Here is a 57,671-nt window from a genome sequence, read left to right as displayed (position 1 = left end):
TTTTACCGGCCTTTATTGGAGCCTATGTGGCAGATTATGCCTGTGCTGAGTTTTGGCAAGTGCATCATACTCATTATGCCATAACGGAGGTTCCGGCTATTTCGATGGTGAATCTCTTGTGGTTGATTCCTGCAGGGATTTTATTTGGTCTAGCCGGTAGATTGTTTGCAAAAGCCTGCCATTTTTGGGGAGATCTCTTTCAAAAATACATCAGTTACCCCCCTTTGAGACCGGTCATTGGAGGTGTGTTAGTGGCATTAATTGTTTGGGCAAGTGGCACCACCAAGTACATTGGGCTGGGAGTGCCTACGATTGTGGATGCCTTTGAACAGACCTTGCCTTGGTACGATTCCTTAGCCAAAATCTTTATGACTTCCTTGACGCTTGGTGCAGGATTTAAGGGAGGTGAGGTGACTCCTTTGTTTTTTACAGGTGCTACACTTGGCAATGCCTTGTCCATGGCCATTCCCTTGCCTATGTCTTTATTAGCAGGAGTTGGTTTTGTGGCGGTCTTTGCTGGAGCTACCAATACTCCACTTGCGTGTACGCTAATGGGCTTGGAGCTTTTTGGTACGGAAGCAGGTATTTTTATAGGACTTGGCTGTGTCTTGGCGTATTTATTTTCAGGACATGCAGGGATTTATAATTCTCAGATTATAGGTAGTCCTAAAAGTTTGAAGCAGGCAGAGCGGAAGGGGAAGAGGATTGGAGAGGAGTAGTTTTTTCGTGTTATTGGTAGAATGAGAGAGTGATATATGCGTTTTCTTTGGGTAACTATAGTAAAATATAAATTGAAATAAGGCTACAGTTGAACTTTAATAAGGCTTTTAAATGTGAATTTTCCTTAAAAATACAAAATTAAAAATCCTTCCTTCAGTCAAGTTTCCTATTTTTAACCATTCAATTTTCAAAACACATGAATTTCAAAAAACTAGGATTGCTGATCGGCTGCTTGCTGATTGTCCAAACAGTCGTTTTTGCACAAACAAATTTACAACAAGAAGTACCGCTTGATCCACGCGTTCGAACAGGCACACTTGCCAATGGCTTGGTGTATTATATTCAACAAAATCCTAAACCCGCTAATAAGGTAGAACTTCGCTTGGCAGTCAATGCAGGATCTATATTAGAAGATGAAGATCAATTGGGGTTGGCGCATTTCACGGAGCATATGGCTTTCAATGGGACTAAGAATTTTGAGAAAAATGAATTGGTTTCCTATCTACAATCCATTGGTGTATCCTTTGGAGGTGATTTGAATGCATACACAGGATTTGATGAGACGGTCTATATTTTGCCTATTCCTTCCGATGATCCAGAGAAGTTACGCTCGGGTTTTCAAGTGTTGGCTGATTGGGCAGGAGGTGTGTTGATGAATGAAGAGGATATCGATGGTGAGCGAGGCATTATTGTGGAAGAGTGGCGGACGGGCCAAGGCTACAGTCAGCGGATGCGGGATCAGTATTTGCCAATTTTGCTACACAATTCCCAATATGCAGATCGCCTACCCATCGGAAAGATGGAAATCGTGGAGAACTTCGAATACGAAACTATCCGACGTTTTTACAGAGATTGGTATAGACCCAATAATATGGCTATCGTAGCTGTTGGCGATGAGGATCCAGATAAATTAGAAGCGTTGATTAAGGAATTTTTCTCAGAATTGACGAATCCTGCCAATGCACCTGAGAGGATTGCTTTTGAAGTACCAGCACATCAAGAAACCTTTGTAGCAATTGTCACGGATGATGAAGCACCAGGCATTCAGCTTCAATTGTTTTACAAACACAAAGCCTTGCCTACGCAAACTATCCAAGATTATAAAAACTTTTTGATGCGTACGATTTATTCTGGAATGCTTTCCCAGCGCTTGGATGAAATCAGGCAAAAGCCTGATGCACCTTTCATTTTCGCCGGAACAGGCTATGGTAATTTTGTGCGTGACTTGGATTATTTCTCCGCCACAGCGGTAGTGGCCCCTGGAAAAGCGGCAGCTGGTATTCAGTCTTTGATTGAAGAAAATGAGCGAGTTGCCAAACATGGTTTCACCCAAGGAGAATTGGATAGGGTTAAAAGCAGTTTACTCAACAGTGCGGAACGTGCCTTCAAAGAAATGGACAAAGCCGAATCCCGAGCCATTGTAGGGAGATATGTCAATCATTATTTGGAAGGAAGATTTGCTGAAGGAGAAGCTTGGAAGTACGAGTTTTATAAAGAAATCCTTCCTCAAATCACCCTAAAAGAAATCAACGCCCTTGCCAAAGAGCTGGTACGTGACGATAACAGGGTGGTTGTGGTTATGGCACCTAGCAACCAATTAGAAACGCTTCCATCCCAGGAAGATGTATTGGCCTTGTTTGATAAAGTTGATCAATTAGACTTGCTTCCTTATGAAGAAAAATTATTGGCGGATCAGCTGCTCACTAATTTACCGTCACCTGGGAAAATCACTGAGGTAGTAGCGCATGGATCGGTGGAGGTTCAAGAATTTGTGTTATCCAATGGAGCTCGAGTCTTTGTGAAGTCCACAGATTTCAAAAATGATGAAATTCTTTTCACGATTCGAGGCAACGGCGGGGTTTCAGTGTTCGGAGATGAGGATCATTACAGTGCTAGCTATGCAGGAGTGATGGTCAATACTATGGGTGTTGGTGATTTTTCACCATCTGATTTGAGAAAAATGTTGGCTGGTAAGACGGTTTCAGTCACTCCAAATATTGGGACCTATTCACAAACAATCGGAGGGGCAACCAGTCCAAAGGATTTGGAGACAACCATGCAGTTGATTCATTTATATTTTACAAGTCCTCGAAAAGATGCAGAACTTTTCCAAGTCTATGTGGATAACCAAAAGACACAACTAGCATCAGCACAGGCAAATCCTGATTTTCAGTTTAGTGTAGCATTGAACAAGCTAATTGCAAATAATAACCCAAGAGCCCTCAGCATTTATGATCCTGCCGATTTAGATAAAATCAGTGTGGAAAGGGGCTTAGAAATCTACAGGAATCGGTTCAGCAATGCGGCGAACTTTGAGTTTTACTTTACAGGTAACATTGACATAGAAACCTTCTTGCCTATGATAGAGCAGTATTTTGCTAGTTTGCCAGGGGATATTTCGAGTGTGGATAGCTTTAAAGATTTGGGTATCCGGCCCCCGAAAGGACGATCAGAAACCATTCGTGTAGGAACAGACGAAAAGAGTCAAGTGATATTATTTTTCTCCAATGAACACGCCTATGATAGGGCTTTGGCCAGCGATGTTTCTTTTTTAGGAGAAATTCTCACCATTAAATTGATTGAAAATCTACGGGAAGAAATCGGGGGTGTTTATGGAGTAGGTGCTAGTGGAAGCATGACGAATCAGCCAGTCGGTCAATTGAGTTTCTCCATTTCATTCCCATGCAGTCCGGATATGGTAGAGAAATTAACCGCTGCGGCATGGGCTGAAGTCAAGAAAATACAAGAAGAGGGACCGACGAAGGAAGACTTGGATAAGGTCAAGGAAAAAAGGAGAATTGCCTATCAGGAAAATTTGAAGCGAAACAATTATTGGAATGGGCAAATTGCAGCTGCCAGACAATATGATTTCCCATTCGAAAGTCTTTTGGAAGCGGGAAAAAGCATTGAAGCAGTTACTCAGGAGCGTGTACAGCAAATTGCTCAACAATTGCTTACCAAAGAAAATCTATTGGAGGTCATCAAATTGCCTTTAGAAAAGTAGTGTTTTCATGCTTTTAAAGCATGTAGTAGTTACAGTGGTTGATAGTAACGCAATATCTTTTTCGTTACTTCAACCACTTTTTCTATCATCTTCCCAATTTTCTACCTTATTTCGCTGTATGGATATTCAATGGATTTGGCAAGGTATTCTAGATGGCTTGGCTGAGATGACTTTATTGGAGGTGGTTGCCGTCTTTTTTGGTATTGCCTCGGTTTTTTATTCTATCAAAAAGAACATTCTTGTTTTTCCTACGGGAATGATTTCCACCATTATCTATGTTTACATCTGCTTGAAATATAAGCTTTATGCAGATATGGGCATCAATGCTTATTATTTTGCCATGTCCATCTATGGTTGGTATCTGTGGAGTAGACCAATTGAAGGAAAGGAAGAGTTGCCGGTAACTTGGTTATCCACCAAAGGCATTATTCAATCCGTAGGATTATTTTTGGTTTCTTATGGCGTGCTTTACACCGTACTTTTCAATTTCACCGATTCAGATGTACCCTATTGGGACTCTTTTACTACATCATCAGCATTTGTGGGAATGTGGTTGATGGCAAAGAAGAAAGTTGAAAACTGGATTGCTTGGATCATTACGGATATTGTTTCGGTCCCATTGTATTTTTACAAAGGCTTGATGCTGACATCTTTCCAGTTTTTGTTTTTCACAGTACTAGCCACGATTGGCTTAATCGAATGGATGAAAACTGCTAAAAAAGTACAGCATGCTTAAGAAAGTGGTTATTATAGGTCCAGAATCCACTGGTAAAAGTACACTAGCCCAACAGCTTGCAGACCATTTTGATTGTTTATGGGTGGAAGAGTATGCTCGGGAGTATCTTAAAAACTTGGATAGACCGTACGAGTTTGATGATTTGCTAAGCATAGCTCAAGGACAGCTATCTTTGGAAGATAGATTAGCCGCTCAATCTGATGAACTCCTAATTTGTGATACTGATTTACATGTGATTCAGGTATGGTCGGAACACAAATATGGAAAGGTGCATGAATGGGTAAAGCAACAAATAGAAGACCGGAATTATGACTTATATTTATTGACGAATATAGACATTCCTTGGGAGGATGATCCTCTGAGAGAGCATCCTGATCCAGAGATGCGTTGCCATTTTTTTGAATTATACAAGCAACTTTTAGAAAAGTCGCCAACATCTTTTAACATTATATCAGGCTCTTCTAAAGAGCGTTTGGAAAGTGCAATCAAGACTGTGAATGGTCTGTTTGCTCAAGGATTGATCACCAGATAAGCACATATTCTCTCTCATGCTTGTAGGCTTCGACTTGGAATTATCCAAATTTGTCCTATCTTTATAGCAGAATGTATCATAATCCTTTAGTTTATTTTGCATTCTGATTAACTAATTATCCCCCATTTATTACACATGCGTCCCCCAAGGTTTAGTACGGCATCTACCTTTCATGCCGATTTAAAAGAAAGGATCAAAAACTACTTTATTGAAAAAAACATTAACCCAACAGGCAATTTCTCACTCTATTTCAAAGCAGTGGTGATGGTTGTGGCATTCGTTTTTATTTACATCCATCTAGTGTTTTTTACTCCATTTTGGCCTTTTGCCATATTAGAAGCGATTATTCTAGGAGCCTTGACAGCCGGCATTGGATTCAATGTCATGCATGATGGAGCTCATGGAAGTTTCAGTAGAAAAGGCTGGGTCAATGAATTGGCAGGTATTTCTATCAATTTCCTTGGAGCTAACGTCTTCATGTGGAAAACCAAGCACAATGTCGCCCATCACTCATTTACCAATGTAGATGATCATGATGATGACCTGAATGCAGGCGTTTTTCTGCGATTAGGTCCAACTCAAAAACGCTATAAAATCCACAAGTATCAGCATCGCTACTTTATCTTCATTTACTCTATCTTGTATTTTTATTGGGTGTTTTTCACCGATTACAAGAAATATGTCACCAGGAAAGTTGGTGAAACGCCTATCAAAAAAATGGATGTGAAAGAACATATCTCATTTTGGGGTTTTAAAGTAGTCCATTTATTCCTGTTTATTGCTTTGCCAATCTACATGATGGGATTTTTGCCTTGGTTAGTGGGTTTCCTGCTTTTCGGGTTATCGACTGGAGTTATTATGAGTGTTGTCTTTCAATTGGCACACGTATTAGAAGAGACCTCTTTCCCTGTTCCTGATAAGGCTACTAACAAATTGGAAGATGACTGGGCTATTCATCAGTTGAAAACAACTGCTAATTTTGCTACCAGAAACAAAATCTTATCATGGTTTATTGGAGGGCTAAACTTTCAGATTGAGCATCATTTGTTTCCAAATATTTCTCATATTCATTATCCTGCCATTTCTCAGATTATCAAGCAGACTTGTCAGGAATATGGCATTCCTTACATAGAGCATCCAAAAATGAGAGTAGCGTTGGCTTCACATGTCAATCATTTAAGACATTTGGGTAGGAATTGATATCTTAATTGAAGCCACTAACAGTTAGCCTGTTCCTCTTCATAGGGACAGGCTTTTTTTATTCACTATCATAGGGAGCTGAAATAATATTTGGTTTTTACCCGTAGGCAATCTAGCTTTGCTCGCAGATCATGAGGGGTGCCTTAAAATTACGGGCTGAGATCATACCCACAATACCTGATCCGGGTAGTGCCGGCGAAGGGAAATGAGTACAACTGAATACACGTATTACAAAATAATAGCTTAGTTCTATTGTTGTGCGCGCATGTCTGCGTGTGTTCAGATCGGGTAAACAAACGGAAAGAAAAATCGCCCCTAGATTTTTCTATGTTTAACCAAAATACAAGTTGCATAAGTATCATGAAAAAAATTTATTCGCTGTTGCTCTTGTTGAGCATCACAAGTTTTGCCCTTGCACAATCTGCAGTGAAAGGGGTCGTCCAAAATCTATCTGGGGAGCTACTCCCAGGTGCTAACGTGGTTTTGACAGGGACGGGTAGAGGATCTACCACCAATCTCCAAGGAAAATTTGATATCCGCAATATCCCTGCAGGGGATTATTCCCTAAGGGTGAGTTTTATGGGCTATGAACCTGTTACGCAAGAAATCACTGTTCCTATTAGCGATGAAATTACTATAACCTTGAGTCCAAGTGCCATTCAAACAGAGGAGTTTATAGTCTTTGCTACTAGGGCTGGCGAAAAAACACCTACCACATTTAGTAAAGTCAGTAAAGAAGATATCGCTCGCTTAAATCTTGGACAAGATATCCCAATTCTACTCAACTTTACTCCATCTGTTGTGTCTTTCTCAGATGCCGGTGCTGGTGTGGGTTACACGGGGCTGCGAATTCGTGGTTCTGATCAAACACGTATCAACGTAACCGTTAATGGGATTCCTTTAAACGATGCGGAGTCTCATGGGGTATTTTGGGTCAATATGCCCGACTTTGCTTCTTCTGTGGATAACATTCAGATACAGCGAGGGGTTGGGACCTCTACCAACGGTGCTGCTACTTTTGGTGCGAGTTTGAATATTCAGACAGATACAAGACAGGATGAAGCTTATGCTGAAGTGGATAACTCCTTTGGTTCATTCAATACCCGTAGGCATATGGTCAAAGTGGGAACTGGATTGATCAATAATCGCTGGGCGTTTGATGGAAGGCTTTCTCGTATTAGTTCTGATGGATACATCGACCGTGCCTCTTCAGATTTGCGTTCCTATTTTCTATCGGGTGGATATTACGGTGAAAAGCATGTGGTGAAAATGAATGTCTTTGCTGGTGCAGAAGTAACTTACCAGGCTTGGGAGGGCGTTCCGGAAAATCTTTTGCGTACCAACCGTACCTTCAACCCTTATACCTACGATAATCAGGTAGACGACTACAAACAATCGCATTATCAATTGATTTATACAGGTGAATTGGGAGTGGGTTTGAAAGCTAACGCAGCTTTGCATTATACCTATGGTCGTGGTTTTTTTGAGCAGTTTAGAGCAAATGACCGTTTAAGCAGGTATGGATTGCCAAATTTGGTGATTGGTGGCGAAACAATTTCTCGCATGGATATCATTCGTAGAAGATGGTTGGACAATGATTTCTTCGGAGGAGTATTTTCCTTAAACTATGTCACAGAGGATGCGAGATGGGATATGACCTTAGGTGGGGGTGCAAACCGTTATATAGGAGATCATTTTGGAGAGATTATCTGGATGCGGTTTGCAGGACCTGTGAATATCCGTGATCGCTATTATGACAATGTAGCTATCAAAGATGACATCAATATCTATGGAAAGGCTACGTATCAGGCTACTGATAAATTGTTTTTATTTGGAGACCTTCAGGGAAGATGGATTGATTACAGCTTTGATGGGATTAATAATGATTTGAGAGATGTGACCGGCGAGGTGAATTTTGCTTTCTTCAATCCAAAAGTAGGGTTTACGTACCAGGTTAGTCCTGGAAAACAATGGTATGCGTCCTATGCTGTGGCCAATAGAGAACCTGTCAGAAGAGATTTTACGGACTCTCCGATTATTGACAGAGCGCCAAGACACGAAAACTTGCAGAATATCGAAGCTGGTTACCGTGTTCAGACCGGGAAATTCACATACAATGCCAATTTCTACTACATGAAGTACCGCGACCAATTGGTGTTGACTGGTCAGTTGAATGATGTAGGAGCCTATGTCCGTGACAATGTGGATAACTCTTATCGCATGGGTATTGAGTTAGATGGTGCATATAAGTTGACGGACAAGTTGACAGTGGCGGCTAACTTGGCCTTGAGCAGAAATAAGATTGATGAATTTATTGAGTACATAGACGACTTTTCTACAGCAGAATTTAGACAGGAGATGATTGTGCATACGAACACAGACATTGCTTTTTCTCCGAATGTAGTGGCGGCGGCAATTGTGGATTATAGACCTTTCAAGGGTTTTGAAATGTCTTTGATGAATAAGTATGTGGGCAGACAGTTTTTGGATAACACCCAAAATGAAGCACGCTCTCTGAATGCTTTCTGGACTTCCGATTTGAGATTTAACTATGCCCTAAGACCACGGTTTGTAAAAAATATGGAAATCACGGTCTTGGTGAATAACATCTTCAATAGATTGTACGAGCCCAATGGGTATACCTTTAGCTATTTCTTACCAGCCGAGGCGATGGGTGGCAGAGAATTGGTCACAGAGAACTTCTTTTATCCACAGGCAGGAACCAATTTCTTAGCAGGGGTGAAGTTTCTGTTTTAATGTAGCGTATTATTTATAGTCCATATCCCGCAAGAGTGTTATTCGGATGCTTTTGCGGGATTTTTTATGCTCGCGGAAGGCGCAGAAGATAAGGAAAGTTTTTAGACACACATTTAGAATGTGATTTTTGCGGATTGACACAGATGTTTTTTGGCTGAAAAAAATAACCATTAGCTTTTTTACTCGATTTCATGCAAAGCTAAAAATATTTCTAAAACCAATTTGAGTGTCAGAATAGCTTGAAATCAGAAACTACTGATTTCAAGCTGATTTTGATTTTAATACAGAGCGTTTTCTAAACCGATTTATCGATCTTGTAAAGCATTACAGCGATCATAAGATGGATCAATGTCAATAAATACCTCCTCTTTGGCAGATAAGAACCATTTGCTCAAAAGTTCCTCTTCTTTCTTCCTTCGTGTGGCAGCTTTTAACTTTTCGTAGTCATCTGTTAAATTGGCTCGGTGTGCTGGATATCGCTGCTTGTAATAAAGGATACGCACTTGTGGACCTTCACGCTCATCTTCAAAACGTATGGGCTTAGTGATGGACCCAACTTTCATAGTGTCCAAGGTAAAATAAAGAATAGGATCCTCTAGGGTACGTAGCGTTAATCGGTTAGATTGTGTCATTGGGTCTGCAAAGAAGCCTCCATTATCGGAAGTTGCCCTATCATTGGAATGGTCTTTAGCAGCTTTTGGAAACTCTATTTTTCCAGCCATGATTTCTGTTCTCAAACTATCAAGAAAGCGTTCTGCTTTTAAAATATCATCTTCACTGGGTTGAGGTTTGATCAGAATGTGGCGGGAATTATACGTATTCCCCCTTCTTTCCAATAGCTGAATCATGTGAATACCAAACATGGTTTCTACTGGATCACTGATTTCTCCAGGTCTGAGTCCAAGCGCCGTAGCTTCAAACTCGGGAGCCAATTCCCCTCTTCTAAAGAATCCTAGCTCTCCACCTTGAATAGCAGACATAGGATCTTCCGAATATTCACGGGCCAAGGACTGGAAATCTGTTAACCCATCTTCGATCATACGTTTGAAATTCATCATGCGCTTACGCACATCTTCTTTTGCTTTATCGTTGACAACAGGTTTACGTACGATTTGACCAACCGTTACTTCGGCGGAGAAGAAAGGGAGGGAATCTCTAGGGATAGCATTGAAAAACCTTCGAACTTCCGCAGGAGACACTGTCAAATCAGCTGTGATTTTTTGTTGCATTTTACCAATGACCTTCTGTTCACGTAGAGCTGATTCGATTTCACTTTTCATTTGATCAGCGGTCTTTCCATACGCTTCGATCAGGATATTTTCATCTCCACCGAATTGCTGCATCATCATAGAGAATCGCTGATCTGCTTCAAACATAACCTCTGCATCCGACACCATGACAGAATCTAGTTCCGCTTTGGCAACCATCAACTTATTAATCAATAAAGATTCAAATACCTCACAACGGGTTGGTGCCTCAAAACCTTGCTGACTTTGAGAAGCAACAGCTTCAATAAATGCTTGTTGTACCTCTGACTCCAACAAAATATAATTGTTGACTTTGGCTACAATCTTGTCAATAATCTGTCCAGTTGGAGGAGTACTTGGGGTCTCTTTTTTCTCTTCTTGCTCTTGGGCATGTGCCAAGCCAATGATCCCTATGAAAAATAGCCAACCAACGGTTAATTTTAATTTATTCATAAATACTGAATTCTTTATTTTCTAATGCGCGCGTAAATATATCTCTATGCAATTGTTCTCTCAACATGTTCACCCGCTTGTTCAAGAGTATTTTAGTTATTTCTTCCCTAACAAACTCTAGCGGTGGTACTTGATTTTGCAATTTGTATTCCAAAATGTCAAAGTAGTAGGAATAATTTTCACCATCAACCTTGATAAAGCTGCCGCTCCTTAGGAGTTGGGCGGTATTGGCTTCATTTTTGAGTGGAGTATTAGCCGTTAATTCACTCAAGCGAATCCAATTATCAATTTCCAAGTAGTAATTGCTGGCAAACTTTAAGCTAAGCTCCATCAATCGATCTTGTTCTTTTTGGCGAATTGCCCGCTCAAATGCATTCTTTTGAGGGCTATTCTTTTCTATTTTAATGAAATTCCCCCGTACGATGGTTTCCTTCAAGGTGAAATTATCCTTATGGGACTCATAGTACTCGAGTATTTCCTGTTCTTTTATTTCTTCATCAATCTGAGTATTGATGTAATTTTTTTCAAATTCATGGATCATTAATGATTCTCTATATTCTTTGATCCGCTGATTAAATTCGGGAGTATTGAAGTTGATGGCCTTGGACGCTTCTGCTATCATCAATTGTTGCCGTACCCATGATTGCACAAATCGGGAGACTGTTGCAGCACTATCCTCTTCTGATAGTTGAGCATTGAGCAAAAACTCTATATCAGAATGTAATAAGCTGTTATTGGCAACTGTTGCTAGTATCCGGTCTTCTTCTTCATTTTGAGTAGATTTTACTTTGAAGAAGTCACAGGACGAAATCAAGAGTAAGCTAAGAATGAAGCTTGAACTAATTATACGCGATTTTTTCGTAGATCTTATTTTTTTCATTCTCATCAATGCTGAAGTTAAATTTTTCCTTCAAATTGGTAATCAGCATATTGTCTAAGTATTCTTGATAGTCTTGGATTACCTTTCCCCTAGTCTCGCTGAGCAGCTTAGGAGCAGCAGGAACTCTTGGGCTTACAATGACGAATTGGGTTTTTCCATTTTGTTTGAGTTCATGGAAAGGCTTATCTACATTGATTCCCTTCAAGACAGGGTGGTTAGCCCACTCGAATAAGCCTTCTTCCATGGTGAACATTAATGGGTCATTGAGTAAGAAGGTATTTTCTAAACGATCTGTTAAGTCTGTTTTATATACCTTGTCGCTCAGGAATCTCCTTACTGAAGGAATAGATTCAGTTTTTGCCATGGTTACCAGAATTGCGTTCACACGCTCATTCCAATAGTAGCGCTCTTGATTTTGTTGGAAGAACCGCTCCAATCCTACACTGTCTTCTAGAGCTTTTTGCCAAACTTGCTCATTCATCAAGGAGAATAGTAAAATACCATCTCTATATTCCTTGAGAAGCATTCGATACTCCTCGTTGTTTTCTTCCAAATCTTGCTCCTCGATTCTATCCAAGGTAGCTGATACATAAGCATTTAACTGGCTTTCAAAGGCAGTCTGTGGCCTACCTGTAATCACTTGATTTTCTTTGTTTTTTACATGTACCAAAAAGTCCTTTACCAAGTAGGATTGGTCCTTCACACGGAAGAGCTCTTGCTGACCCAGTTCTTCCCCTTCCAATGCCGCCAACGCTTCCTTCATATTTTTGTCCTTGGCAAATGCGATCACTCGATCAAAAACTTCCTCGTTTTCTACAAATCCATATCGAGACTTCTGCATGGCTACCACTTGAGATCCAATTAAGCTAGATCGGGAATCTCTCATGATTCTGGATTTGATCATGGGTTCCATTTCTTCAAAAGGAGCAAGTGGTTTCCTTTCTTCTAATCGAATGATATGATACCCATAAGGAGTCTTCACTGGTGGAGAAATTTCACCTTCTTCTTGTAAGGCAAATGCCACTGCTTCAAATTCTGGAATCACTGAGCCCAAGCTAATCCAAGGCAGTCTTCCACCCGTATTCCTAGTGCCAACGTCTTCTGAGAATTGTTGACAAACTTGTTCCCAAATACTTTCCGGCTTTTGTAATTCATTGTAGATTTCTCCTACTTTTCTTAAGGCCCTCTCTTCGGATACGGGATCACCTATCTGAGAACGTACTAGTATGTGGGAAACTCGAATTTCACCTGGGTTTGGTTTTCTATCTTCCAATTTGATAATATGATATCCAAAGTCTGTCAATACAGGCTCAGAGATTTCATTGATCTTTAAATTGTATGCAGCATCTTCAAACTGATAGACCATTTGCATGGCAGTAAAGTATCCTAAGCTCCCATCATTGGTTTGTGCAGATGGATCATCAGAGTATTCTTTGGCCAATTCATTGAAATTTGCACCTGCATCAGCCTCAGACTTCAATTTCTGGGCCATTTTAAATACAGCGATTGAGTCTTCCCTTGAGGCATTGCTGGGGAATTGAAGCAAAATATGACTAGCCTTGATTACTTCCTGCATACGGTTATATGCCTTGAGCAATTCACCTTCCTGTAAGGAGTTTTTGATCAAGTAAGGTTTGATAAGATCTTGCTTGAACATCTCAAACTCCCGGTCAAATTCCTCATTTTTATCCAAGCCCTGACGCTCTGCTTCTTTGACTTTTAACTTGTAATTGATAAATAGCTCCAAGTTTTGATCAAATTCCTCTTGAGTTAAGAGTTCTTCTTTGTTGTCAAACTGTTTGTTTTTGGAAAAGAGATATAAAAATTCATCAGATTGAATTTCCTCCCCTTCAATGACAAGCAAGGGGATACTTTCAACCGTTGTATTTTCCGGCTGGATTAAACCAGTTTTAGGGCTACAGCCAAAAAATAGAATGAGTATTCCGATTAATAAATTCCGTTTATTCATAATTGAATTCAATGCAGCGAATAGAATGCAATGTTACGAATTTATATCAATACTTAGGGGAGAAGAAGCGTATTTACGCTTGGAATTAACAATTATTTGGAATTCACAAGTTTAAAGAGTCGGCAGGTATTTTTTCTGCCATTGGTTTCAAATTCAATTTTATCCATAAATTTTCTAACCAACATGATTCCCAATCCACCTTTACGCTTGGTGGTGATGAGTTGATCAATTTCTGGTTCTTCGTAATCCAAAATGTTGAAACCCGCACCTTGATCATGGATTTCTATTTTAAGGATATCTTCTTCAAGAAGGGCGTTTACCTGAATAAATTCACTCGAATTGCAGGCATGAGAATGGATTATAAGGTTAGCCGTAACCTCTTCCACAGATAGCAATACTTGATGTCTCTCAAGTTCGTTCAAGCTTGTAGACATCAGAAAATCTTCTAAAAACTGCCTTAGAAGGGTCAACTGACCTGTATCACAATATAACTTCAAACTCTGACTCATCCTACCAGTGCCAATGCATCCTCTTTATTGGGACGGATGCTAATCAGTTTATCTAAGCCTAATATTTCAAACACCTGCAATACTTTTGGAGCTAGGCCAAAAATGAAAATTTGAATGCCTTTCTCTTGAAAATCGTCAAGGTAAGACATGAATACGCCAAGCCCGGCAGAAGAAATATAATCTAACTCCCTGCCATCCACCAATATAATGGAGCATTCTTGTGCAAAGATGGACTGAATAGCAGAATCCAAGTCCACCGAGTTACTTGCATCTATTTCTCCTTTAAGGATCAACAGGTGCATTTGCTGCTCTATTTGAATATCAATTTTTAACATGCTCTATTTAACGTGATTATTTGATTTAAGTTAAAGAAATTTTATAACCATTAATGAATAGTCATCGTCTAGCCCTTGATTTTTTCCGATAAACTCAAAAACGCCTTCAATTATCAACTTTTGAATTTCTTCCGGATGCTTATCATGGTGCTTTTCTACGAGTTTTTTTAACCGTTCATAGCCAAATTCTTCTCTTTCTTCATTGCTGGCTTCTACCAATCCATCTGTGTATAGAACCATCAGGTCATGTGGATTGAAATTGATGGTTTTTTCATGGACAAAGTCTTCATATATATCCGTACGGATGATACCTAATCCCATCCCATCGATGCTTAAATAGTCCCATCGCTTCAATTTAGCATCGTAATACAAGGTAGGGCAGTGACCCGCCCGACTGAATTTGATGGTTTTTTTCAGCGTATTGATGATGAGATATGTAGTAGTTATAAATAATTGCCGCTCCAAGCAAAAACTTAAAGCCTTGTTGGCTTTGATCATAAAATCTCTGGGACTTGGATGTAGCTGAACCAAACTTTGGAAAACCCCCTTCATTTGGGACATGTTAAATGCAGCAGAAGTGCCTTTTCCTGATACATCTCCAATGATCACAGCAAATTCATGCTCTCCCAACTGTTGGGTTTCGTAGTAATCTCCTCCAACCTCATCCGCAGCCTCAGAAAAGCCACAGATTTCGAAATATTCATCGTGATGCAATTTTTCTGGCAGCAAGCTCCGCTGTACCCGTTGGGCAATTTTTAATTCCTCTTTGTAGCGCTCGTTTTGGATGGCCTCATTTAAAAGCCGGTGATTTTCTACCGAAATACAGGCCTGTCCTACAAAGGTGCTGATGATATTGAGCATTTCCTTGTTAAAACCTTCTTTCACCTCTTTTAGCAAGAAAATCCTTCCAAAGGTTTGGTTATTAGTCACCAAAGGAAGCATCAAGGCAGATAAATATCCCCCTTGGGAGATTCTTCCCTGATATATTTCGTATTCGTTCTTGGGGTTATTCCATTTAAAAGCAGTAAACGGATCTATACTTTCAATATGAAGTTGAATTTTATCCCGGTCGGATTCTTTGATACTTCTTCGGTGGACAATCTGTGGTCCTAAGTTTTCATCTATTACTTCAATCCAACCAGCATCAGCATAAGACGCACTCATGCAGGAATCTATCAAAATGTCCAACACTTGGGTTTCACTTTGTCCAGGCTTGATGGATTGACTCAGGCGTTGAAAATTAATGGCTTCTGTTAATTTTTGTTCAAAAACAGAAGATGTGGGAAGGTTAAATAAGGTGACAAGTAAGCTGAATAGCGAATATATAAATATAAACCCAAACAGTGCGATCAAAAACAGATTGTCAGTCAGATTAACAAAAACAAGTTCAGTATCGCTGTATGATAAAAGTTGCGAAAACAGATAAATGGTACATATCAAAATGATAAAAAAGAAAAGAATAGACTTCCACTTTTCCTTGAATGTGAGATAAGGTATCCATTTCAAATTGACTGAAAGGGAAATCGAAAAAATGAACATGAACACCATGCCGAATAGGAAACTGTAGTCAAGGGAGTTGTTGTTTAAAAACACAAAAAACATACTCATGAGTAAAATAACCTCAAATGCCTGCCATTGCTGTACAATTCTTTTGGTTTTTTGATAAAGAATCAATCTTCTCCAAAGGATTAATGTAGAAATTAAAAAAATGGTGATTAGCGCAAAATTTACATGGTAGAAGAAGTTTCTAAGTAAAGGGTCCACTGCTAACTTTCCATCTCCTAAAAGAAAATAGATTCCCCGAATGATTAGTGATACAGTTAAAGCTAAGAGACCAGTGGAGGCGGCTCTCCAGATCAACTCCAAAAATTCTGTATTCTTGTTGGAATTGATGGTATAATCATAGAAGATGTAAACCGTGATGAAAAATAGAATTTCCAATGCGTAGGAATATTCCGGACTAATACCGGTACCTAATTGGTTGAGCTCTCCAAAAATTCTGGTGATGTCCACAAATAAAAGCGCCAACCATATCAATACAGCACTAATCAAGCTTAGTTTTCCCGTATGTATTTTAGGCAGTTTTATCATTTTTTGAATATATCGCTACAATAATACTGATTAAACTTTAATTGAATGGTTTCGTTGATTGCTTTGGTACAAAAATGATGAATAAATTTGTAGCATGAAAAAGTTAACCATATTCAAAATTGCAGTTCTATGCTTGTTCCTTGTCGGATGCAATGCCAGTGACCTGAATAAAATTTTACAAGGCATGGGAGGCGGTGGACCATTGACCCAGCAGGAAGTATCCGGAGGATTGAAAGAGGCATTAGTGCAGGGGATCACCAATGGTGCTACCATGGCTTCCCGTCAGGATGGTTTTTGGGGTAATGAGCTGATCCGGATTATGCTTCCGGAAGATGCTAGAAGGGTAGAAAATACACTCAGACAGATTGGGCTTGGTTCGGAAGTTGACAGAGCTTTGTTGTCTATCAATCGTGGAGCTGAAAATGCGGCAAGACAAGCAATTCCTATTTTTACAAGCGCTATTCGCCAATTGACCATTCAAGATGCATTTGCTTTGTTGAGCGGTCAGCAAGATGCGGCTACTCAGTTTTTGAGAAGAACTACCGAAGCTCAATTGGTTGAATTATTTCAGCCTGAAATCCAAAAATCCTTGAATGAAGTTGGGGCAACCCGTTTTTATACGGATATCGCCAATACCTATAATGCTATCCCTTTGGTCAATCGTAGAATTGATCCGGATTTGAATGCTTATGTAACCCAGCAGGCAATCAATGGGCTATTTACTTTAGTAGCTCAGGAGGAAGCAAAAATCCGACAGGATCCTATGCAGCGAACTACTGCCTTGATGCGAAGAGTGTTTGGGTCACAGGATTGATCCGGAATTAAAGAATAACCACTTCCTCAATAAGCTCTTTACCAAATCGCTCTTGAATTAGTTGGATCAACTTGCTTTGATTCATGCGAAGTTCTTGTTTGACCGGTCCAGAGCTTATGGTGGCAAAAAGTTTTTTGTCTTTAATAAAAACAGAAGTGGTCCGGCTTGCAACGGTTTTTCCCATGATTTCTGGCCAAGCCTGAATCAATGCACGTTCATCAAATCTGTCTTTGATCTTGTATGCGCGCAGTAAATCTTCAAAAGCAGTGCTGAGAGGCATTGCTTCTTTTTTTCTAGTCGAAAAGTCTCTGTATTTATCTGAACTCATATCTCAAAGGTAGTCTATAAAGAGGGCACTCGCGATGCTGTCGGCAAGAAATTTTCCTTTTTTGCTTAATCGGATATGTTGTGTGTCAACAATAATCATTCCTTCTGCTTGAAGCTGAGTGACTAAGGGTTTTTTTTCTTCTAATAAATTGATTCCAAATTCAGATTGGATTTTTTGCAAGTCCGTGCCCCAGCTGGTACGCAAAGAAGTTAGCACATACTCATTGAGGATGTCTACAGGCTCCAAGGTTTCTTCCTGCGCCGAAAAATCCCTTGCTTGAATAGAACGGATATAACTATTGTTATTTGAAACTGTTGACCAACGCTTGCTTCCATCAAAAGAATGAGCGCTTGGACCTATGCCAAGGTAACTATGGCCTTTCCAATAGTTGCTGTTATGGATGGCCTCTTTTCCCGGAATAGCAAAGTTGGAGATCTCATATTGTTCGTAACCTGCTTTTTCGGTAGTTTCTATCAAGTGTTGCATCTGCTCTTGTATAAAGCCTTCATCTGCCTCCTCAAATTTTCCGGTTTGGGTCCATTTGGCCAATGCCGTTTTTGGTTCGATGGTCAGACAGTAACTGCTGATATGGCCAGGATTTATTTCCAAAGCGGTAGCTAAGTCCTGCTGCCAAATACTGTGGTCCGTATGCGGGAAGCCATACATTAGATCAATCGATAGTTTTTCAAAGCCAGCATCCTGACTTTTTTTCACCGCAAGCATAGATTCTTGAGCGCTGTGTGCACGGTTATAGAATTTCAATACATGCTCCTGAAAACTTTGGATTCCTATGCTTAAGCGATCTACTCCCAAACTTTTGAATTCTTGTAATTTTTCAATGGTAATATCATCAGGATTAGCTTCCAAGGTACATTCTTCCAAAGAAACTGGGTAATACTTATGAATAGTATTTAGTATCTGCTCAATTGCTTTGGTTGGCAATAAAGATGGTGTTCCACCTCCAAAATAAATGGTACGTATGAGTGGATCTTTTTGTAAAGCATCTTTTCTGTGTACAATCTCTGCAATCAAGGCCTCTGTCATGGCCTCCATCGTGCGATGATTAGTGCTGAAATGAAAGTCACAATAATGACATGCTTGCTTACAAAAAGGAATATGAATATATATGCCAGACAAATTGCTTAATTTTAAATCCCCTTCAAAGGTACTTGAAATTCAAGATTGTGTTTAAAAAAAATAGTTTCTGTTTGAGTCTGCTTTTCTTGCTGTTGTCCATGCAATTGCTGGCGCAAAGGGATTTTTTGTTGGTATATGACGTGAAGGGGGAAATTCCCAAAAGCGGAAGTGCTATTTTCCAGGATTCATTGGAGCGGGAGTTATTTGTGCAGAACTTCTTCAATGATCTCTATAATCGAGGGCATTTATCTTTTGAGTCGAGCAAAAAATACAGAGGAGATTCACTAGACCTTCTCATCCATACAGGGGAAGTGTTTCAATGGGTTTCTTTAGATGTAAGTCCTGTTCAGCAGTTGTTTCCGTTGGTATTAGGAAAGAAAGCAGATCCTGTTATTCAAGATAAATTTTCTTTGCAGGCATTTCAAGAGCTCCGCTTAACAGTCCTTAGTGCGGCTGAAGATTCCGGTTTTCCATTTGCAAGTGTGCAGTTAGATAGTTTGCTCCGAAATGGGAATGAACTGAGCGCCCGCTTATGGATGGATTTGGGTCCCAAGATTACCTTTGACACCATCAAAGTCATTGGCAATTCCAAAATGAAGCCTGCATACTTGCATCAGTTGCTAGATATCAAGGTTGGAGAGAATTTTTCGCAAAAAAAGGTAAACCAAGCCATTGCTATCCTACGGACTATTCCTTATTCCCGATTGACAGGACCGCCTGAATTGAGTTTTCAAAATTCTGAGGCAACCTTATACCTCCCTTTGCAGGATCGGAATCTAAATTCATTGGATGGAATTATTGGTGTATTACCCAATGAATTGGAGGGGGGGAGATTGTTATTGACAGGACAATTTGATCTCAAACTATTCAACATTGGTGGAAGAGGAAGAGATTTTGCTTTGCAATGGCAACGCTTCAATCAATTTTCCCAATTATTGGAGTTGAGAGCTCAGGAGTCTCACTTGCTAGGTTCCAAGCTAAATTTGTCGATTGGGTTTTCCTTATTAAAGGAAGATACCACATTCCTCAACCGAACTTTTAACTTAGGTTTTTCCGTCAATCTCAATCCTGAAAGTCAACTTCGATTTTTTGGTAATCGTCAAGCAAGTGACCTGTTGGCGACTGCGGGTTTATCAGAATTGACAAGTTTGCCGGAAGTGGGGGATTTCAGGTTTACCAATTATGGACTAGGGCATCGTTTTTTTAAAGTGGATGATCGTTTTGACCCAAGAAGAGGTTGGAGTACTGACGTATCATTTACAATTGGCAATAAGCAAATCATCCAAAATACGGCTATACCTCAAGAAGTATATGAAGGAATAGAGCTTCGAACCTTGCAGTATGAGTTGCAAGGACAGTTGAATCATTTTCTACCCATTGGAAATAAGATCACCTTTTTTCAACGCCTTGCATTTGGGACAGTAGAAAACCCCAATTTATTTTTGAATGATTTATTCCGACTGGGAGGGTTGCAGTCTTTTCGTGGCTTCAACGAAAACTTCTTCTTTGTCAATGATTACATCTATCTGAATTTAGAGCCGAGATTTTATTTTGATCGCTATTCATATTTTATGATTTTTGCCGACGTTGGCAGGTTTAGTAATCAAGTGCAGAACAGTCCTACGGATTTCCCATATGCGGCAGGTTTAGGCTTTCGTTTGGAAACTCAATCAGGATTTTTCAATTTTGTATACGCTTTAGGCGGAAGCAATACGCAGGATTTTGCAATCAATCAATCAAAGATTCATTTTGGATACACAGGCAGATTTTAAATAATGGTTAAATTTTGGTTGATTATTAGTTTTGTTTTTTTGGCTGGACTAGGCTTGTCAGCGCAGACCTTGGAGAATTATTCAGGTAACTTCAAGCAACAGTCCAATCGATCCTGGAATTACACAAGTGATGTTATCAGCACAGAGGTGGATGTGAAAAGCTTTCCTGCCAGTATGCTTAAATTGCAGGTGCCTGCTCAAAGTACTGTTTTTCTGCACAATCAGATTTGGTTTTTTGCCCAACAGGATACAGCGATTATAATACCCTTGACTGATGTACATGAGCGCTTTGATTTGGCAGGGCAGCAGACAGTTTCTTTGGTAATTTATGGACAGGGAATTTCTAAGAACAACGTTTTGTTGGAAAAAGGTTACTTTGAGAAGCTCCCAAATTTGATGGAAGTTGTGAATTTGGAGGATACCAATAAAAGGACAGTGTCCTCGTTTAAGGATTTCTACTACTTGAGTATTTGCATCTTGTTTATTCTATTCGGAATTGTGAAATCCGTTTTTCCTGTTGAATTAAATTATATGCTATCACCAAAAGGAGTTATTTCTTTAGGTGATAATTTGGAAGGAAATCCCAAGTTTTTCTCCTTAGATGTGTTGTTTTTCCTGTTTTTGATAGGTCTTGCCATTGTACAGAGTGTCATGTTTTTCCTGTATTACTTTAATGATGGGTTGACTTATTTTTTCAACCCCAGCAATATGAATGATCTATTCTTTAAATGGATTATCGGTTCATTGGTTTTTGTTGGACTATCGATACTAAAATACCTATATTTGAATTTTATGACATTTGTTTTCAATATAAAGAAATTTGAAATCGTACACTTTTTTTATTTGCTTAGGATTATTTCATTGATGGCTTTTACTTTGATTTTATTTCAAATGCTCATCCTTACAAATGATTTGATTGTGATGAAGGATTGGGAGTTGATCGCCAAGAATGTTTTCTTTGCAATTTATCTATTTGCAACTGTATTGCTTTTTGTAGCCATGACAAATCAAGTAGATTTTAAATTTTATCATTTAATTGCTTACCTTTGCACCGCAGAATTATTACCATTCCTAATAGTCTCAAAGTACTTGATATGGTAATAGGCATTGATTCAACAATCTACGAAAGTATAGTAAACCATGACTAAGTCAACCAAAGACAGATTTAATCCGGTAAGAAGTATCTTGGTATCACAGCCAAAGCCAGTGGACGATAAATCCCCTTATTTTCAGTTGGCTGAAAAGTATAAGTTGAAGATTGATTTTAGACCTTTTATTCAAGTTGAGCCTGTTCCTGTCAAAGAATTCAGAAAGCAGAAGATCGAAATTTTGAAACATACGGCGATAATTTTCACCAGTAGAAATGCGATCGATCACTTTTTTACGATTTGCAAAGAGTTGAAAATTGAGATGCCTGCTGATATGAAATATTTTTGTATATCGGAACAGACAGCGCATTATCTGCAGAAGTATATTGTCATTAGAAAAAGAAAATTGTTTGTAGGTCAAAAGACCGCCTCGGATTTGTTTGACTACTTCAAAAAGCATAAATCGGAAAAATATTTGTTTCCATGTTCAGATATAAGGAAAGATGAAATTCCCGAATATTTAGCAAAAATGAATATTACATTTACCGAGGCGATAATTTATCATACGGTGGCTTCTGACCTATCTGATTTAGCTAATATCAAGTATGATGTACTTGCTTTTTTTAGTCCATCCGGTATCAAATCATTGAAACAAAACTTTCCTGACTTTGAGCAGGGCTTTACGAGGATAGCTGCTTTTGGACCGACAACAGCAAAAGAAGTACTTGACCAAGGACTGATTTTGGACATAGAAGCACCGATGCCTAATGCTCCAAGTATGACAGGGGCATTGGAGTTGTACATTAAAAAGGCAAATAATTTGTGATCTTTTTAATCTTTTGTGGTCTTTTTCAGTTTAAATGTTTAGAATAGTAGATTGTTAGATGTTTTAAACTTGCATGGGACTACGAAAACCAACAATTGATAAGCTCTTAGCATGCGTTTTTGTGCTAGCGGTTGTTGTTGTGCTGCCTTCAAAGGCACAACAAGACGCTCAATTTACCCAATATATGTACAACGGTCTCTTTTTTAATCCTGCTTTTGCAGGAAAAGAGTCTGGGTACAGGTTTTCAGCTTTGCACCGCTCCCAGTGGTTGAATTATACAGGTCTTAATGGACCGGCCCCGCTCACACAATTATTGACGGCTACAGGTAGATTAGATAATTTAAATCTAGGATATGGGCTAACGTTTATCAATGATAACATTGGTGCTACGAGCAATCAGGAAGTCAACCTTTCCTTGGGGTATCATAAGCGCTTGAGAAGAGGTGTTTTGTCCTTTGGTATTTCCGGTGGTTTGTTTTCCAGTACATTGAAATATGATCAGTTTGATTTTGTAGATCAGGAAATGATCATCCCCACTTCAGGTGATGAGACTCAAATGAATTTCAATGCGGGTTTCGGAGCAATTTATGATCGTGGAAATTACTTTATTGGAATTAGTAGTCGGCATTTGAATGAACCAGGATTTGATTTTGGAGATGGAGCGATCAATAATCAGCTTCGTAATCATTCTTACATCAATTTTGGATACAGGATAAGAACATTTGCGCTTTGGACTTTTGAGCCAAGTTTTCTAATTAAAACCGTATCCTTTAATAATTTTTCTTACGATCTTGGCGTTATAGCGACACATAATAATAAGATAAGTGGAGGAGTGACCTTTAGAGGTCAAGAATCGGTATCATTATTGCTAGGCTACAGTGTTCTTAGCGATAATTCCTTAAGGATTGGTTATGCTTTTGATTTGGTGGTGAGTAATGTTCAGGCAAAGGCACCGACGAGTCACGAGTTTATGTTGACCTATAATCTTCAACCCTTGGTCCGCGAATATCAGCGTGCAATCCAACGGACACCAAGGTTTAGGTTTTAAAAATATCTTAGAAAATTTGTACTGAAATTTGTTGATTTGACGTAATTTCTTTAAACTTTGAGCTTGTAAACTAGCTAATTTCGGTGGTTGGTTTACGTAACGAATTAAATGTTGATTATGTACAATAATATGAAATCAAAGGGAATTCCCATCTTAGCAGCCTTGGTGATAGCGGTTTCACTACAAGGTTGCGGACTTTTTGGCAAGAAAGGTTCTGCCAGTGAAAGGGATAACAGAAGAGGTGAGGTGACGGGTGTTCCGAAGCGCTCTGGTTGGCAGCAAAGTCTACCGATAGACATGGTCGCTATCAAAGCAGGGACCTTCTGGATGGGCCAAGCTGACGAGGACATAGCCTTCACGCAATCTGCCTTCAACAAACAGATTACTATCTCTGAATTTTACTTGGACAAGTATGAAGTCTCCAATAATAAATACAGGCAATTTGTCGACGCTGTGAGAGAAGGTGTATATGCTTTTGGAACTCCAACCACGTTGAAAGATGCTCCTAGTTTTAATCTGAATGAGGTACTTCCGGATACGACTGTTTGGAACACTAGCTTCACCTATCATTACGGAGATCCTTTGATGGAGTTTTACTTCGATCACCCTGCATTTGACAATTACCCGGTAGTAGGTGTCAGTTGGGAACAGGCGCAGATGTATACTAAGTGGAGGACATACCATCTTAATGCAAATGATAAGTCTGATTTTGACTTTCCTTACTTCAGATTGCCTTCTGAGGCAGAGTGGGAGTATGCAGCCAAAGGAGGAAAAGAAATCGCCAAGTATCCTTGGGGAGGTCCTTATCTTAAAAATAAAAGAGGTTGTTTGATGGCTAACTTTAAGCCCGGTAGAGGGAATTACATTGATGATGGATTTGCTTACACCGCACCCGTAGATGTGTTTGCCCCCAATGGCTTCGGATTGTATAATATGTCAGGTAACGTTGCTGAGTGGGTATTGGATGCATACAACCCAATTGCAAGTTCTTTAACTTGGGATTTGGATCCAGTTTATAATAATGCTAACGAGCCAAGAAAAGTAGTGCGTGGTGGTTCTTGGAAAGATGTAGCCCATTACTTGGAAACGAGCACCCGCACTTATGAATACCAAGATGTAAAAACCGCTCATATTGGTTTCAGAACAGCAATGACCTTCCTAGGTAGATCTGGATCTATGGATGTCAACAATAACAGAAGAAGAAGAAGATAAAAAATAAAATATCATAACAACTCACGATTAGAAAAAAATGGCTAACAAGAATTCTTTCAAGTATAAGTTTTACAGTGATATCATGCCAAAGGTGTATGGTATCGGTGCATCCCTCGTAATTTTAGGAGCTATGTTCAAGATTTTGGACTGGCAAGGTGCGAGTTTGATGATTGGGGTAGGTCTGACTACTGAGGCCATTATATTTTTCCTTTCGGCATTTGAGCCTAAGCAGGAAGAAGTTGATTGGAGTAAGGTGTATCCTGAATTGGCTTCTGATGAACCTTTTACAAGAAAAACAGCCGCTAAAGCCAATACAAATGAGGGGATGACCCAAAAATTTGATGATTTATTAGCAAATGCTAAAATTGGTCCTGAATTATTTGAAAGCTTGGGTAAGGGAATCAACAACCTTGCAGAATCTGCTTCGCAAATGAGCAAAATTTCCAATGCAGCAGTAGCTACCAATGAGTACGCTGAAAATGTGAAGACTGCTTCTAAAACTTTGGTGGACATTAATTCCTCCTATGGCAAGACTGCTGCGGCACTTTCTGAACTTTCTTCAGCTTCAACAGATGCTAAAGCTTATCATGCACAAGTGGTAGAAGTGACTAAAAATCTTTCTTCATTGAATAATGTATATGAAATGGAGCTATTGGATGCGCAGAGTCACTTGAAAACGTTGAATAAGTTTTATTCCAATGTAGCCTCTGCAATGGAAGGCCTATCTGAAGCCGGGAAAGAGACCGAAGCGTTCAAAAATGAATTGGCGAAATTAAATCAAAATGTAAGTTCATTGAATAAAATATATGGTGGTATGTTAACCGCCATGAAAGGTTAATCGATCAATCATCTAGTAGTAAACATTTAGAAAAAAATGGCAGGGGGTAAAGAAACACCTAGACAACGGATGATTGGGATGATGTACTTGGTACTGACAGCACTGTTAGCACTACAAGTAAGTAATCAGATTCTCCAAAAGTTCGTCTTATTAAATGATGGTCTGGAAAGAACATCCAAGAATTTCATTCAGAAAAATGAGTTTACAGTTTCCTCCATAGAAGCGACTGTAGAGCAACAAGGAAATAATGAAAGAGATATCCCGAAGGTTGCAGCTGCAAGAGAGGTGAGAAAAATTACGGCAGAGACCTTTGTTTACTTGGAAGAACTTAAGCAGTTATTGATTGAGCAGTCCAATGCAAAAAATGACAATGGGCAGTTTAAAAACTCTTCTTTGAAAAACGTAGATGTTCCTGGGAATATTTTCAATAATCAGGGTAAAGGGGAAGAGATGAAATCAAAACTCAATACCTATCCAGTGGACATTAATAGAATCCTAGGTAATTTGGGTATCGAGAGTTCCTTTGGAGATATTGCAAAAGATGCCAGAGACATAGAAATCTTCCAGAATGATCGTGAGGTCAGAGATAAAAGTTTTGTGTTTTTGAACTTTGTAAAATCTCCTGTAGGTGCTGTAATGGCTTTGATTTCTCAGTATCAAAATGAGGTATTGAATATTGAAGCAGAAGCTTTGTCTCAAATTTTCTCTTCTATCGGTACTTTTTACTTCAGGTCTGATGTATTCGAAGCTAAAGTTGCAGCCAACTCTAATGTAGTAGCAGCAGGTACAAAATTTGAAGGTAGCATGTTCATTGCTTCTGCCTCTTCTTCAGCTTCTCCTAAGATGACCATCGGAGGTAGAGAGATTCCTGTAGTGAATGGTTTTGGTGAAATCAGTTTCACTGTGCCGCCAGCTGGAAATTATGATGACAGAGGTTTAGCAAGACAAACGTTGAAAGGCGAAATCACTGTAAATATTGCTGGTAAGGATTCTACGCTGACAGTTGATTATGAATACTTCGTCGCTCAACCGGTAGTAAGAGTGACTTCTGATGTGGTCAATCAATTGTATGCTGATTGTGCCAACGACCTTTTCATTGACGTACCCGCATTGGGAAATTCCTATGCGCCGCAGTTTACTGTTAATAATGGTACAGCGATCAATGGAAGTAGACCTGGTCAGGTGACGATTATTCCGGGTAACTCTGGGAAAGTTGTAATAGGCGTGAGTTCAGGAGGTAATAAAATTGATGATGTTTCTTATGATATTAAGCCCGTTCCAGCGCCATCTATTCGGTTGTTTGACGGAAGAGGTGAGATTGATATGAGTGTAGGTTATCCTGCGCCTGGCCCATCTACATTGTTGGTTAGAGCTGTTCCTGAACCGACCTTTGCCAGAACAATGGCTAGAGATTCTAATTTTGAAGTAAGTGGTGGCGATGTGACGTTGATACGTAATGAAGTCCCACGTGAAAAAGTATCCATTACTGGTGAAAATGTAGCTATTAGAAATTTATTGGCATCTGCTAGAGCTGGTGATGCGTTAGTAATTCGAGTGACTGAAGTAACACGTACTAACTTCCGAGGCAATAAGATCAAATCAAGTCAAAATGAAATCAGGATTATTCGAATTCGATAATTTGAATTGTCAGGTTTCAATAAATTAAATTGCCATGAAAAGAACAAACAAAATTATCGCACTCTTCGCATTGACCTTGGTCTTTGTGTTGGAAGGCTTTGCACAGACGGCAACGAGTGTGCAGCCCTCAAGATATGGGGACAGAAGCTTCAAAATGGACACTGTCTTCTCCATTAAGCCAATGCGAGAAGATGATAAAATGTTCACTATTGATGTTTGGAGGAGAATTGACCTTCGTGAAAAATACAATATTCCATTATACGGGACTGGTGATGCTAAACTCGATGGAATAGTTGGGAATATTTACAAGGCTGTGGTAGAGGAAAATGCATTTGAAGTGTATGCAGATGAAAGCTTTTCTAGACCGATGTCTATTTCCGAGTTTCAGTCGGAGTTTTGGTTAAATGCATTAGGTGATTCAATCTTTATGAAGCAATTGTATTACCTAGATTTCAAGGAGGATTTTATCATTGACAAACATCACTCCCAAGCAAGATTTGATATTAAATATTTGGAGTTGGTTATGCCGTCCGTTACCAATGCTAATGCGGGTCAAAAGACCATTGGATTTATTAAGTTTAAGGATTTCTATAATCATTTTAAAGATCATCCTGAGGCTAAGTGGTTCAATTTTCAGAACACATCCAAGAGTTTAGGATACGATCATGTGTTTGATGTGCGTTTGTTCAGATCTGTGGTCAGGAAATACACCAATGAAGGAAATGAGTTGTTGATAGATTTGGTGGATCCAAATAATCCAAATGCAGAATTACAAGCGTTTTTAAATGCGCTAGAGTTTGAATATAAGCTGCTAGAGTTCGAAAACGGGCTCTGGGAGTGGTAAAAAAAAGCGGGTTAATTACCCGCTTTTTTTATTTGTATTGCTTCAAAAACCAGTGACGCCTTGCTCTTACCTACCACTGCTTCAATTTCCTCCAAACTCGCTACTTCTATTTTTTTGATAGACTTGAAATGTTTCAATAGCTTTTCTGCCATTGCGTTACCTATACCTGGAATGTCTGTTAAAGAAGTATTGAAGGCTTTTTTACTTCTGATATCTCTATGAAAGGTGATGGCAAACCTGTGAGCTTCATCTCTGACGCGCTGAAGGAGTCGCAGGGACTCTGATTTTTTATCGATATGTAAAGGATATTGATCTTCAGGGAAATAGATTTCCTCCAAACGCTTGGCTATGCCTATGATAGGAATCTGTCCATAGATACCTAATGCTTTTAGTGCTTCCACGGCAGAAGACAACTGACCCTTACCTCCGTCAATGACAATCAACTTTGGTAAAGGAAGTCCTTCTTCTAATACCCGTTTGTACCGTCTACCTACTACCTCTGTCATGGAAGCAAAGTCATTTGGTCCCTCCACGGTTTTGATATGATAATGCCTGTAGTCCTTCGTAGATGGTTTGCCGTTTTTGAAATATACCATGGAAGCTACCGGATTGGTCCCTTGGATATTGGAGTTATCAAAGCATTCAATATGGTCAGGAAGTTCTTTTAAGGATAAATCCGCCTGTAGTTGTTTTAAGACCCTGTTCTTTTTATCGATTACTTCACCGGAGGCTAGAAGCTTTTCTTTCTTGTAGAATTTGGTGTTTTTAAGAGAGAGTTCTACCAATCGCTTTTTGTCTCCGATTTTAGGCGTATGGATATTAAGTCCCTCATAGGTTTCTTCTAATTCAATATTCGTAAGGATTTCTACAGAATCCGAATTGAATTGATCTCGAAGGCGGACGATTGCGATCAACAAAAGATCTGTCTCTGATTCATCCAATTTTTTCTTGAGCTCTACCGTTTTAGTGATGATGATGGAGCCATTTTTTACTTTGAGGTAGTTGACATACGCTAGCTTTTCGTCAGATTCCAAGGTGAATACATCACAGTCTGCAATAGAAGGATTGACAACCAAAGACTTTGCCTGGTATTTTTCCAATAAGTCTAGCTTTTCCTTGAAATAATGTGCCCGCTCAAAGGCCAAATTTTCCGCAGCTTCTTGCATACGCTTTTTGAAGAAGCCCTTGGCAAGCCCAAGATTTCCTTTCAAGATATGCTTTGCATGCTCCAAGTCTTCCATGTAATCGCTTTCCTTTTGCAATCCTTCACATGGACCTAGGCAATTGCCAATATGGTATTCCAGACAAACTTTGTATTTCTGTTCTCCAATTTTATATGGACTGAGATCCAATTTGCATGTGCGGATAGTGAACAAGCTTCGAATCAATTCCAAAACATTATTCATTGCTTTGACACTGGCAAATGGTCCATAGTAAGTTCCCCTATGGGGGATGAGTTTACGGGTTGGAAAAATCCTTGGGTAATTTTCTTTGGTCAGGAGTAAGTACGGATAGGTTTTATCATCCTTGAGAAGGATATTGTACTTGGGTTGACTTTTTTTGATCAGGTTGTTTTCAAGTAGCAGGGCATCAAATTCTGTATTCACGATGGTGATTTCGATGCGCTGGATTTCCCGTACCATCCTCTTGGTCTTGTGATTGATGCCGATGGCTTTAGAAAAATAAGAAGCTACTCTTTTCTTTAGGCTTTTTGCCTTTCCTACATAAATCAGTTCCTGATCAGCATTGTAATATTTGTAGACCCCTGGTAAGTCGGGCAATTGTAGATAATCGGTAACTGCGTATGAAAATGCCTCCATAAGAAATGAAAAGTGGTCAGTTACTACAACTGACCACTCTACTATTGGTTTTAGAAGTCAGACTTTCTTGGATCAAAATCGAAATCGCTGAATTTGTTGCTGTCCATTTCATAGCGATCACAATCGATTTCTATACTGAGCGGTCTTTCTGGTCTTCTGAATGGACCTTTGGTATATCCCAGACTTTGGTCGGCATATACTTTGGCCATGTATTTGACCCAAATTGGTCGGGCAGTTTGTCCACCTTGTCCACTGGTCCAGCTTCTGAAGTGAATGGCACGGTCATCACCACCTACCCAAGCACCCGAAACCAAGTCCTTACTTACTCCGATGTACCAACCATCAGAAGCATTTTGTGTGGTACCTGTTTTACCTCCCAATTCGTTTCCTTCATCACGCAAGGTCCACGGAACACCCTGAGAAGTTCCTCTTGATTCTTCAAAACCGCCTCTCAGCATGTATAACATGAGATAAGCGTGCTCCTCGCTCATAGCAGGACGCTTTTTAGGAGTGAATTGCTGAATCAGATTGCCGTTTTTGTCTTCAATTCGTTCGATATAGAAAGGCGTGATATGCTCCCCTTGGTTGACGAATGTTCCAAAAGCACCAACCATTTCATAGATGGATACATCCGATGTACCCAATGCCAAGGCTGGCACCTCTTCCAAATCGGAGGTTATACCCAAGCGATGGGCAGTCTCTACAATAATTCTTGGACTCAGTTTTTTCATCATAAAAGCTGTGATGGAGTTGATGGATTGTGCCATGGCTCTCCTGATGGTCATACTTTCGTATGAAAACTTATTATCCGCATTTTTTGGAATCCAAGCAGGTTGGCCCGGGATGTTGATTTCTACCGGTTGATCAATTACTCGATAACATGGGCTGTAGCCATTTTCAATGGCAGCTGCATATACAAAAGCTTTAAAGGTAGAGCCCGGCTGTCTCTTGCCTTGCTTTACATGGTCAAACTTGAAGTACTTATGGTTTAATCCTCCAACCCAAGCTTTGACATGTCCTGTTTCAGCTTCCACGGATACAAAGCCTGGTCTTAAGAATTTTTTATAGTACCGTAAGGAATCCATGGTGCTAAATAGCGTATCGATTTCACCCCGTTCCCAAGAGAATACCCGCATACGTTTCTTCTCATTCAGTTTTATTTCGATGGAATCGCTGTTGGCTCCATAACGAGTGACAAGATTTCTATAAACGTCCGTACGTTTGACGGCATTTTCCAAGAAGTTAGGTATTACGCGTCCATTGTTATCAATCCATGGATCACGATTGCCCATTTCACGCTCAAACTTTTTCTGCAATTCCCGCATGTGCTCATCTACTGCTTCTTCTGCATAGCGCTGCATACGGCTATCAATGGTGGTGTAAATCTTAAGTCCATCTCCAAAAATATCGTAAGGAGTTCCATCTGGCTTGAGTGTTTCCCTGGCCCATTTCAAAAGGTCAGCTTTGATGACTTCCCGAAGATGGGTAGCCAAACCTTGATTTTGGTTAGAGACCCGATAATCCAATTCAATGGGTAGTTGAACCAAGGAGTCACGTTCTGCTCTACTGATGTATCCGTATTTCTCCATTTGGAACAAAACAGTATTCCTTCTTCGAAGAGAGTTTTCAGGATTGAACACAGGGCTGTAATAAGTTGGTGCCTTAAAAAGGCCAACCAATACTGCTGATTCCTGGACCTCCAATTCATGAGGTTCCTTGTTGAAAAAGGTTTTTGATGCTGTTTTGACACCATAGGCATTACTTCCAAATTCTGAGGTATTGAGGTAAAGAGTCAATATTTCATCCTTCGTGTAAGAACGCTCCAGCTTGGCAGCCACTATCCATTCTTTGGTTTTGATGATAAGCATTCTCAAGCCTGGCACCCGGCTCAAAGCACCCTGCGATTCTAGGTTTCTTGTTTTAAATAGATTTTTGGCAGTTTGCTGAGATAATGTACTTCCTCCTCCGGCACCCTGTCTCAATATAAGGGATTTAAAAAACACCCTCCCCATACTTTTGAAATCAATACCCGAGTGACTTTCAAATCGAACATCCTCTGTCGCAATCAAGGCATTGACCAAATTGGGGGCAAGTTCGTTGTAAGTAACAGGACTTCGATTTTCCCTGAAGTAATTTCCCAGCAAAACTCCATCTGCAGAATAGAGCTCTGAGGCCAATTCTGATTGGGGGTTTTCCAAGGCTTTGAAGTCAGGTAAAGGGCCAAATAACCCTAGGAAGTTACTGCTAACTGCCCAAATAAATAAGATGAATCCTACCACTCCTATGACAAAAGATGCCCATAGAAGTTTTATGATTTTTTGTGTCATGTATAAAGTACTAATCTTTTATCAATAATTTCTTCGGAAGAATCGACGGTACTCATCCAAATCTTTCCTTTTGTTCAGCTCTTGGAAATTTCCAATGGAAATCACAAAGCTTGACTCCTTATCATCAGGTCCCAAGGAACCGGATTCGAAGCTTTCCAAGAATTTCTCCCTATATGCCAAGGCTCGTTCTGCATTGTTGAACGGACTGACGATGAAGATGACTTGCTCACGGGTTATATTCATGTTGCCCGTGCGCAGTCTTGCGTTGCTAAACTGAGAAGAATGGAAGGTTTCCATGTCTCCCAATAGTGCTTTTGCCTCTCTTGCGCGCTCTTGACTCAATGCGAGGACAAATATATGTGTTTGACTGGCACTTTCTTTATACGGACTTTCATCTTCCTCCAAATCCTCTGCATCTGCTAGATCCTCTGCATCTGCATTTTCTTCTTCAGCAGTAGTTTCTTCTTGGTTTTCAGCGACAAGCTCTTCTTCATCTCCTTTGACTACTCTTAGCATATTTCTTGCCAGTTCTTTCAACTCTGGATTTTCTGTTTGGAGGGTGTAGATTTCCAAGCGGTATTTGTAGAAGTCCATGCTGTCAATTTTTCCGGAAATCATGATGTCTAACAAGAGTAAGCGATCCGTATTTTTAGTCAAGGGGAATAGCTCCATTGTCCTGCGAATGACTCCTCGGGCTTCCTCATATTGTTTGTTTTCATACAATTCATAGGCAGTCCGGTACATTTTGGAAGATTCCACCAAGGCCGCTCCTCCCGTCAATGCATCTGGGTTGTTGACTGCAAACGTGTAGGGAGAATAAGGGAATTCCCGATTGAGTCGTTCGCTGTATAGACTCGTATTTCCTCCCAATTCCCTATTGGCCAAGAATAAAATATAATAAGCTTCCGCTTTTTTAATGGTGTTAGGATAGACGGTTATCAGGATTTCTAGGTTCTCCTTACTCATCTCATACTCGCGAAAATCAAAGAAAAGTAATTTTCCCAATTCAAAGTAAGCTAATTCCAGACCTGTGCGCATAGCCTCTAGTTGGGATTCATCCCGGGGTATTTGCGCCAAAAGGGAAGCTTTGTCTGGAATCTGTGAAAGAATATCATTGGATTCTTCTTCTTCATTCGATTCATTTGTTGCAGATTCTGGTTCATCTTCTTCTTCTGCTACATCCCTCCGGATCGTGGATTGGAAGCTTTGCACACTTCTTCTCCAGTTGTCATCCAAATTTCTATTCCCCCAAACTCGTACAAATTCAATAGCTCCCTGCTGCATGGCCAAGCTATTTTCGAAATAGAAGCTTCTGCCGCCACTTGATCCACGTCCACTAAAAGCCAATAAGTTGTCAAAAATCCCTGTGTTTTTTGGTCTTGCTTTTTCTTCTGCTTCCCTCAGTAGTCGTTCTTCTTCTTTGGCAATAAATTCATCAGCTAAGCGCTCCTGTGCTTCTGGAGAAAGTTGTGCCACCCGCAAGAGGCTGTCATTTCGCAGGATAGTTTCATAGTGAAGTACAAAATTATCCAAGCGCACCTTCTCCCGTTCGATCTGTCGGTAAGAAGCATCTACCGGACGGAAGTTGGCTAAGGCACTGTCCAAGTAATACTTGGTCGCCCGAAAATCCCGATCAATATCAAAACTGATTTCTGCCAGTTTTTGGTAGATATAACCTTTTTGAACAGGGTTTTTACCTTCTTCTTTGGCTGCTCTGACAAGTAATTCTTTTGCAGTCTCTACTTCATCCTGACGGAGTTCAAAAATGGCTTTTTCATATAAAATCACATCTTTGAGCTCCCTGTTTTTGCTGTCCTTATACAAATCGTCGAAGTAGGCACGTACCCGTTGCAGGTCCTTGCTTTTGTTGAGCTCGGCCACTTGCTGCATGTATAACTGCGCAAAGAAACTTCGCTCATAGGGAGGGTTTCCTTTTTGAGCTTGTTGATAATAGGAGTAGGCCAAGGCATCTAAGTCCTCCCGTTGGTAAAGTTGGGCAAGGATAAAGTTAATTCGGGAGCGTTCAAATCGGTCTTTACTGTATTCCAAAGCTTTATCCAAGGCTCCTATTTTACCATTGACATCTTCTCGCTTATCGTAATAGTAAGCCAAAGTTTTGTAGAGCAGGAATCGATTTTCCCGGTTGATTCCGGTTTCTTTGGATAAGTAGTCGATAACATAGGCTGCGTCGTCAAAGCTGTCCAAGTCTATAAATTGCCGCATCAGTTGAATAAGTGAGCGGTGACGGATATGTTTTTTCTTACTGTTGACGTTTAGGTAACGGAAGGTATTGGAAGCATCGTCAAATTGGGCTTCGTAGTAATCAGCCATTCCCAGAAGAAGGTAATTATCATCCACCCATTTGGAAATGCGATGCCAATCAATCGCTCTGGAGGAAAAATAGCGTACATCCTTAAGCAATTCCCTGTTTTCATCAATCAGGGCACTGTCGATGGGATAGAAGATTGGGAGCACCTGACTGAAATCCTCATTATGAGCCGCTGCTATTTTCTGTTCGAGTTCAGCGATCATCAATTTGGAATAAAACATGGCATTATACCGAGAAGTGGTATTATGGTAGGTCCTATTGATGAATGTATCCTTAGTCGAAGAACATGCGGATGCAAAAAGCAGGATAAATACAAGTACGCGTATGTGAATATGGTTCATTTTGAGCTTTGACGCAGCAAGCTTCCAAATTACTGCTTTTGATCTAATTTATTTAACGCTCTAGCTAAATATAATATTTTCAATCCAAAAAAATAACCAAATTTGAGCATGAAGCGATTTGATCTCAAAAAAATCACCCAACTCAAGTACCTTTTTGTCATTCGAAAAGAGCAGGATTTCTCTGTGCTCTCTTCATTCAGTTTGTCCGCTCTCCGCCTCCTGGTGTTGGGTGCATTTGTGTTTTTGGTAATTTTTGGACTTGCTGTTCTCAGCACCAAGACGATATTTAAGCGCTGGTTTGACGCCTCTTCTGCACAAATGGCCAATACCGAAAGAATCCTTGAATTATCTGACCAAGTTGATTCGTTATTAATAGAGGTACGAAAAAAGGAACAGTTTATCGATAACATTCAGCTCATCATCAAAGGTGAGCCCTTAGAAGTAGCAGAAGAAATCCCCACATCGCTGCCTCAAGCTAACCGATCAGAGGGGATCGTCAATCAGCAGTGGAGTGAAGGCACAAAGAAAATCATGCAGGAATTTCAATCCACCACAGCAGAGCCTTTATTGGCCAATCGGAATTCAGCGGCATCCTCTGATGCCGGAGCTGTTTTTTTCTTCACGCCTATCAAAGGGTTTGTTTCGGCCCGCTTTGACCCTGCTAATGACCACTTTGGTGTGGATGTCATTGCCAAAGGAAATGAACCTGTTTTGGCTATAGCAGATGGGACGGTAATTCTCAGCACATGGACAATCAATACCGGTTATGTTATCGGAATTCAGCATAGAGGAGAATTCCTTTCATTTTATAAACACAATTCGGTACTTTTGAAGGACGTCGGTGATGTGGTCCGTGGTGGAGACATCGTTTCCATCATAGGAAATACCGGTGACCTAAGCACAGGTTCTCACTTACACTTTGAACTGTGGCACAAAGGGTCGGCACTTAATCCCCAAGAATTTATAACCTTCGATTAAATATGTTTGGAAAGTCAGAAGAAAAATCAATCAAAGAAATTGTCAGCAGCAGTAATGTGATCTCCAAAGAGACAAAGATTACAGGTGACATTGTAGCGCAGGGAAATATCCGAATCGAAGGTACGATTGAAGGTACAGTTGCCTCCAAGAGTAAAATTGTGATTGGGGACTCTGCCTTAATCAAGGGAGATTTGAATTCTGCTGAGGCGGAAATAGCCGGTAAAGTTGCTGGTTCGGTCACTTGCTCAGAATTGTTGTATCTCAAAAGTTCCGCAGTGATTGAAGGAGATATCATTACTGTAAAATTGGTGGTGGAAAATGGTGCAGTATTTAATGGAAAATGTCAAATGAAAAGTGGGGCAATGAAAGTTTCCAAACAGCATGAAGCCAAACTCCAAGAATCGGCAGCGGGATAATCTCAATAAAATTCTCAAATACTCCGGCCTTTCCTTTCAGATTTTTGCGGTCATCGGTATTGGAACGTGGTTTGGTTGGTTTTTAGACCAAAAAACTCAGATGGTCTTCCCTTTGTGGTTATTGGTATTCGTATTTCTTTCTACGATTGCAGCATTCTACCATTTATTCGTCTCTATCAAAAATGATGATAGTGAAGATAATCCGTAGAAAAAGACCTACCTTTGCGGCATAATTCAAAATTATGCAATCCATTAAAATCCTTACTGTTCGCTTATTGATCTATTCACTGATCATTGGTGGGCTCGTTTACTTGCTCCAAGAATATATCAAACCTTCTTGGGTGCATGAGACTGTTTGGACAACCATTTCATTCTTTTTGATTTTGACCTGGTTGACAAGTGCATTTAGTCATTATTTGATAAGCATCAATCAGGAAAATTCAGTCAACATTATGCTGGGTGCTTTGGGTATCCGATTTCTAGGGAGCCTTGGCTACATTGGAATAATGCTATTTTTGGGGGTTGAAAATATAATTTTGTTTGTCGCCAATTTCTTTGCGATTTATTTGTTTTACTTATTATTTGATATGTACGGGTTAATAACTAATTTGCGCCCGATTTCAAGGTAGTTCCAAAAAAAATCTATTAATGTTACGCAGGTTCCTTTGTTTAAGCGTTTTATTATCAGCTATTTGGCTGATAAATCCAGTTACCGCGATGGCCGGAGGTGATGATAGTGATAAGACAGGCTTTATCATGCATCACATCAAAGATTCATACGAATGGCATTTCGCAACATTTGGAGACACACATTTAACTCTTTCATTGCCTGTAATCATCTATTCTTCTGATAAAGGATTGCAATTTTTTTCTTCTTCCAATTTCCAAGATCCCGTTACCCACAAATTCGGTGAAGCATATGCGCACGAAGGGTATTATATCGATGAGCACGAGCATTTGTTTAGTGTAGACGGAAGTTCTTTTATTGATCTATCGATTACCAAAAACGTAGCATTCATGTTTTTGGTTTTAATTGTTTTGATTTCTTTTGTGCTTTCTGCTGCTTCCAACTACAAAAAGAATGGAGTTGCTGCTCCGAAAGGTGCTGCGGCTATCTTAGAACCAATTGTAGTTTTTGTTAGAGACGAGATTGCTCTCAAAGCGATTGGACCAAAGTACAGAAAGTTTTTACCTTACCTTTTGACTCTCTTCTTTTTTATCTGGATTGGTAACTTACTAGGCTTGATGCCGGGTGCTGCCAACCTTACCGGTAATATCGCGGTCACTATGACCCTTGCTGTATTGACATTTATTGTAGTAAATACCAATGGAAATAAAGATTACTGGAAGCACGTATTTGCTACGCCGGGTGTTCCTGTTCCATTGTTGTTGGTAATTGTGCCTGTAGAAATCATCGGATTATTCACCAAGCCATTCGCTTTGATGGTCCGTTTGTTTGTGGCGATTACCGCGGGTCACATTGTGATCCTGGCCTTCATTGCGTTGGTATTCATTTTTGAATCTATCGCGATTGGGGTAGTAAGTACCTTGATGGTTACCTTCCTGAATGTGATCGAATTATTGGTTGCTACGATTCAGGCGTATGTGTTCACCTTGTTCTCTGCGATGTATATCGGAGGGGCTGTTGCGGAGCATGCACACGACGATCATCATTAATAAGAAATTTCTTTGTTCAATTTATAAATCACAAACACGTATGTTAACTTCAATCTTGTTGTCTGCTGGATTAGCACTAATGGGTGCTGGAATCGGTGCTGGAATCGTTGCAATTGGTGCAGGTCTTGGTATCGGTAGAATCGGTGGTCAGGCTATGGAATCTATTGCTCGTCAGCCTGAGGCTGCTGGTAAAGTTCAGACTGCCATGCTAATCATCGCGGCTCTTATTGAGGTGGTATCCCTGTTCGCAGTAGTAGTGTGTCTACTTATTGCATTGAACGCAGGTGGTCTTACCTTCTAAGAACAAAAGAAAAGGGGTCAGCGCTAGGCTGATCCCTCCTTTTAATTGAACAAATATCATTGTATCTAAACACTAGAAATACATGGATCTTATAATACCTGGCTCGGGCTTAATCATTTGGCAATTATTCGGATTTCTTGCCTTATTGTTTATTCTAACAAAGTTTGCTTGGAAGCCGATTTTGGCAGCCTTGGATGAGCGTGAAAAATCGATTGAAGATGCCCTAAAATCAGCTGAGATTGCCAGAAACGAAATGGCAAATCTAAAGGCTGAAAACGAGCGCATCCTACACGAGGCTAAAATCCAACGTGATGAAATGCTTCACAAAGCAACGGAGCATGCGAAGCAGATCATTGAGGAAGCTAAAGAAAAAGCACAACAAGAAGGTGCTATCCTTTTAGAAAATGCAAGACATGCTATCCAAACTGAGAAGAAGGCAGCCGTAGAAGAAGTGAAAGTATTGGTAGCTACTTTGTCATTGGACGTAGCAGAGAAATTGATTAAGAAAAATTATACCAGTGATGCAGCTCAGAAAGCATTGGTAGAGGAGTTTGTGAAAGATATTAAGGTAAACTGATATGTCAGATATTAAGGTAGCATCCAGATATGCCAAAGCACTCCTCGAGCTAGCGATTGAAAAAAAGCAGCTGGAAGAAGTGACTGCGGATATCAAAGAGTTTCTTGCTGTTGCTGAAGCCAATCGTGAATTTCAACTACTGCTTCATAGTCCGATTGTCAATGCTGACAAGAAGAAGAATGTGATTCATGCGCTATTTGGAAAGCATGCCAACGCGATTACCTTAAGTTTTTATGACATCGTAACGCGCAAAAATAGATCCAACGTATTGGTCAGTACAGCAAAGGAGTTTGTAAGACAATACAATGTACATAAAGGCATTCAAGTGGCCTATGTGACTACTACAATAGCTTTGACAGACGAATTGAGAAAATCATTCCAATCCATCGTGACAGAAATTTCAGGCATGGAAAAGATTGAATTGGTAGAAAAAATCAATCCTGACTTGATCGGAGGCTTTGTATTGAAAGTAAATGACAAATTACTCGACGATTCTGTCAGCGGTAAGTTAAGAACGTTAAGAACCAAATTGGCTCAACGTTACTTTGTCAAAACATATTAATCATTAGTTAACAAATAATTCAACATATAATGGCACAAGTTAGACCTGATGAGGTTTCAGCGATTTTGAGAGAGCAGCTCTCCAATGTCAAAACTGAGGCTGAACTTGAAGAAGTGGGTACCGTACTCCAGGTAGGTGACGGTGTTGCCCGTATCTATGGACTTTCCAAAGCTCAGGCAGGTGAATTGCTTGAGTTTGACAATGGCTTAAGAGCCATGGTTCTTAACCTTGAAGAAGACAATGTGGGAGCCGTTCTTTTTGGAGATTCCAAATTGGTAAAAGAAGGTGACAACGTAAAAAGAACCAAGCAGATTGCATCTATCAAGGTAGGTGAAGGTATGCTGGGTCGTGTCGTAGACACTTTGGGTAATCCTATCGATGGAAAAGGCCCTCTTCAAGGTGAATTGTATGAGATGCCTTTGGAGAGAAAAGCACCAGGGGTAATCTACAGACAGCCGGTAACAGAACCTCTTCAAACAGGTATCAAAGCGATTGACTCTATGATTCCAATCGGAAGAGGTCAGCGTGAATTGATCATCGGTGACCGTCAGACAGGTAAGACTGCTGTGGCTATCGATACTATCTTGAACCAAAAAGAATATTACGAAAAAGGTGAGCCAGTATTCTGTATCTACGTTGCTGTAGGTCAGAAGGCTTCTACTGTTGCGGGTATTGTTTCTGCTTTGGAAAAAGGCGGAGCGCTTCCGTACTCAGTGGTGGTTTCTGCTGCTGCTTCTGATCCTGCTCCGATGCAGTTTTTTGCCCCATTTACAGGTGCATGTATCGGTGAATTCTTCCGTGATACCGGACGTCCTGCACTGGTAATCTATGATGACCTTTCTAAGCAGGCAGTTGCTTACCGTGAAGTTTCCTTGTTGTTGAGAAGACCTCCGGGACGTGAAGCTTATCCGGGTGACGTTTTCTACTTGCACTCCAGACTATTGGAAAGAGCTGCAAAAATCAACGCATCCGATGAGATTGCTAAGCAAATGAATGATTTGCCTGAGTCTTTGAGACCATTGGTAAAAGGTGGTGGTTCCTTGACCGCTCTTCCGATTATCGAAACTCAAGCTGGTGACGTTTCTGCCTATATTCCGACGAACGTAATTTCCATTACGGATGGTCAGATCTTCTTGGAGACTAACTTATTCAACTCTGGTATCCGTCCTGCGATCAACGTAGGTATCTCTGTATCCCGAGTAGGTGGTAATGCACAGATCAAGTCCATGAAGAAAGTTGCCGGTACTTTGAAATTGGATCAGGCGCAGTTCCGTGAATTGGAAGCGTTTGCGAAATTCGGTTCTGACTTAGATGCATCTACGAAGAGAACTATCGAAAGAGGTAGAAGAAACCAAGAGATCTTGAAGCAAGCGCAGTATTCTCCGGTAGCGGTAGAATTGCAAGTAGCGATCATCTATGTATCCACCAAAGGTTACATCGATAACGTTCCTGTAGAAAGCGCACGTCAATTCGAGAAGGAGTTCTATAACTTGTTGAAGAGTAGCCACCCAGAGGCATTGGAACTACTTTTGAAAGGTAAAATCGATGAGGCAGGTAAAATCCTTGAAGCTGCTGCAAAGGATTTGGCAACCAAGTTTGCTAAAAAATAATTTTCTCAAGGGAGGTCTAACCCCCTCCCTTTCAATTTTATATTTCTGACAATAGCATCTTATGGCTAACTTAAAGGAAGTAAAACAAAGGATCACTTCTGTAACCTCCACTCAGCAAATCACTAAAGCCATGAAAATGGTGGCGGCAGCCAAGTTGAGAAGAGCACAGGACAGAATCCTAAAAATGCGTCCATACTCTCAAAAATTGACAGCTATACTCAATGATGTAGTAGCTGCCATGGGAGGTGAATTGCAAATTGCCTATGCTGAGCAAAGACCGGTAGAGCGTGTGTTGATCGTCCCGATGACCTCAGATAAAGGACTTTGTGGAGCTTTCAATTCCAACGTGTTGAAAAGTGCCTCTCTCGCTATCAATGAGACTTATGCGAATGCTCAGGTGACCGTATTGCCTTTGGGTAAAAAAGCGTATGAGTTTTTCTCCAAAAGAGGCTATCATACCATTGCTGATTATTATGAGGTATTCATGGACTTGAGCTATGACAAAGTTCGAGATATCGCAACTTTCGCCATGGACTCATTTATCGCAGGAGACTACGACCGTGTAGTATTGGTATATAACCACTTCCGGAATGTCGCTACTCAGGAAATCCAAGTGGAGCAGTTTCTTCCAATGGAAGGGGCTTCCTTGGCAGCAAATGATAGCATGTCCATTGATTATATCCTGGAGCCTACCAAAGAATATGTGATAGAAGAACTTGTGCCAGTAGCTCTCAAAACACAATTCTATAAGGCGGTCTTGGATAGTAATGCATCTGAACATGGTGCACGGATGACTTCTATGGATAAAGCGACAGAAAACGCTGGTGAACTCCTGAAAGATTTGAAATTGATGTATAACAGAAGCCGTCAGGCAGCCATCACCAACGAAATCCTTGAAATTGTTGCTGGAGCTAATGCCTTGGAGGGTAATTAATCATACCGACAATACAACCCAAACATCAAAACCACTTTCGAGTGGTTTTTTTGTTGGTAGTCAAAAAAGTTCAGTAGATTGTCAGGCATGAAGCAAGGAATATTCCATAGACTCTGGTCTCTTTTTTCCATCTTATCCTTAGACGTGGTCTCAGGTGCCCTTGCAGGGATGTATTTTTTTGAAAATCTATGGGATGTAGTACTCGATCCTGAGATGTACTTTTTGTTAGGATTAGCTGTTTGGATCGTTTATACAGCTGATCACTTACTAGATGTTCGGCATGATTCTCCTTCAGGCTTTGCTTCCCGTCATGCATTTCATCGGAAGTATTGGAAAGTGCTTACAGTAGGTATGATCGTTGGAATAATTGTTGGTTTAGGTATCTTGATAACCACTCCCAAGACACACATTATAATCCCCTATGGACTGGGATTGGGTTTGTTGATAGGGTTGTGGTATTGCTTATTGATCTTCAAAAAAGAACAGGTCGCCCATCTCAAGGAATTTATAACAGCTTTGGTATATACCTTGGGGATTTCACTAGCCCCAGGGGTTTTTGCTTTTGAGGATATTCAGCTAGTGCACATAGGCTTATTGCTAGGATACTTTTTGTTAGCTTTTACTAATTTGATTATCCTTAGCTATTTTGATCGCAGCTATGATGAAGCTCATGCTTTTGGTTCCATAGGTGCCCGATGGAGCGAAGCCCCGCACAAAAATCTTTGCTTTGGTCTATTATATGTGACCATAGGAGGACTGATTTTAGCAATGATGCTTGTCTTCTCTTATTATAGACTGTTTTTTGGAATACTCCTGTTGATTGCAGTTATTCATTACAGGCTATTCCGTGTTTCAGAAGATAAAATGCGTGCAAGAGGCTTGATGGAAATCTCTTTTTCCTTGCCTTGGCTGCTCCTGTTATTTTGAAGCTTTGTCTATCAGTTTGAAGGTGATTTCGTTGAAATAAGCCCCATTCTGTGGTCCAAACCAATTCATATCTCGGACTTCGTATTTGGGTAAATCGTAGTATTCATCAGGTGTGATGTATCCTATGTACCCGCCGTTGAAGCAGGTCACGATTAGATTTAACTTTTTGGCCTTGGCATAATCTTCCCAAGCTTTCATAAACACTCCTGATAATTCCCCACTAGAACTTAAAAAGAGGGTATTTCCCAATTTGACCACATCCATGTGTGGGTTGGTGCTACCAAATAAGCTGTTGAACACCCAAGGCCGGAGTCTTACCTTTTCACTGATGCGGTAATGTGCTTTGCGCAAGTGAATGGGGATGCGGCCAGCTAACATGAGAGGCTCTTTGTTGGTACTAAAGGATTTCATGCTCCCCATGATTTGTTGGCTAAGTGTCTGTGCGTATTGTTCTACAGCGTTGATGTCTTTGCCTTCTGCAAGGGGTTTATGGGAACCCACCGTTCCTGCGGCAAATAGGGTGAAATCGTAGTGTTTTTCCTCCAAGATTCTGGATAGTGCGGCTGGGTAATCACCTGAAAGGCCCATAAATTTTCTATCCATAATAGTAGGGTGGGCACTGTAGCTGAGAAATGCTGCATTTTTACCATCTTTTCTTCGGATGATCATTTTTCTGACGTATGGATCAATGCTATCCCCTTCGATCAAGCGATTGGCTACTAGGTCTTTTGTAAGGGATTTTTGGAAAAATAGCTCAGCAGTATCTAAGGAAGCAACTGCTGTTTCAATGGATTCTATCGTTCGTTGTTGAAGATTTTTCACAAAAGACTTGTCATACCCCCCAAAAGCGACTATTCCTAAGAGACCGGGAATATGCCCCCCCAAACCTGCATGTGTATGGGTGGCTGTAAAATAGGTATGTTGAATGGGGAGTTGGGCCTCTGCGATACTGTTCAGAATAGCGGTCTCAAGGCTAGGATGGATAATCATGAACTCATAATTGAGGAACAAGACCGTGCTGATACCATTGCTCACAAGCAAGGCTTTAACAAAGCTGCTATCTTGTACAAACTCATAGGGGCCTCTAGGTTTGTAACCTAATAAACCCAAAGGTTTGTCAGGGGTTACATTCGATTTAGCCCAAGATGCCAACCAAATACTCCCTTTACTCTGAGGGATATTCATGGTATCGATGCTTGCCATGGTCAGCTTGTAATAGTCTGATTCCCGATAATCGCTTCTATCCACCCGGGTAATGAGTAGGGTGGTTATAAAAAACAATATCCCCAAAGTCCAAGCTGAAATTTTAAATGTTCGCTTAATCTGTGGGGACATGGATCATGGGTTTATGGATGCTCTAATATAAAGGCTTCTCTCGGTGTAACCTAAGCCTCCCTGTGATTTCTGTCAGATTTCCAGTTGTCTTCTATAGAGTTGAATGGTATTTTCCAATCCATAGTACAAAGCATCGCAAATCAAGGCATGTCCTATGGACACCTCATCTAGAAAAGGAATGCATTCCTTCAAATACTTTAAGTTGTGCAAATCCAAATCATGCCCCGCATTCAAGCCTAGACCTAGTTCTTTGGCAATGTTGGCTACCTCTACGTAAGGTTTGACCGCCATTTCTTTATTGGCATGAAAATGCGCTGCATAAGGTTCTGTATATAATTCTACTCTATCGGTACCGGTCAACTTAGCAGGTTCAAAGTATTTTGCTTCAGGATTGATGAAGATAGAGACCCTTGTGCCATAGCTTTTTAGTTCGGCTACAATATCTTGGAGTAAGCTTTGATGGGTGATGGTATCCCAGCCATTATTGGAAGTCAATACATGTGGGGGATCGGGTACCAAGGTAGCCTGGGCAGGTTTTACCGTTCGAATGATTTCCATAAATCGCTCGTCCGGATAGCCTTCAATGTTAAATTCAGTGGTCACGACTGGGGCTAGATCCAACACATCCTGATAGCGGATATGTCGTTCATCAGGTCTTGGGTGTACGGTTATTCCTTCCGCTCCAAACCGTTCGGCATCCTTGGCAACCTGCACTACATTGGGGTTGTTGGCCCCTCTTGCATTCCTGATAGTGGCGATTTTGTTAATATTTACGCTTAGCTTAGTCATTTCGTGAATAATCAGATATTTTTGTGATACAAATTTACACCTATAATACAAACAACAAGACAATGAGTTTAAAGGCAAGTGTAGAAAGTGAAATAAAAAAAGCCATGTTGGCTAAAGACAAAGACCGATTGAGAGCCTTGAGAGCGATCAAATCTTTGATTTTGTTGGAAGAGACCAAAGCGGGTGGAGGTGATGGCATTTCGGCAGATGAAGAAATGAAGTTATTGACCAAAGCGGCCAAGCAACGCAAGGACTCTGCTGATATCTACAAGGAGCAAAACAGAGAAGATCTCTATGCAGTAGAAATGGCCGAATTGGAAATAATCTCTGAATTTTTGCCTAAGCAGCTTTCTGCCGAAGAATTAGAGGCAGAATTGAAAGCCATCATTGCAGAGGTAGGTGCAGCGGGCCCTAAAGACATGGGTAAAGTGATGGGAGTAGCTACTAAATCCTTGGCAGGCAAGGCGGATGGAAAAGCTATTTCGCAGAAGGTAAAAGAATTATTGGGCTAATTCATTGGCAACACTCGATATCATAGTCATCCTATTGTTGGGAATTGGCGCATTCACGGGCTACAAGCAGGGATTCTTTATCAGTATCCTATCCATTGTAGCCTTTGTTTTTGCCTTGGTGGTGGCTTTTCAGCTGATGGGCTGGGGAGCGACTATCCTGTCCCAGCGGGTTGAAAACCTGACATTTATGTTGCCATTTGTAGCATTTATCATGATTTTTTTAGGCGTGATTCTGATTATCAGAGGGCTTGGTTTCATAGTTAAAAAGACCCTGGACCTGACCTTATTGGGTTCTTTCGATAATATTGCCGGAGCCGTTTTAGGTGTGATCAAAAGCGCTTTTACCATTAGTTTGTTTATTTGGGTAACAGTTTCCTTTGAATTCAGTTTTCTACAAGACTGGCAAGAAAAGTCAACCCTTTACACTTACATTGAACCCATCGCTCCCGTATTCATTCGCTGGATTGATGCCTATATCCCTTTTATCCAAGAGACGATTAATCTGATCCAAGAACTAGTCAACACTGCCACCGATGGTATTATTAATTGATAATTTCGATTCCTTTTCCCACATGTTGGCGGATTATTTCTTGCGCTTCGATGTGGAGATAAAGATTTACCGCAATGATGTTTCTTTGGAGGAATTGAAGGGGCATGCATGGGAGGCATTGATTCTATCTCCTGGTCCTGAAACTCCCCAAAAAGCGGGTAATCTGATGGAGATTTTAGGGTATTACCATGACAAATTACCAGTTTTGGGAATTTGTTTGGGACATCAGGCCATAGGAGAGTTTTTTGGAGCTACCTTACAAAAAGGGAGAAAGCCCATACATGGGAAGGTGCATCAGGTAGTTAAAAAAACCGAGCATCCTGTATTAACTGACCTGCCGCATCAATTTGCTGTGACACGATATCATTCCTTGGAACTAGTCAACTTACCTACATGCTTGCAATCATTGCTCGAAACCGAGATAGGTGAAATCATGGGGATAGCCCACCAAACGTTGCCGATTATTGGGATTCAATACCATCCTGAAGCCGTATTGACAGCATATGGTGAAGAGATTATTGGGAATTTCCTGCAAATAGCAGGTTTACTTTCCATCGAAAAAGTCCTTATTCAGGAGTAGACTTCAAAAAAAATAAGCATTTTGAACAAGGATGGGCTTGCCATCGTTTTTATATTCGATATCAATCCATATATTTAGGTCATGCAGGCATTTGAATACATCAACAATCTTATTCCACCACTGAAAATTACCGATCAGACAGGTAAAGCACTCCTTTGGATGGAAGAGATTCGCACCAATTGCTTACCGGTTGTGCACGATAAATTTTTCAAAGGATTGGTCACTGATGAGCAAATTTATACCCTAAATCAACCAAAGCTGTCCATGGATGCCGTGGAGTTAGAAAATCAGGGCTGTTTTGTGTATTTGGACAAGCATATCTACGATGTCATTCGCACGGCGGCTGAGTTTCATACCAACATGGTAGCTGTATTGGATAAGAATAATGAATATCTGGGCGTAATTACCATGGAGGACGCTATTACGGCTTTTGCAGACAGTCTTAGCATACAGTCCAATGGAGCGGTGATTGTTCTATCCATGTTTATGACCGATTACAGCATGTCAGAAATCGCTCGGGTAATTGAGTCTGAAAATGCCAAAATCCTGAGTAGCTTCATAGCAAGTGATCCATTGGATGACAGTAAAATAAAATTGACCTTGAAATTGGATAAGACCGAACTAAGGCATGTAAAAGCCACCTTAGAACGATTTGGTTACCATGTGTTGGACCACTATCAAGAGCAGGCAGGTGTGAGTGAAGATCAGGAACGTATCGATAACTTATTCCGATTTTTGGATATCTAAACCCTTCCTTCATGAAAATTATCCTTCACGGGATTGGATTCAGTAAGGAGTTTCTCCCTTACGTAGAGCAGCTGATTGCCACTTTGGAATCACATCAGTTTACAGTTTTTTTTACTGAAAGTTTTTCCAAATCGCTCAAAAAGCATACGAGTAAATTTCAATCTTCCCATACCATTGTAGCTATCTCGGATCTTGCAGAGGCAGATTTTGTGGTATCCGTAGGGGGAGATGGGACTCTTCTGGATGCAGTCAGTATGGTAGGAGCACTGGAGATCCCAATTATTGGCATCAATACTGGAAGACTGGGCTTTTTAGCTACCGTAGCCAAAGAAAATCTGGAGCAAGCCATCGATGATTTGGCACAACAAAACTACACCATTGAAAGCAGGACACTTGTGTGCATAGAGTCTAATCGTCCTTTGCTGAATGGGCTGAATTTTGGGCTGAATGAGTTTACCATCCACAAGCGGGATACCTCTTCCATGATTACAGTGCACACCTACATCAATGGACAGTATTTGAATAGTTACTGGGCAGATGGGCTGATTGTGGCTACTCCCACGGGCTCTACAGGCTATTCCTTGAGTTGCGGGGGACCATTAATTACACCTGGAGCAAAGAATTTTGTCATCACACCCGTGAGTCCGCATAATTTGAATGTAAGACCCATTATTGTGCCGGACGACTCTGAAATCACCTTCAGTATTGAGGGAAGATCAGAAAAGTTTTTAGTATCATTGGATTCCCGCTCTACAGCTATTGATGCGAGCTATCAGTTAAAGCTTAGAAAAGCAGATTTTGTAGCGAAATTGGTCAAGTTTCAATCCTATGGCTATTTTGATACCTTGAGGCAAAAGCTGAACTGGGGTTTCGATATGCGGAACTAAAAAAACTTTCTGTTTTCTTTTGGGTGAAGACTAAGATAAAATAGTAAATTCGGTCTGTCAATTAAGTTTTCTTAACACCCGTTCTTAACAAAAATTAACCCTGCAAGCAATAGAAAGGGTTTTTATATCGTTGAGTACTTCATAAATTGCACTGTCTTGAACATAAAAGCTTTTCTTTCGCTAGTTGTCTCTGGCATATCGATCGGTATCATGATGCTTAGCCCCTTGCAAATGCAGGCGCAGCAGTATGATTTCGGAGGAGGATTGGGTGTAGCGGCCTATTCCGGAGAGATCGTCAGAAGATTGGATGAAGGAAGAGTGGGACTTCAAGGGACGTTTTTTGGCAGACGAAATTTTGACAATGTATGGTCTTTGAGAGGGGGCTTGTCTTTTGCGCGCATTAGTGCAGCGGACAGCATTACTCGCTTAGACCCTGTAGCAGTATCCCGGGATGCCTTTTTCAGAGGCAATGTGTGGGAAATCAGTGCGGTGATGGAATATCACTTCTTGGACTTCATGCATCCGCAGGCACAGTTTAGGTTTTCTCCATATGGCTTTTTTGGTCTGGGATTTACTTATTATTCTGGAGAAGGGAGATCTTTTCTCTTGGAGCAGCCTGAGCGATTTCGAACCACTACTCCTGTTATTCCCTTTGGCTTAGGCATCAAGTATAGGCTGAACGATCGCTGGGTCTTAGCAGCAGAATTGGGTTTCAGGGCCACCTTTACTGATAGGCTCGATAAAATCGAGGATAATCAGTTGGTAATTCCACGATTTCCAAACCCCAATGTGACCGAGCCACAGGTATTTGGCTACAATGCAGCCAATTACAGTGATCGGGATTGGTACTACTTTTTGGGGCTGACCATCAGTTATAGCATAAGTTCAGTGAAGTGCTATGCGTATTAATTAATTAGCCATTCACGTAGATTATTGAAAAAGAAATAGCATTTTTGTACCTCCAAAAAACAACATGCGATTTCGGCATTAGGAATGAAGGAACAGATAGATAGGCAAAACATCCCTCAACATATAGCAGTCATCATGGACGGAAATGGGCGTTGGGCCCAAAAAAAAGGTGCCATGAGAATTTTTGGACATAGAAATGCACTGACTGCTGTGAGGGAAACCATAGAAAGCTGTGTTGAACTCGGAGTGAAGTACTTGACTTTGTATGCATTTTCTACCGAAAACTGGTCAAGACCTCAAGACGAAGTCAACGCCCTGATGGAAATATTAATCAATTCCATCACAGATGAGGTGCCTACGATGATGAAAAATAATATTACCTTATCTTCCATCGGAAACATTCAATCCCTTCCTGATAGCGCACAGAAAAAACTTCAAGAAGCCTATGAGCTTACCAAATCCAATACTGGCTTAACGGTTTTTCTGGCCTTGAGTTACAGTGGTCGTTGGGAAATACAGCAAGCAGTCCAAAACATTGTCAAAAAAGTAGTCAATCAAGAAATAAACCTAGAGGAGATTACACAAGAACTCCTATCAGCACATATGACTACGGCCAATGTGCCTGATCCGGAGTTGTTGGTCAGAACAAGTGGGGAATTGCGCATAAGTAATTTTCTTTTATGGCAAATGGCCTATACGGAACTGTATTTTACAGATACCTTATGGCCGGATTTCAGGAAAGAACATTTATGGGAAGCCATCTTGGATTATCAAAAAAGAGAAAGAAGATTCGGGAAAACCGGAGCTCAGATAAAAGGAAAAGGTTGATGAAAAAGATTACAGTACTGATTTTTCTACTGCTAGTGGTAGGGATAGCCGAAGCCCAAGTAAGGCTTGGACAAAGTCGCTATACCCCGTCGCGTCCAGTGAATATCTTGGAATTAAATTATTCCAAGCCACAAAAGTTCAGGATTGCGGAAATCAAAGCAGTAGGATTGACAACGCTGGATGAAACAGCAATCATTTCACTTGCGGGCTTGAGAGTAGATGATGTGATTTCTGTACCAGGAGATGCTACTGCCAATGCCTTGAAAAAGCTATGGGGTCAGGGAATCATCGGAGATGTGAAATTATTGGTGACCAAAATCGAAGGAGATGACATTTTTCTTTTGTTGGAGTTGACTGAGCGCCCACGCTTTAGCCGGGTAGAATTCACAGGTGTCACCAAAACCCAGGAATCGGAACTAAAAGATAAAATTAAAATCCGAGGGAGAGTCGTGCGTGACGATGTATTGAGCACCTCTCAGCGCAATATCCGCCAGTATTTTGTCGATAAAGGCTTTTTAAATGCAGAAGTAAAAGTTGTTCAGGAGCGGGATACTACGCTTCCAAATTCTGTGAAACTCCGATTTGATGTAGATCCAAAATCGAAAGTGAGAATCAATCAGGTCAATGTGTATGGCAATGAGGAAATCAGCGATAAACGAATCAAAGGAAAGTTAAAGAATACCAAGGAACATGCCCGCATGCACTTGGTTCGTGATATTTGGTCTCGAGTGACCAATACTACCCCTAAGTCTGCAAAAGAAGCCATCGTTTATAGAAATGTTGCTTCTGATGAAGAAGTAAAACTGTATATCAACCGTACCATGAAATTGAATTTCTTCAATTCATCCAAGTACGTGGCGAAGGAATTCAAAGAGGACAAAGAGAAAGTAATTGCTTTCTACAATTCCCGAGGATACAGAGATGCGGCTATTTTGGCAGATTCTACCTACCGATTCTCCGAGAATACGATTAATGTGGATCTTTCCATTGAGGAAGGTGTGAAATATTATTACCGCAATATTTCCTTTGTTGGAAATTACTTACATACAGATAAAGAGTTGTTGGATCGCTTAGGTATTCAAAAAGGCGATGTCTATAACAAGGAAAGACTTGAAAAACGTCTAAATTATGATCCTCAGAAAGGGGATGATGTGAGTTCCTTGTACCAAGATAATGGATACTTGTTCTTCCAAATTGACCCAGTGGAGGTAATGGTGGAGGCGGATTCCATCGATATTGAAATGAGAGTTTTTGAGGGACCACAAGTAACCGTAAACTCTGTGACTATTCAGGGGAATGAGCGTACTTCTGACCACGTGGTGATGCGTGAAATCCGAATTCTTCCTGGACAAAAGTTCAATAGAAGTGCTTTGGTACGAACCATTCGAGAGTTGTCCCAATTAGGATATTTCGATCCTGAAAATATTGAACCGGATATGCGTCCAAATTTTGAGGATGCTACGGTTGATATCATTTTCAAACTGGAGGAGCGACCCAATGACCAAATTGAGCTTTCCGGTGGTTGGGGTGGATTCTTTGGATTCGTAGGTACTGTCGGACTTGTCTTTAATAATTTCTCGATTAGAAATATTGGAAACTTTGAGAAGTGGAGACCGCTTCCAGTAGGTGATGGTCAGCGACTTTCCTTACGGGTACAGGCCAATGGTCGTCAGTTCCAAAATTATTCTATTTCTTTGACTGAGCCTTGGTTTGGTGGTAAAAAGCCTAATGCCTTAAGCGTGAGTTTCAACCACTCTGTTCAGCGTCAAGTGGATTTCTTTAACCAACAAAATCCTGGACAGGAGATTGGGTTCTTTAAAATTACTGGTGCTACGGTGGGACTTTCCAAGCGTGTGACTTGGCCGGATGATTACTTTATGTTCAGTACTGCTTTAGCTTTCCAAATATATGACTTCTTGAACTTTGGTAATTTCTTTGGATTAAGCTACAACACTGGAAAGGCGAATAGTTTAGCCTTGAATACAACAGTCGCCAGAAATAACGTAGATAATCCGATTTATCCGAGATTTGGTTCTAACATTAATTTGACAACTTCGTTTACTCCTCCATATTCGTCCTTAAATCCGAATATTGATAGAGAATCTCCTGATGAGGAGCGATTCCGATGGTTGGAGTATCATAAGTGGATGTTTGATGCCTCATTCTATACCCCTGTTTTTGGGTCTTCGAAGTTTGTGATTTCGGGAAGAACACACATGGGCTTCTTGGGATCGTATGGAAACAGAATCGGAATCATTCCTTTGGAGCGATTTGTAATGGGGGGTGATGGTATGAACTTCAATAACTTTGCTTTGGGTCAGGAGATCATTGGCTTGAGAGGATATGAAAATCAGGCGATTACTCCAGGTGGTGGTGCTGCCCGAGGTCAAGGTGGAGCATTCGGGGGGATTGTGTACAACAAGCATGTGATGGAGCTACGCTTCTTAGTGTCACCTAATCCTTCTGCAACAATCTTCTTATTGGGTTTTGCTGAGGCAGGCAATAACTGGGGACAGTATGCAGACTTCAATCCATTTAATTTGAAGCGTTCTGCGGGCTTTGGTGCAAGGATCTTTATGCCGGCCTTTGGTTTGCTAGGGCTGGATTGGGGGTATGGATTTGATACCTTGGAAGATATCAATCCTGCCTTACGAGGAAGGTCAGGACCACAGTTCCACTTTACGATTGGTCAGCAATTTAGATAAGCATGAAAAGCTCAGGTAAATTATTAATTTTGTGCTGTCTTGGGCTCTTATTCGCACATGAGAGCTTTGCGCAGAAGTTTGGCTATGTGGATACGGAGTATTTGTTAAACAAGCATCCGGATTACAAGCTGATTCAGAATGAGTTAGAATCTTTAAGATCTGAGTGGACAAAACAGGCACAATCTTTGGAACAAGGGATCAAAGAAATGTATGCCAGCCTCAAAGCAGAAGAAGTCTTGCTTACCGAGGAGATGTACAATGAGCGTATGAAGGCGATTCGTGAGAAGGAGAAGGAATCACAAACCTTCAATAATCGAATCTTTGGACTCAATGGGCAGTATTATCAGAAGCAATTAGAGTTGATGCAGCCTTTACAGTCTAAAATATTCGATGCGATTGATCGGGTATGCAAACGCTACGGCTTGGCGGTCTTATTCGATAAAGCCTCTGGGCCCTTGCAGATGATTTATTCTGACCCGAGGCATGATTATTCGGAGTTTGTCTTAGAAGAATTAGGAATTAAAAATTAATTAAATAGAAACAAAAATGATGAAAGTTAAAGTTATCCTTTCCGCAATCGCTTTGTTTTGCGTAGGATTTGTAGCTCAGGCTCAGCAGGACTTGAAAATTGGCTATACCAATGTTGAGTTACTGATTGATTTAATGCCAGAAATGGAACAGATTGGTGCTGATTTGCAGGATTATCAGTCACAGTTGCAGACGAATATCCAGACTAAAATTGCAGATTTTCAGAGAAAAGTTCAGCAATTCCAGCAAGCAGCTCCTACCATGGCAGAAGATGCGATGAACCAAAGAAGAGCTGAATTGCAAAGACAAGAGCAGGAATTGCAAAAGTTTGAGCAAGATGCGCAAGTATCTTACCAAAGAAAATTGCAGGAATTGCTAGAGCCAGTGCAGCAGAAAGTATTCAATGCGATCAATGCGGTAGCTGCCGAAAACAATTACACACACATCTTCTCCGAGACCGCTGGAAATGCCCCAGTCTTGTTGTACACAAGAGACGAAGATAAATTCACTGAATTGGTGATTGCCAAATTGGGAATTGTTTTACCAGAAAGACCACAGCAATAATTGTTGTCGATAGTTAAGAAAAAAGACGCTTTGATAGAGGCGTCTTTTTTGTTTGTAGATAGCTATTTTTTGGGCATGTCATGTACTTTTGAAATTTAAAAATTTTCCAAACTAAAGCTTGCTTATTTCTTTATATCCGCTTTCTTAGCGAAAGTATTGTTTGAACTCTAAAAAGTTAACTGACCTGCATGCAAAAGCTTTCTTACATAGTTTTCATATGGCTGTTTTGGACTGTGGTTTCCTGCAATGAAAAAGAAGCAGAAAGCAGAGGTAATTCTACCGACTTTACATTAGAAGAAGGCGATAGCCTAGTCATTCCTTTAGACAGCGTCAGTCCTCCTAAGCCACCTTTTGTCCAGTTATTGGAGGAGGAAAACCTGCTTACTTTTTTCAATGCTTTCAACAGGTCCATTTATTGGTTTGATTTGGAGGAAAAAAACTATTTTGAAAGAACTGTAATTAATGCCCAAGGAGCAAATCAGGTTGGTAGGCCTGTGGGATACCATATCATCCATCGGGATTCCATAGCTGTTTTTGATATGCTCAAAAATGAACTGGTATTTATTAATGACAAAGGAACTAAGCTGAATGCTTTTTCCATAGTTGATAATTTTCCCATGAATGATAGCAATTGGCTTTTATCCTATCCTCAATTTTTTCCTAGAACGGTCACGCCATTTATCCTCATGGATGAAAAGTTGATTTTTTCTGGAAGCTTTATGTGGGCGATACCGGATAAAATTTTAGACACATTCAAATTCACGGCTTTATTTGACCTGTCAAACAATGAGCTTACCTATACTCATTCGTATCCGAAAAGTATCTATGGCAGTAAGTTTAACTGGGATGATCCTTATTACACAACCGTATACTATGATTGGAATCCCGATAAAAAAGTGATGGTCTACAGTTTTCCTATATCCAATAGTCTTTTTACGGCTTCACTCGAAAAGGAGGGTTTGAATGAAGTTGTTGATTCGGAGTATGGTTCAAAAGTGGTCAAGCCCTTATCCAAGAAAAATCCTACGAGGGAACTCATGCTCAGTCATTTAATGGAATCAGACATTTATGCAGGGATTAAATACGATTCATATAGAAACGTATATTATAGGGTATTGATGCATGCAGTATCTGGTATGGCTGAGGCCAAGGATTTATCCCTTAAGCGGGTAAGTATTATTATCTATGATTCCGAATTGAACGTAGTAGGTAAAAAAGAGCTTGGGTTACTAAAAAACTGGAATATTGATAATATGATGGTTACCAAAGACGGATTATTGGTAGAATATACAGACATGCTCAGTAGTAATGAAGATTATATGGTGTTTAAGTTGTTGAAACTCATCGCCAATGATTAAGTACTTGTCCATAGGTTGTTTCTTTTTCTTGCCTTACCTGTTACAGGCGCAGTCGGCCTATGAGCAAACGTTGGTGATAGATTTTGAGGAAAAGGCGAGACGGCATGCAAGACCCATAGAGTACTTGCAGACGGATAAGGATATTTATGAGACAGGGGAAGCCATTTGGTTTAATTTCTTTCAAATTGACGGGCAGTACCTAACCCCATTTTCTTCAGATAGTGTGTTGTATTTGCGTATGGTGCATCAAGTGAGCAGGGATGTTGTATGGGAAGAACGCTATGTACTTTCGGATGGTTTTAGTACGGGTCAGCTAGTGATAGGAGAGGATGTATTTCCTGGGATTTACCAGATCGAGGCTTATACTCCATCAGCCATGGAAAAGGGGATGACCCATTTTTATGCATTTAAAGAAATTGAGATAAGACAGTTTATTTTACCCCCTATAGAGCTTCGGTATGAGTTGCCGGATTCATTTGAGAAAGGCGCAGTAGGAACACTCACGGTAGTAGAGCGGATTGATAGGTTGCAGGGTGCAGATGTGTCCTTGAGTTTTTTGGATGCGGGAAAAAAAGTCCGGAATGAAATCCGGCACTTGACCGACGAAAAGGGTGAGGTGAAGTTTGAATTACCTGTTTCTTCAATTGCTTATCTAGACATTTCTATCAGGCATCAAAGTAAGGCTGTATTTTATAGAATTGAAATTCCTAACGAGGGTCTGGGCAAATTTCCAGTATTGCAGCCAGAAAGCTCAAAGCTGGTAAGTGGTCATGAAAGCTGGGTCAACATCAAGCGGCATACCGAAGCAAATATAGGTTCACAAAATGGAGCTTTACTCGCTGATGGGGAGTTGTTGCAATATATTGCTGTGAATGAAAAAGGGCTTGGAAAATTTAAATTTATCCCTAAACAAAATACAGATTACCATGTGGTATGGGAAGATTTCCCTAAAGATACTCTCCGGGTGTTTGAGTCGATAGAATCGGCAGGTGTTACAATGACAGTAGATAACTCCTCCGATACATTGCTTTTTCATCTACAGACCACTCATATACAAGAAAAGCATATTTTAAGACTGCAAAGCCGAGGGATAGTCTATGCATATCTGGATTTCATATTGCCATCCCGTGGAACTGTGAAAATACCTAAGTCCGATATTCCCACGGGAATCGTAGCGACCACCGTATTCAATGAAGATGGAGAACTATTAACAGAGCAGCTTATCTGGAATGAAAACAATGGTAGGCTCATCCTCAGAGCAAACTTGGATAAAAACAGTTATGGCAATAGAGATAAGGTAAAATTGAGAATCACAGTAGAAGACGAATTGGGGAGAGCGGTTGAAAACGTCCGGATTTTTGGCTCCGTCTTTGATGAACTGTATAGCAGGTCAAGTCTGCGGAGAAGTTTTTTTTCTCAAGTCCATGTTTTAAGTCAATTAAAACCTTCCAAAGATTATCGTTTATTTCCGAATGTATCATTCAATGCTGAATCGGGTGTCAAAAATGACAATCTTTTAACGTATTTAGAATCGATGAACTATCGCTGGTCTGTGGTGCAAAATGTCTCAGTCAGAGATAAATTAGCATTGCTTAGTAATGTGCAGAAAGGCACTATTCGATACGGGAGAAAAAAAGGCGAACAGGAATCGTCTTATGCGTTATTTTTTAGGGGAGATGATGAAAGTGGTTCCAGTTTTATTCCCTTGGATGCAGCAGGTAATTTTGAGATTCTTCCAGAGGATTTACTATTTGCAGGCAATGAGTATTTATATATAAAAGCATTGCCAATTGGCAATCAATCAGTTGAGATGAGAATCGAAAATTCTTTCGAAGGTATAGAGGAGACCTTAAAAGAATCTGAGTTTGTTTATGCTCCAAAGATAAAAAATCTTGAAAAAAGCGTAGTGCCCCGTCCTGTATTTGATAGGAATGAGATTCTTTTGAATGAGTTTCTTGTCAGCGCTAGAAGGTTGAATTTAGATAATCGGGATAAGTACATTATCAGTCTCAACGAGAGGGCAAATAGAGACTTTAATAATGATTTTGTTTGTAAGGCTGCTCCAGGTATACTCAATTGTCCTGTTTGTGGACATACAGATATCAAGCCAATAGAAGGGCAAGAGTACACAGTAATTTTAAATGAGTCCTTTAAAAATCAAACTCTATCAGGCCATCATAAGATTACAGATTTCTATCGAGTTATTTATAAGTATCCCACGTATACTGAAGAGGAGCTTATGAAACTTTACAATGTAATTCGTACCAAAGGATTTTTTACCGGGATTGATTTTGCACATATAGCTTATCCTGATGAGGAATCAAGAAAAAGACTGGAGTCAGACTACAGGTCCACTCTTACTTGGGAACCCAGTTTATTTACGGATGAGAATGGTCGGGTAGAACTGGAATTTTATACCTCCGACATCCGTTCCATATTCACAGGCAACTTCGAAGCCCTGAGTCCAGATGGTAAGATGGGGCAGGTGATTTTTGAGTTTGTGGTGGAGTAGGTTTCGCGCAGAGGTTTCACGCAGACCTGCGTGTCTGCAGACAGGGACGCAAAGGCGCCAAGAGGTAGGCTTGATTTTTTAAATTTCCTC

The 57,671-nt window shown here is 40.4% G+C and carries 51 protein-coding genes and 1 riboswitch (1 of these 52 running past the window's edge); of the genes, 38 read left to right on the top strand and 13 right to left on the bottom strand.

All coding sequences use genetic code 11. The features are described from left to right. From ACXIUD_RS01135 to ACXIUD_RS01110, 6 genes are all read left to right on the top strand, one after another. Nucleotides 1-719: the 3' portion of a voltage-gated chloride channel family protein gene (locus tag ACXIUD_RS01135; RefSeq protein ID WP_458050806.1), read on the top strand. It extends 580 nt beyond the left edge of the window; 719 of the gene's 1,299 nt are visible here — the last part of the coding sequence; its start codon lies beyond the left edge, outside the window; the stop codon is at nucleotides 717-719. Between the two features lie 197 nt (nucleotides 720-916). Continuing rightward, nucleotides 917-3,724, top strand: coding sequence for a M16 family metallopeptidase (locus ACXIUD_RS01130; RefSeq protein ID WP_458050805.1), 2,808 nt, complete (start codon nucleotides 917-919; stop codon nucleotides 3,722-3,724). A 118-nt stretch (nucleotides 3,725-3,842) separates the two neighbouring features. Next, a complete protein-coding gene (gene pnuC, locus ACXIUD_RS01125; RefSeq protein ID WP_458050804.1) occupies nucleotides 3,843-4,460 on the top strand; it encodes a nicotinamide riboside transporter PnuC in 618 nt (205 codons plus the stop codon). Further along, nucleotides 4,453-4,992: an AAA family ATPase gene (locus ACXIUD_RS01120; protein ID WP_458050803.1), complete on the top strand. Its 540-nt coding sequence runs from the start codon at nucleotides 4,453-4,455 to the stop codon at nucleotides 4,990-4,992. The genes pnuC and ACXIUD_RS01120 overlap by 8 nt, the downstream gene beginning before the upstream one ends. 135 nt (nucleotides 4,993-5,127) lie before the next feature. Next, nucleotides 5,128-6,192: a fatty acid desaturase family protein gene (locus ACXIUD_RS01115; protein WP_458050802.1), complete on the top strand. Its 1,065-nt coding sequence runs from the start codon at nucleotides 5,128-5,130 to the stop codon at nucleotides 6,190-6,192. Nucleotides 6,193-6,316: 124 nt separating this feature from the next. Then, a riboswitch (TPP riboswitch) is annotated at nucleotides 6,317-6,413 on the top strand. Nucleotides 6,414-6,552: 139 nt separating this feature from the next. Continuing rightward, complete coding sequence (locus ACXIUD_RS01110; protein ID WP_458050801.1) at nucleotides 6,553-8,949, top strand: TonB-dependent receptor; 2,397 nt, start codon at nucleotides 6,553-6,555, stop codon at nucleotides 8,947-8,949. Between the two features lie 305 nt (nucleotides 8,950-9,254). Here ACXIUD_RS01110 and ACXIUD_RS01105 read toward each other — a convergent pair whose 3' ends face one another. The 6 genes from ACXIUD_RS01105 to ACXIUD_RS01080 all read right to left on the bottom strand — a co-directional run bounded on the left by ACXIUD_RS01105 (nucleotide 9,255) and on the right by ACXIUD_RS01080 (nucleotide 16,433). Continuing rightward, the gene (locus tag ACXIUD_RS01105; RefSeq protein ID WP_458050800.1) at nucleotides 9,255-10,649 is read right to left on the bottom strand and encodes a peptidylprolyl isomerase; all 1,395 of its coding nucleotides are present in this window, start codon (nucleotides 10,647-10,649) and stop codon (nucleotides 9,255-9,257) included. Further along, complete coding sequence (locus ACXIUD_RS01100) at nucleotides 10,642-11,529, bottom strand: peptidylprolyl isomerase (RefSeq protein WP_458050799.1); 888 nt, start codon at nucleotides 11,527-11,529, stop codon at nucleotides 10,642-10,644. Before ACXIUD_RS01100 ends, ACXIUD_RS01105 begins: the two co-directional genes overlap by 8 nt. Continuing rightward, nucleotides 11,489-13,498, bottom strand: coding sequence for a peptidylprolyl isomerase (locus ACXIUD_RS01095; RefSeq protein WP_458050798.1), 2,010 nt, complete (start codon nucleotides 13,496-13,498; stop codon nucleotides 11,489-11,491). The genes ACXIUD_RS01100 and ACXIUD_RS01095 overlap by 41 nt, the downstream gene beginning before the upstream one ends. 92 nt (nucleotides 13,499-13,590) lie before the next feature. Next, nucleotides 13,591-13,995, bottom strand: a complete 405-nt coding sequence (locus tag ACXIUD_RS01090) for an ATP-binding protein (protein WP_458050797.1) — start codon at nucleotides 13,993-13,995, stop codon at nucleotides 13,591-13,593. 8 nt (nucleotides 13,996-14,003) lie between these two features. Then, entirely contained in the window at nucleotides 14,004-14,342 is a 339-nt protein-coding gene (locus ACXIUD_RS01085; RefSeq protein WP_458050796.1) for an STAS domain-containing protein, read from the bottom strand. A 30-nt stretch (nucleotides 14,343-14,372) separates the two neighbouring features. Beyond that, a complete protein-coding gene (locus tag ACXIUD_RS01080; protein ID WP_458050795.1) occupies nucleotides 14,373-16,433 on the bottom strand; it encodes a GAF domain-containing SpoIIE family protein phosphatase in 2,061 nt (686 codons plus the stop codon). Nucleotides 16,434-16,527: 94 nt separating this feature from the next. Between ACXIUD_RS01080 and ACXIUD_RS01075 the strand changes: the two genes are divergently transcribed. Continuing rightward, nucleotides 16,528-17,247, top strand: coding sequence for a DUF4197 domain-containing protein (locus tag ACXIUD_RS01075; RefSeq protein WP_458050794.1), 720 nt, complete (start codon nucleotides 16,528-16,530; stop codon nucleotides 17,245-17,247). Between the two features lie 7 nt (nucleotides 17,248-17,254). Here the strand turns inward: ACXIUD_RS01075 and ACXIUD_RS01070 are convergent, their stop codons facing one another. Both ACXIUD_RS01070 and hemW read right to left on the bottom strand, forming a co-directional pair. Further along, a complete protein-coding gene (locus ACXIUD_RS01070; RefSeq protein WP_458050793.1) occupies nucleotides 17,255-17,575 on the bottom strand; it encodes a DUF721 domain-containing protein in 321 nt (106 codons plus the stop codon). Nucleotides 17,576-17,578: 3 nt separating this feature from the next. Continuing rightward, nucleotides 17,579-18,712: a radical SAM family heme chaperone HemW gene (hemW, locus tag ACXIUD_RS01065; RefSeq protein WP_458050792.1), complete on the bottom strand. Its 1,134-nt coding sequence runs from the start codon at nucleotides 18,710-18,712 to the stop codon at nucleotides 17,579-17,581. 71 nt (nucleotides 18,713-18,783) lie between these two features. On the opposite strand from hemW, the gene ACXIUD_RS01060 reads away from it, so the two are divergent. The 8 genes from ACXIUD_RS01060 (at nucleotide 18,784) to porN (ending at nucleotide 27,978) form a co-directional block, all read left to right on the top strand. Beyond that, nucleotides 18,784-20,484, top strand: a complete 1,701-nt coding sequence (locus tag ACXIUD_RS01060) for a hypothetical protein (protein WP_458050791.1) — start codon at nucleotides 18,784-18,786, stop codon at nucleotides 20,482-20,484. Between the two features lie 3 nt (nucleotides 20,485-20,487). Next, on the top strand, nucleotides 20,488-21,585 hold the full coding sequence (locus tag ACXIUD_RS01055) for a DUF4271 domain-containing protein (protein WP_458050790.1): 1,098 nt from the start codon (nucleotides 20,488-20,490) through the stop codon (nucleotides 21,583-21,585). A gap of 39 nt (nucleotides 21,586-21,624) precedes the next feature. Beyond that, nucleotides 21,625-22,398 (top strand): uroporphyrinogen-III synthase, encoded by a 774-nt coding sequence (locus ACXIUD_RS01050; RefSeq protein WP_458050789.1) that lies wholly within the window; start codon nucleotides 21,625-21,627, stop codon nucleotides 22,396-22,398. A 73-nt stretch (nucleotides 22,399-22,471) separates the two neighbouring features. Next, nucleotides 22,472-23,446, top strand: coding sequence for a PorP/SprF family type IX secretion system membrane protein (locus ACXIUD_RS01045; protein WP_458050788.1), 975 nt, complete (start codon nucleotides 22,472-22,474; stop codon nucleotides 23,444-23,446). Nucleotides 23,447-23,563: 117 nt separating this feature from the next. Further along, on the top strand, nucleotides 23,564-24,658 hold the full coding sequence (porK, locus tag ACXIUD_RS01040) for a T9SS ring complex lipoprotein PorK/GldK (protein WP_458050787.1): 1,095 nt from the start codon (nucleotides 23,564-23,566) through the stop codon (nucleotides 24,656-24,658). A gap of 37 nt (nucleotides 24,659-24,695) precedes the next feature. Beyond that, complete coding sequence (porL, locus tag ACXIUD_RS01035; RefSeq protein WP_458050786.1) at nucleotides 24,696-25,496, top strand: type IX secretion system motor protein PorL/GldL; 801 nt, start codon at nucleotides 24,696-24,698, stop codon at nucleotides 25,494-25,496. A gap of 36 nt (nucleotides 25,497-25,532) precedes the next feature. Beyond that, complete coding sequence (porM, locus tag ACXIUD_RS01030) at nucleotides 25,533-27,134, top strand: type IX secretion system motor protein PorM/GldM (protein WP_458050785.1); 1,602 nt, start codon at nucleotides 25,533-25,535, stop codon at nucleotides 27,132-27,134. A gap of 34 nt (nucleotides 27,135-27,168) precedes the next feature. After that, nucleotides 27,169-27,978 carry a type IX secretion system ring subunit PorN/GldN gene (gene porN, locus ACXIUD_RS01025; protein ID WP_458050784.1) on the top strand — a complete coding sequence of 270 codons (810 nt, stop codon included), beginning with the start codon at nucleotides 27,169-27,171 and terminating at the stop codon, nucleotides 27,976-27,978. A gap of 11 nt (nucleotides 27,979-27,989) precedes the next feature. Here the strand turns inward: porN and uvrC are convergent, their stop codons facing one another. From uvrC to porW, 3 genes are read right to left on the bottom strand one after another with little or no spacing between them, the layout of a single operon-like run. Continuing rightward, nucleotides 27,990-29,798 (bottom strand): excinuclease ABC subunit UvrC, encoded by a 1,809-nt coding sequence (uvrC, locus tag ACXIUD_RS01020; protein WP_458050783.1) that lies wholly within the window; start codon nucleotides 29,796-29,798, stop codon nucleotides 27,990-27,992. 50 nt (nucleotides 29,799-29,848) lie between these two features. After that, nucleotides 29,849-32,125: a penicillin-binding protein 1A gene (locus ACXIUD_RS01015; RefSeq protein ID WP_458050782.1), complete on the bottom strand. Its 2,277-nt coding sequence runs from the start codon at nucleotides 32,123-32,125 to the stop codon at nucleotides 29,849-29,851. A 21-nt stretch (nucleotides 32,126-32,146) separates the two neighbouring features. Next, nucleotides 32,147-34,795, bottom strand: a complete 2,649-nt coding sequence (gene porW / locus ACXIUD_RS01010) for a type IX secretion system periplasmic lipoprotein PorW/SprE (RefSeq protein WP_458050781.1) — start codon at nucleotides 34,793-34,795, stop codon at nucleotides 32,147-32,149. 108 nt (nucleotides 34,796-34,903) lie between these two features. On the opposite strand from porW, the gene ACXIUD_RS01005 reads away from it, so the two are divergent. From ACXIUD_RS01005 to ACXIUD_RS00955, 11 genes are all read left to right on the top strand, one after another. After that, the gene (locus ACXIUD_RS01005) at nucleotides 34,904-35,773 is read left to right on the top strand and encodes a M23 family metallopeptidase (protein WP_458050780.1); all 870 of its coding nucleotides are present in this window, start codon (nucleotides 34,904-34,906) and stop codon (nucleotides 35,771-35,773) included. 2 nt (nucleotides 35,774-35,775) lie between these two features. Beyond that, complete coding sequence (locus ACXIUD_RS01000) at nucleotides 35,776-36,189, top strand: bactofilin family protein (RefSeq protein ID WP_458050779.1); 414 nt, start codon at nucleotides 35,776-35,778, stop codon at nucleotides 36,187-36,189. Next, the gene (locus ACXIUD_RS00995; protein ID WP_458050778.1) at nucleotides 36,155-36,397 is read left to right on the top strand and encodes an AtpZ/AtpI family protein; all 243 of its coding nucleotides are present in this window, start codon (nucleotides 36,155-36,157) and stop codon (nucleotides 36,395-36,397) included. The genes ACXIUD_RS01000 and ACXIUD_RS00995 overlap by 35 nt, the downstream gene beginning before the upstream one ends. 34 nt (nucleotides 36,398-36,431) lie before the next feature. Beyond that, nucleotides 36,432-36,818 (top strand): hypothetical protein, encoded by a 387-nt coding sequence (locus ACXIUD_RS00990; RefSeq protein WP_458050777.1) that lies wholly within the window; start codon nucleotides 36,432-36,434, stop codon nucleotides 36,816-36,818. A 19-nt stretch (nucleotides 36,819-36,837) separates the two neighbouring features. After that, entirely contained in the window at nucleotides 36,838-37,866 is a 1,029-nt protein-coding gene (atpB, locus tag ACXIUD_RS00985) for a F0F1 ATP synthase subunit A (protein WP_458050776.1), read from the top strand. 40 nt (nucleotides 37,867-37,906) lie between these two features. Further along, complete coding sequence (atpE, locus tag ACXIUD_RS00980) at nucleotides 37,907-38,167, top strand: ATP synthase F0 subunit C (protein WP_026955099.1); 261 nt, start codon at nucleotides 37,907-37,909, stop codon at nucleotides 38,165-38,167. An 82-nt stretch (nucleotides 38,168-38,249) separates the two neighbouring features. Continuing rightward, nucleotides 38,250-38,744, top strand: a complete 495-nt coding sequence (gene atpF / locus ACXIUD_RS00975) for a F0F1 ATP synthase subunit B (RefSeq protein WP_458050775.1) — start codon at nucleotides 38,250-38,252, stop codon at nucleotides 38,742-38,744. Between the two features lies 1 nt (nucleotide 38,745). Beyond that, entirely contained in the window at nucleotides 38,746-39,306 is a 561-nt protein-coding gene (gene atpH / locus ACXIUD_RS00970) for an ATP synthase F1 subunit delta (RefSeq protein ID WP_458050774.1), read from the top strand. A 29-nt stretch (nucleotides 39,307-39,335) separates the two neighbouring features. Beyond that, on the top strand, nucleotides 39,336-40,916 hold the full coding sequence (atpA, locus tag ACXIUD_RS00965; protein WP_458050773.1) for a F0F1 ATP synthase subunit alpha: 1,581 nt from the start codon (nucleotides 39,336-39,338) through the stop codon (nucleotides 40,914-40,916). 61 nt (nucleotides 40,917-40,977) lie between these two features. After that, nucleotides 40,978-41,850, top strand: coding sequence for an ATP synthase F1 subunit gamma (gene atpG, locus ACXIUD_RS00960; RefSeq protein ID WP_458050772.1), 873 nt, complete (start codon nucleotides 40,978-40,980; stop codon nucleotides 41,848-41,850). 87 nt (nucleotides 41,851-41,937) lie between these two features. After that, on the top strand, nucleotides 41,938-42,777 hold the full coding sequence (locus ACXIUD_RS00955) for a hypothetical protein (RefSeq protein ID WP_458050771.1): 840 nt from the start codon (nucleotides 41,938-41,940) through the stop codon (nucleotides 42,775-42,777). Here ACXIUD_RS00955 and ACXIUD_RS00950 read toward each other — a convergent pair. After that, nucleotides 42,769-44,112: a neutral/alkaline non-lysosomal ceramidase N-terminal domain-containing protein gene (locus ACXIUD_RS00950; protein WP_458050770.1), complete on the bottom strand. Its 1,344-nt coding sequence runs from the start codon at nucleotides 44,110-44,112 to the stop codon at nucleotides 42,769-42,771. The genes ACXIUD_RS00955 and ACXIUD_RS00950 overlap by 9 nt on opposite strands. Before the next feature lie 72 nt (nucleotides 44,113-44,184). After that, a complete protein-coding gene (locus ACXIUD_RS00945) occupies nucleotides 44,185-44,901 on the bottom strand; it encodes a pyridoxine 5'-phosphate synthase (RefSeq protein ID WP_458050769.1) in 717 nt (238 codons plus the stop codon). Nucleotides 44,902-44,963: 62 nt separating this feature from the next. Between ACXIUD_RS00945 and ACXIUD_RS00940 the strand changes: the two genes are divergently transcribed. The 12 genes from ACXIUD_RS00940 to ACXIUD_RS00885 all read left to right on the top strand — a co-directional run bounded on the left by ACXIUD_RS00940 (nucleotide 44,964) and on the right by ACXIUD_RS00885 (nucleotide 57,581). Further along, a complete protein-coding gene (locus ACXIUD_RS00940) occupies nucleotides 44,964-45,413 on the top strand; it encodes a GatB/YqeY domain-containing protein (protein ID WP_458050768.1) in 450 nt (149 codons plus the stop codon). 4 nt (nucleotides 45,414-45,417) lie between these two features. Continuing rightward, complete coding sequence (locus ACXIUD_RS00935) at nucleotides 45,418-45,963, top strand: CvpA family protein (protein ID WP_458050767.1); 546 nt, start codon at nucleotides 45,418-45,420, stop codon at nucleotides 45,961-45,963. Further along, entirely contained in the window at nucleotides 45,947-46,543 is a 597-nt protein-coding gene (locus ACXIUD_RS00930) for an anthranilate synthase component II (protein WP_458050766.1), read from the top strand. The genes ACXIUD_RS00935 and ACXIUD_RS00930 overlap by 17 nt, the downstream gene beginning before the upstream one ends. Before the next feature lie 81 nt (nucleotides 46,544-46,624). Next, a complete protein-coding gene (locus ACXIUD_RS00925; protein ID WP_458050765.1) occupies nucleotides 46,625-47,290 on the top strand; it encodes a CBS domain-containing protein in 666 nt (221 codons plus the stop codon). Nucleotides 47,291-47,301: 11 nt separating this feature from the next. Next, entirely contained in the window at nucleotides 47,302-48,177 is an 876-nt protein-coding gene (locus ACXIUD_RS00920) for an NAD kinase (RefSeq protein WP_458050764.1), read from the top strand. A 156-nt stretch (nucleotides 48,178-48,333) separates the two neighbouring features. Beyond that, nucleotides 48,334-49,086 (top strand): type IX secretion system protein PorG, encoded by a 753-nt coding sequence (porG, locus tag ACXIUD_RS00915; RefSeq protein ID WP_458050763.1) that lies wholly within the window; start codon nucleotides 48,334-48,336, stop codon nucleotides 49,084-49,086. A gap of 84 nt (nucleotides 49,087-49,170) precedes the next feature. Beyond that, the gene (locus tag ACXIUD_RS00910; RefSeq protein WP_458050762.1) at nucleotides 49,171-49,914 is read left to right on the top strand and encodes an isoprenyl transferase; all 744 of its coding nucleotides are present in this window, start codon (nucleotides 49,171-49,173) and stop codon (nucleotides 49,912-49,914) included. Beyond that, the gene (locus ACXIUD_RS00905) at nucleotides 49,914-52,619 is read left to right on the top strand and encodes a BamA/OMP85 family outer membrane protein (protein WP_458050761.1); all 2,706 of its coding nucleotides are present in this window, start codon (nucleotides 49,914-49,916) and stop codon (nucleotides 52,617-52,619) included. The genes ACXIUD_RS00910 and ACXIUD_RS00905 overlap by 1 nt, the downstream gene beginning before the upstream one ends. 2 nt (nucleotides 52,620-52,621) lie before the next feature. After that, a complete protein-coding gene (locus ACXIUD_RS00900; RefSeq protein ID WP_458050760.1) occupies nucleotides 52,622-53,149 on the top strand; it encodes an OmpH family outer membrane protein in 528 nt (175 codons plus the stop codon). Nucleotides 53,150-53,165: 16 nt separating this feature from the next. Next, on the top strand, nucleotides 53,166-53,711 hold the full coding sequence (locus ACXIUD_RS00895) for an OmpH family outer membrane protein (RefSeq protein WP_458050759.1): 546 nt from the start codon (nucleotides 53,166-53,168) through the stop codon (nucleotides 53,709-53,711). A 188-nt stretch (nucleotides 53,712-53,899) separates the two neighbouring features. Next, on the top strand, nucleotides 53,900-55,069 hold the full coding sequence (locus tag ACXIUD_RS00890) for a DUF4221 family protein (protein WP_458050758.1): 1,170 nt from the start codon (nucleotides 53,900-53,902) through the stop codon (nucleotides 55,067-55,069). Next, nucleotides 55,062-57,581: a hypothetical protein gene (locus ACXIUD_RS00885; protein WP_458050757.1), complete on the top strand. Its 2,520-nt coding sequence runs from the start codon at nucleotides 55,062-55,064 to the stop codon at nucleotides 57,579-57,581. The genes ACXIUD_RS00890 and ACXIUD_RS00885 overlap by 8 nt, the downstream gene beginning before the upstream one ends. The last annotated feature ends 90 nt before the right edge of the window (nucleotides 57,582-57,671 follow it).

The organism is Mongoliitalea sp., assembly GCF_054166905.1.
Note: the sequence above shows the minus strand (reverse complement) of the source record. Positions and strands in the feature narration are given on the sequence as shown.

Coding starts and splice junctions, on each gene's coding strand:
- ACXIUD_RS01130 (WP_458050805.1), top strand. CDS start 917: ATGAATTTCAAAAAACTAGGATTGCTGATCGGCTGCTTGCTGATTGTC.
- pnuC (WP_458050804.1), top strand. CDS start 3,843: ATGGATATTCAATGGATTTGGCAAGGTATTCTAGATGGCTTGGCTGAG.
- ACXIUD_RS01120 (WP_458050803.1), top strand. CDS start 4,453: ATGCTTAAGAAAGTGGTTATTATAGGTCCAGAATCCACTGGTAAAAGT.
- ACXIUD_RS01115 (WP_458050802.1), top strand. CDS start 5,128: ATGCGTCCCCCAAGGTTTAGTACGGCATCTACCTTTCATGCCGATTTA.
- ACXIUD_RS01110 (WP_458050801.1), top strand. CDS start 6,553: ATGAAAAAAATTTATTCGCTGTTGCTCTTGTTGAGCATCACAAGTTTT.
- ACXIUD_RS01105 (WP_458050800.1), bottom strand. CDS start 10,649: ATGAATAAATTAAAATTAACCGTTGGTTGGCTATTTTTCATAGGGATC.
- ACXIUD_RS01100 (WP_458050799.1), bottom strand. CDS start 11,529: ATGAAAAAAATAAGATCTACGAAAAAATCGCGTATAATTAGTTCAAGC.
- ACXIUD_RS01095 (WP_458050798.1), bottom strand. CDS start 13,498: ATGAATAAACGGAATTTATTAATCGGAATACTCATTCTATTTTTTGGC.
- ACXIUD_RS01085 (WP_458050796.1), bottom strand. CDS start 14,342: ATGTTAAAAATTGATATTCAAATAGAGCAGCAAATGCACCTGTTGATC.
- ACXIUD_RS01080 (WP_458050795.1), bottom strand. CDS start 16,433: ATGATAAAACTGCCTAAAATACATACGGGAAAACTAAGCTTGATTAGT.
- ACXIUD_RS01075 (WP_458050794.1), top strand. CDS start 16,528: ATGAAAAAGTTAACCATATTCAAAATTGCAGTTCTATGCTTGTTCCTT.
- ACXIUD_RS01070 (WP_458050793.1), bottom strand. CDS start 17,575: ATGAGTTCAGATAAATACAGAGACTTTTCGACTAGAAAAAAAGAAGCA.
- ACXIUD_RS01055 (WP_458050790.1), top strand. CDS start 20,488: ATGGTTAAATTTTGGTTGATTATTAGTTTTGTTTTTTTGGCTGGACTA.
- ACXIUD_RS01050 (WP_458050789.1), top strand. CDS start 21,625: ATGACTAAGTCAACCAAAGACAGATTTAATCCGGTAAGAAGTATCTTG.
- ACXIUD_RS01045 (WP_458050788.1), top strand. CDS start 22,472: ATGGGACTACGAAAACCAACAATTGATAAGCTCTTAGCATGCGTTTTT.
- porK (WP_458050787.1), top strand. CDS start 23,564: ATGTACAATAATATGAAATCAAAGGGAATTCCCATCTTAGCAGCCTTG.
- porL (WP_458050786.1), top strand. CDS start 24,696: ATGGCTAACAAGAATTCTTTCAAGTATAAGTTTTACAGTGATATCATG.
- porM (WP_458050785.1), top strand. CDS start 25,533: ATGGCAGGGGGTAAAGAAACACCTAGACAACGGATGATTGGGATGATG.
- porN (WP_458050784.1), top strand. CDS start 27,169: ATGAAAAGAACAAACAAAATTATCGCACTCTTCGCATTGACCTTGGTC.
- uvrC (WP_458050783.1), bottom strand. CDS start 29,798: ATGGAGGCATTTTCATACGCAGTTACCGATTATCTACAATTGCCCGAC.
- ACXIUD_RS01015 (WP_458050782.1), bottom strand. CDS start 32,125: ATGACACAAAAAATCATAAAACTTCTATGGGCATCTTTTGTCATAGGA.
- porW (WP_458050781.1), bottom strand. CDS start 34,795: ATGAACCATATTCACATACGCGTACTTGTATTTATCCTGCTTTTTGCA.
- ACXIUD_RS01005 (WP_458050780.1), top strand. CDS start 34,904: ATGAAGCGATTTGATCTCAAAAAAATCACCCAACTCAAGTACCTTTTT.
- ACXIUD_RS01000 (WP_458050779.1), top strand. CDS start 35,776: ATGTTTGGAAAGTCAGAAGAAAAATCAATCAAAGAAATTGTCAGCAGC.
- ACXIUD_RS00995 (WP_458050778.1), top strand. CDS start 36,155: ATGAAGCCAAACTCCAAGAATCGGCAGCGGGATAATCTCAATAAAATT.
- ACXIUD_RS00990 (WP_458050777.1), top strand. CDS start 36,432: ATGCAATCCATTAAAATCCTTACTGTTCGCTTATTGATCTATTCACTG.
- atpB (WP_458050776.1), top strand. CDS start 36,838: ATGTTACGCAGGTTCCTTTGTTTAAGCGTTTTATTATCAGCTATTTGG.
- atpE (WP_026955099.1), top strand. CDS start 37,907: ATGTTAACTTCAATCTTGTTGTCTGCTGGATTAGCACTAATGGGTGCT.
- atpF (WP_458050775.1), top strand. CDS start 38,250: ATGGATCTTATAATACCTGGCTCGGGCTTAATCATTTGGCAATTATTC.
- atpH (WP_458050774.1), top strand. CDS start 38,746: ATGTCAGATATTAAGGTAGCATCCAGATATGCCAAAGCACTCCTCGAG.
- atpA (WP_458050773.1), top strand. CDS start 39,336: ATGGCACAAGTTAGACCTGATGAGGTTTCAGCGATTTTGAGAGAGCAG.
- atpG (WP_458050772.1), top strand. CDS start 40,978: ATGGCTAACTTAAAGGAAGTAAAACAAAGGATCACTTCTGTAACCTCC.
- ACXIUD_RS00955 (WP_458050771.1), top strand. CDS start 41,938: ATGAAGCAAGGAATATTCCATAGACTCTGGTCTCTTTTTTCCATCTTA.
- ACXIUD_RS00950 (WP_458050770.1), bottom strand. CDS start 44,112: ATGTCCCCACAGATTAAGCGAACATTTAAAATTTCAGCTTGGACTTTG.
- ACXIUD_RS00945 (WP_458050769.1), bottom strand. CDS start 44,901: ATGACTAAGCTAAGCGTAAATATTAACAAAATCGCCACTATCAGGAAT.
- ACXIUD_RS00940 (WP_458050768.1), top strand. CDS start 44,964: ATGAGTTTAAAGGCAAGTGTAGAAAGTGAAATAAAAAAAGCCATGTTG.
- ACXIUD_RS00930 (WP_458050766.1), top strand. CDS start 45,947: ATGGTATTATTAATTGATAATTTCGATTCCTTTTCCCACATGTTGGCG.
- ACXIUD_RS00925 (WP_458050765.1), top strand. CDS start 46,625: ATGCAGGCATTTGAATACATCAACAATCTTATTCCACCACTGAAAATT.
- ACXIUD_RS00920 (WP_458050764.1), top strand. CDS start 47,302: ATGAAAATTATCCTTCACGGGATTGGATTCAGTAAGGAGTTTCTCCCT.
- ACXIUD_RS00910 (WP_458050762.1), top strand. CDS start 49,171: ATGAAGGAACAGATAGATAGGCAAAACATCCCTCAACATATAGCAGTC.
- ACXIUD_RS00905 (WP_458050761.1), top strand. CDS start 49,914: ATGAAAAAGATTACAGTACTGATTTTTCTACTGCTAGTGGTAGGGATA.
- ACXIUD_RS00900 (WP_458050760.1), top strand. CDS start 52,622: ATGAAAAGCTCAGGTAAATTATTAATTTTGTGCTGTCTTGGGCTCTTA.
- ACXIUD_RS00895 (WP_458050759.1), top strand. CDS start 53,166: ATGATGAAAGTTAAAGTTATCCTTTCCGCAATCGCTTTGTTTTGCGTA.
- ACXIUD_RS00890 (WP_458050758.1), top strand. CDS start 53,900: ATGCAAAAGCTTTCTTACATAGTTTTCATATGGCTGTTTTGGACTGTG.
- ACXIUD_RS00885 (WP_458050757.1), top strand. CDS start 55,062: ATGATTAAGTACTTGTCCATAGGTTGTTTCTTTTTCTTGCCTTACCTG.